The sequence below is a fragment of the Deinococcus fonticola genome (genome assembly GCF_004634215.1).
GTDB classification, from domain to species: Bacteria; Deinococcota; Deinococci; order Deinococcales; family Deinococcaceae; genus Deinococcus; species Deinococcus fonticola.
In genome coordinates, this window is sequence record NZ_SMMH01000032.1 from 1 (window position 1) to 40,826 (window position 40,826).

Genomic DNA, 40,826 nt, shown 5'->3' on the forward strand with positions numbered 1-40,826 from the left:
CTTGCGCAGCGGGACCGCGCTGAGAACGTACTGTAGGATAGCCATTAGACCCATTGGAAGCGGTGTGTTCACAGCCCCATTTTCGGTGGGTCTTTCTTTGTGACCTCAAAACTGCACGAACCATTGGAAGTTGTAGCCTTCAACTTCAAACGTCATAACCACTTTGCGTTGCGACATCGGCATGGCCCTTAGGAACCCTGAATTTTCGGGGCATATCGAGAGGTATCTACTGCTTTGGTTTACTCAGTGCCCTTCAACATCACTCACCCTTGCGGGTGCACGGCGCGGTAGCACACCGGTCAGCCAGATCCAATCAAGGCCTGGTGACCGGGGTGCTCTAAAGGAGATGCTGTGCCACATCAACCTAAGTCGTCCCGACTTCATGCCTACATACTCGGCCCACCATACCGAGCGGTCGGTCCGGATCGTGACACGCTACGAAGTGTCCTACTACTGCCCTCGGCTAGAGACACCCTGATCAGGATGCTGGGGCCACCATCCCCGATTCGGGCCGGTCTGCTGTTCGGAAAGATCAGTGGAGATCAGTTGGTGATCCATCATGCGGTGCCTGGAGGTCACCGTTCCCCACCGACTTACCTCCCCCCTTTCCAGTTCGAACCCGACTATGCCTTGGGCTGGGCTGATGCTCTGGCTGAACTCAACCCGTCCTTGGAATGGGTAGGCATGTGGGTCGCCAGACCGGAGCGCATCCTCACCGATGATGAGATAGATATTTTTTGGGCCAGTCAAGCCGCGGAGGTGGGACTGTTGGATCCTGACTCGACACTGCTCATTGCGAACTGGTCGGAGGGAGAACTGGAGTTGCAGGGTTGGACGGTTCTGGATGGCGACCTTGCCGGACTACCGGTGCACTGGCCGGGGACGGAAAAGATTCTCAACCACTGAATGCTGGGCTGACACCCGAGGGGGTCAGCCTTTTTTGTTGATGTCTTAGTCAGGCTGCACCGATGTCAGGTAAGGTCGTAGGTCGGCCATCACTTCAGTGAATTGCCCTGGCGTTTCGAGACCCGTCCGTCTGAGGTACTGAGCGACCACTTCCGTTGCATTTCAGGATCAGCCGCGAAGTCTCCGCTCAGCACTTCAGTGGCGGGCGGTGTGTTGCGGTTGCTGAAAGACCGGGTCACGGCCCGCTTCAGGGTTCCAGGGTCGAGCGTCTCCCGCCGGGTGATGATCCACAGATCGTAGACGTCCTTCATGCGGGTAGTGACCAGACCCAGTTCACACAGCGCCGCGAACTTTTCGGCGACCACCGTTTCCAGCGGGTACACCCGCACGTTCACCGCCTCGGTCACCAGCATGGGCGGGAAGGCCAGAGTAAAAGATGCCGGGGTGATCACGTTCCCGAACGACACGTCGATGGGCAGGGTCTGCCGTGCGCGGCCCACCGTGGTGGCGACCTATGCGGCTAGTACTCGCTTTCGATCTGCATCTCTCTGGTGGTGATCTCCGCCGGGTCGAAGCTCAGACCGTCCGGGAAGTCCTGCGTGACGATCTCGGTCAGGGCTTCGCGGATTCCCTCCGGGGTGTTGGGCAGGTGACGGGCGGCGAGGTCGAGATCCTGCGTGGGCCTAGCGGCTGTGTAATACCGAGTGTAGAGACTTATGCCACCTTGACCACAAAATCTTCGGAGTGGAAGCTGCGGTCGAGTCGGGCCAGGAAACCCTGCTGGGTGTAGAGGAGCAGCATGGTGTCCACCGGCAATCCCTGTTGCCGGGCGATGTTCCGCAACCGGGCCAGCAGGCTCACCGAGGGGTCAGCGGACTTCGTCATGGGTGAGTACCTCCAGATCGCGGCGCAGTTCATCCTCCACCCGGTCGATGCGGGCTATTCGCAGGAGTTCAGGGAGGTTTCGGTCAGGTCGGGCGAGGTAGTTGGCCAGTCCTTCGAGGTAAGGCTGCCGCCCCAGCTTCCCGGACAGTCGCAGCAGGTCGGCGATGGTCTTCTCGGGAGAATAGGCAGTGAAGGTCAGTGGGGGTTGACCAAAGCTGACGGTTCCTGCTTCGTAGACCTCGGGCGGATACCAGTAGACCTGCACAGGGGGATAGGTCAGGTCGGGCATGGCGCGGTTGGTGGGGATGGCGACCTGAATCCGAGTGGGGCGGGTGGTGGTCAGACCATGCAGGTCGAGGGCTGTCATCAGAGTGGGTCGGGCATAGGGAACTCGGAGTTGCAGTTCGATCAGGTCGGCGTGTTCGGGAAGGTCAGCACCGGTGTGGCGGTACACACCGCGTTGTACCTGTTCGACCTCCCCGGCTTCGATCATGCGACCGATAACCTTGAGGTCGATCCCCTCTGCCCTGACCTGCGAACTGGTGAGATAACTACCCTGCTGGGCAAAGCGGGTTCGCAGGAGTTCGGTCTGGGAAACGGATGTCTCCATCTCTAGGAGGATGGCAAGATTTTCCTAGAGATGGAGACATAGGAGCAGAGGAACTTACATACGGTTGACCAGCCAGGCCGAACCGACCCATACCAGACCGACGAAAATCAGCAGGCGGCTGATCACCAGGATGATCCTCTCCCCAGCCTGAGTTCCCATGGCCTTGCCATAGCTGCTGAACGTTTCCAGCCCGGACTGGTTGCGACGCTTGAAGGCTCTGTTGCCCAACCAGAACTGCAACACTGCACCGACGACGACCATCAGAATGCCGATGGTCATGATCAGTTACCGAACTTCACGTTGGGCTTGCCGACGTCCTGCGTCCAGATCAAGCTGTTCACAAAATCGACGGTCAACTTCCGCCAGCCGGTGGTAGCACTGTAGTCAGCCGCGTAATACAGCACCAAGGTTTTGGGATCCAGTGCGCGGTTGAACACCTTCTTCAGGCCCTCCTCGTTGCCACCGTAACGCAGTGGCAGCAGGGTCGAGGACTTGGTATCCAGCAGGAAAACTCCCGCCTTTCCCTCACTGGCGACACCGTCGAAGTAGATCTCCCTCATGATCTTCTCGCCAGCCTTCAGACCTGTCCTGCTGAGCAGGTGTAGGGAAACGGTGTGCGGAACGAGCCTGCCATCCTCACGAACCGTGGAGGCCAGCGGATATTCGATATTGATCGTCTTCATCAGGCTGGCCTGCTCGATCCCGAAATGGGCTGTCGCATCCGTCAAACTTCCCTGCAGAGTCGGGTCGGCGGCCAGCTTGCTGAAATCGGTGTATAGGACGCCATCCTTGCAGTAAAACCTCAGCGGCCCATACCACGCATTGATCAGGGTGGCAGTTCCGGTGATCTGAAGTGCCTTGCTGGCCACGATGGCCTTACTGCCAGCAGGGTCTTCCTCGTATGTATCCATCTTGACTTCTTTCCAGGCCTTTACCACGGGGATACCGCTTTTCTTGCATTCCATCTCAAGCGTTCCAGTCTGTTTGCCTGCCGGAAAGCCCACATCGACAGTGTAGTTGGCGACCAGGCGCTGGTTTTCAGGAGAGATGTCCAGGGCAAAAACGTTCACTTTGGGCGCACTCTGCGCCGAGGCCATACCGCAGAGAAAGGCGAGAGTCGTCAGTCGTCGTTTCATAAAACCTCCGAAGTAATTCTGCTCATGGCGTATTATACCAAGAATGATACTCCTAAGATTCACTGTACCAAAACACACAGCCTGGCAGACCCTAGGGAATGCCTACCTCCAAGCGCCCTGCCAGCGATGCCCGCAAAGTCTTCGGAATAAGACTGCGAGAGGCGAGGTGGGAACGAGACTTGACCTTGGAGGACGTCGCCGAAAAGGCGGACATGAACTGGTCGTACATCGCCCAGGTAGAACGCGGGGAGCGCAACGTCAGCATCGACAACCTGGCAGCACTGGCGGACGCGGTGGATATGGCCCTGCCGGATCTTCTTCAGCCCTTACCAGCAGGCACGGATGACCAGAAAACGCAAGCAGTATCGAAAAAGAAAAAACAGACAAACGGGTAGGTACGCCCTCGCCCACAGGATGCTGGCCGCAGAATTCCTCGGACGCCCACTGCTCGCGGGTGAGATCGTCCATCACCGCGACGGGGACAGCACCAACAACACCCGAGAAAATCTGCTGGTGCTACCCAGCCAGGCCTGCCACGCGCATATCGAAGCCGTATTGCGAAGGGAACAACGAGGGCAGCCCTTCCTGTTCCCGGAACTCCTGCGAGGTGTCCGACGCGAAGCCAGCGGCACGCTGTTCGACAATGTGCTGCCCTGAGGAAGAACCCTCACCCAATTGGGTTTCTCCGTAGCGATTCAAACGAATCCAAGGAGAAATCATGTCCGACTACCCACATCTCAACCTCAACCAACTCACCGCCATCGCAGACCGCGAGACGGTCATGCTCACCGGCCTCTACTCCCGGCACCCCGACCAAGTTGTACTGACCCAGGGAGACCAGCGGCTGCCATTGCTGGACTTGCCGTTCTCCTGGTTGCCGCCGCAAGGCTGTACTGTCCGCATCTGGGGTGAACTGCTGCAAGGCAAGCCGCGCCGTCTGCTGGTTCACGATGCCTGCCACGCCAGCGCCCCTACACCGGAACCACGTCGCACACCCACGCTGCGTGCCGGTATGCCCGTCACGCTCACGGTGCATGTCAACAATGTCGGTGACGAGCAGGTCGCCCGAACCGCCGACCGTCATATGTTCAATTTGATCGGTGACGAACTGGACGAAAGGAAGTACCTCCTGTCAGGCGAACTGATCACCCTGAATCCACCGACGCTCGTGGTGCTTCAGGCCATTCCCATACTCCAGAGCACTCCCACCGAAGTGAAACGATGATTCCTTCCCTCTTGCCGATCTACGCTGCCCTACACTGTGTCATGTTCCGCACAAGGCTCGAAGAAGCAGCGACCTGGCTCAGGAGTCAAGACGTGCAGAGTGCGCTGTACATCCTGGCGGATCAGTACCTAAAAGGCTCCAGGCCCAGGAAAAGAGCAGGCGGCTAAGGGGTCAGCGCGGTCTGGTCATGTCGAAGCAGTAACCGTTTCCCATTCCACGCCCCCGCACGACCTCGCCCTTGACCCTCCCGTCCGGACTGCGGTAGATCGCACGTTCGACCGGCAGTTTTCCATCCTGCGAATAGAACCACGAGACGATAGTGGGGCAGTCCATGGTGATGGCGGCGTAATAGTAGGCCGCTGGTTTCCGGAAGGGTATACGCTCCCACCGCAACTTCGAGTCGACCTGCGCCGCCAGTTTCTGCGGCAGGATCCCATAGTGGCGGGTTCGCTGACGCAGGGTGCCCGGCAACGACCGGCCCACCATGCTCATGGTGATGTGCTGCTCCAGCCCACGCTTCTGCCAGAACCAGCGGACACCGGCGAACTCCCTCAGGTCTGCCTGGACGGAGAATCCTCCATCACGCCACAGTTCCTTCTGTTGACGCTTCCAGTTCCAGGAACCGATGAACGAGGAACCCAGGATCAGGAAGAGGACACCGAACCCGAGGATCGGCATCAGGAAACAACCCTTCCCTGGAAGGATCGGCACCCTAGCCGCCCAGTAGTAGTGCATGGGCCGGATGGGGTGTTTCAGCCGGTGCCTGAGATCGTTCGGATCCACGACAGAAGTCTGACATGCGAGGTGGACACCGACTGCCGAACAGACGGAGAAAGCCGTCCCTATCGAAATATTCGCAGGGACAAAAACGCAGTCTCGCCCACTGTATAAGACTCTCGTCCCGTCCCTATGTCCCCGCCCTCAAGGTCTGACATAGACCGACCGGAGCGCAAACGAAACAGTTGGCCACAAAACGGGCCTTCACTACTGTCGACCTATGGTGCCCAAACGCAAGAAAGCAAAAAATACACAGGCGAACGCTCGCCAGAAGCCTTCCGGTCAGTGGGAAGTGTCGAGGTCTCTGAAAGACATCGGCAAGCGAATTTACGCGACCGCCCCGACCGAAGCCAAAGCCCGAAAACTGCTCGACCTCAAGATCGCGGCCATTCGGAAAGGCGACGCGGTGGCCACTCGACCGGACGTCACCTTCCATGCTTTCGCGGAAAGGGTGATTCAGGATCGTGAAGGTCTGGGTCGGCGCACCAGAGACCTCTACACCACGATTCTGCGGCTGTACCTCAAGCCGCTCCACAACCTGAAACTCGACGAGATCAAACCTGAAACGCTCCGCAGTCTCTATGCCAGGCTGCGACGCGACGACTACTCCGATACGGTGCGGCGGCATTGCCACGTCCTGGTCAGGATGGTGCTGGAGACAGCCAGAGAGGACGGAAAGATCGCCAAGAACCCGGCAGCGGTACGTGGCATCAGGCCCAAACCCGAGCGCGGTGACGACAACCCGGTTCCACTGGCCTACACCCGCAGTCAGGTCGAACTTCTGCTGCGGGCCGTACCGGAGATCACGCACGGTGAAATCATCGAATTCCTCCTGCGAACCGGGATGCGCCGGGGAGAAGCGCTGGCCCTGAAGTGGGAGGCCGTGGATATGGTCGGCGCGACGGCTGAAGTGAGGGCGACCAGATCCATGACCCTCGGCACCATCTACGAGGGGTCACCGAAAACACCACAGTCGAGACGCAAGGTTCCACTCTCACCTGAGACGCTGCGGCTTCTCCGCGACTTGAAAGCGAAGAACCGGGAACGGCAGGCCGCCCTCTATCCCGACGAACCGCAGTCGCCATACGTGTTCCCACTGGTGAACGGTAAACCGCCGCGACCCGACAACGTGCGCCGCACCCTGCGGCAAATCGTGGATCGTGCCAACGAGTCGCTACTGGAGGAAGCCAAACGCCGGGCTGCCGAAACGGGGGCAACAGTCGAGAAGACAGACGCCATTCCCCTGCTGAAGATGCAGGTGTACCTGCACGTCTTCAAGCAGGACACGACCATGCCGAACCTCGAACTCGATATGAAGCCGGATCCGGAAGAGGACGACAGCGAGGAGGAGAATGCGGACGGCAGCCTCTCTTGACCAGCGGAATCTACATCGTCCTGGAAAGGGTTCACAAACCGCATCCGAAGTCGCCGGGAAAAATTGTGGCTGTATTGTGGCTGGAGCTTCCAGTAGCGTATTCCGTAGACCAGCCACAATAGCGAAACCCCGCGCCTGGCGGGGTTTTTTCTGGTGGGCGGTGAGGGATTTGAACCCCCGACCCGTCGCTTGTAAGGCGAAAGCTCTACCGCTGAGCTAACCGCCCACGCGAACGCGCATGATACTGGCCCGCGTCCTACAGATCAAGGGGTGGAAAGCGTACGCCGCCCAGCAGGCGGTTGAGGTGCGAGGCGTAATTCATGAGGTGGCCGTCCGCGCCGGCGGGGGCGACCATCAGGACGCCGCCCGGTTTCCCGCCGGGGTAGGTGGGCAGGGCCATGCTGGGGTAACCCGCGCGGGCAGCCAGCCAGTAGGAGTGGATACCGGGGAAAATCACGGCGTCCAGGCCCGTGCTGAACAGTTCGTCGAAGCCCCCCTCGCGGGTCACGCGCAGGTCACGGGCGCGGGCGCGGGTGTAGGCCTGTTCACTGGCGTCCCCCCGGGTGCCTTCGGCGGCGTGCAGCAGGGTCTGGCCGTAGCGCAGGCACTCTTCGGGGCGCTCGTCGTTTCCGGCGATGACTTCGGCGAGGGTGCGCGGGCCACGTTGCACGCTCTTCAGGTAGGCGTTCAGGTCGCCTTTGAATTCGTACAGCAGGACTTCCAGTGACCAGCCCAGGCCCTGCAGATGGGCGCGGCTGGGGAAGGACACGTCGCGGACGGTCGCGCCACCTTGCGTCAGCGCGTCCCGCACCTGCCGAACCGCCTGGCTTTCCTCGTCGGTGACGTGCGCTTCATCGGTCATGATGCCGATGGTCGCGCCCCCGAGTTGCTCGGGGCGCAGTATAAAACTGGGCACGGGGCGCTCGCGTGTTACGGCGTCGGCGGCGTCCGGCCCGGCAATCACGGACATGATCAGGGCGGCGTCCCGCACCGTGCGGGTGATCGGCCCGGCGGTGTCCTGACTGTGGCTGATAGGAATGATGCCGGTGCGCGGCACCAGGCCCAGGGTGGGTTTCAGGCCGATGACGCCGTTCTGGTGCGCGGGGCTGACGATACTGCCGCTCGTCTCGGTGCCGATGGCGGCGGCGCACAGACGGGCCGCCGCGCCCACGCCGCTGCCCGAACTGCTGCCGCCAGCGTCGAGTTCTTCCCCCCAGGGGTTGATGGTGGCGCCGCCCAGGGACGAGTAGCCGTTGCGCATGCCGAGCGTCATGAAGTTGGCCCATTCGGTCATGTTGGCCTTGCCCAGAATGACCGCGCCCGTTGCCCGCAGCCGGGCCACGACCGGCGCATCCTGCGCGGGCAGGTGGTCTTTCATCAGGGTGCTGCCTGCCGTGGTAGGCAGCCCGGCCACGTCGATGTTGTCCTTGATCAGCATGGGCACGCCGTGCAGCGGGCCGCGCTGCTCCGGCGGCAAAGCGTCCAGGCGGGCGGCGTCCGGCATGGCCTGCGGGTTCAGCGTGATCACCGCGTGAAGCTGCGGGTTCAGGCGCTCGATCCGGCGCAGGTACAGGCCCACCACCTCGTGGCAGGTCAGGTCACCGCGTTGCAGGGCCGCCGTCAGGGCGCAGGCATCCAGATCGAGAATGGGGTCGGACATGCTGGAAATCCTAGAGCATTTGACAGAATTCCGGCCTCCGGAGGACACCCCGAATGCCTTCATTCGGCCCGATGCTCTCTCCAAATTCATTCACTTCGTTCGGACAACGAATGGCAGAACGACACGGCCATTCTCATGTCTCTTACGTCAAATGATTTAGATCAATTTCGGCCGGGCAACAGGGCGCCGGCCACCTGTGCGCTAGGGTAAAAGCCATGACCGCCGACGCCTCCCCCACCGTCGCCTTTCAGGGCAATTCCGGAAGTTACGGCGAGATAGCGGCCCTGAACGCCATGTCCACCCCGCCGGGCACCACGGTCAACACCCTCGGTTACCCCACCTTTCACGAATTGCTACGGGCCATCGAGAACGGGGAAGCGGAGTACGGCGTGCTGCCGGTCGAGAACAGCCTGATGGGGGCCATTCACCAGGCCATCGACCTGCTCAGCGACACCGAACTGCACGTCATCGGCGAGGTGGTGGTGCGCGTCAGTCACTGCCTGATGGCCCTGCCCGGTGTGGAGTTACGCGACATCAGGCGCGTGCTGAGCCAGCAACCTGCGCTCGATCAATGCACGAACCTGATCAAGGAGTACGGCTGGCACCCCGTCGCCAAGCACGACACCGCCGGCAGCGCCAAGGACATTCAGGAGCGCGGCGCCCGTGACGAGGCAGCCATTGCCAGCCGCCGCGCCGCCGAGCTGTATGGCCTGAACATCCTGAAAGAGGAAGTCGAGGACGAAGCCTTCAACTACACGCGCTTCATGGTGCTCTCGCGCCACGAACCCCTGCCCAGCGACGCGCCGCACAAGACCAGCCTGGTGTTCGCCGTGCGGCACACGCCGGGGTTCCTGGTGGAGACCCTCAGCGAACTGCGCGGCCTGAACCTCTCGCGCATCGAGAGCCGTCCGCGGCGCGACCGGGCCTGGAGTTACCTGATGTACATCGACCTGGAAGGCAAGGCCAGCGACCCGCAGGTGGCCCTGGCGCTGGCCGGGGTGCTGCGCAAGGCCAGTTACGCCAAGATCATCGGCAGTTACCCCATGGCGCTGGCTCCTGTGGAGTAAACGGCGGGGGAGGTAGGAAAAACAGGCGCCAGTGAGAGCAAAAGCGTCTATTGTTCCACCCACCACGGCACACTCACCACTCCCCGCGCATGGAGTGCGCTATTCTCGCGGGCAGTATGGAACGTACTTTTGCCATGATTAAACCCGACGGCGTGCGCCGTGGCCTGACCCCCGAGATTCTTGCCCGGATTCACCGCAAAGGTTACCGCGTGGTGGGCCTCAAGCAGATGGTCATTCCCCGTGAAGTGGCGCAGGCGCACTACGGCGAGCACAAGGAGCGCCCGTTCTTCGGTGAACTGGTGGACTTCATCACGGGTGGCCCGGTGGTCGCCATTGCGCTGGAAGGCGAGAACGCCATTACCGGCTGGCGGGCCATGATGGGCGCCACCAACCCCGCCAACGCCGCCCCCGGCACCATTCGCGCCGACTTCGCCACGACGACGGGCGAGAACGTGACTCACGGCAGCGACAGCCCCGAGAGCGCCGAGCGTGAACTGGGCCTGTTCTTCAAGGAAGACGAACTGCTGAAGTAAATCCCGCTGTTCCCGCGCCCCGTCCGGTTCGCCTGGCGGGGCGTTTTTTGCTGGGGTGTCATGCCGCTCGGTGACACCCTGGCCCTGACCTGTTACCCTTTGGCGCGGCCCGTGACCTGTCGAGTTGCCAAGGCCCGGAGGAACCACCCATGAATGCACCCGTGTCCCCCACCGCGCTGGGCAAACCCGCCCTGACGCCCACTCTGCTGATCATTCTGTACGCACTGAGCATCCTGCTGGCGAACATCACGCTGAACAAGTTCATTCCCCTGCCCGTGTTCGGGCTCCTGAGCGTGGGGACTATTTTCTTCGCGGCGGTGTTCACGCTGCGTGACCGGATTCACCGGGCCGGCGGCCTTAAGGCCGTTTACATCGCCATTGCGCTGGCCCTGCTGGTGAACACTGTGGCGGCGGCCCTGTTGCACACGCCCCTGCGCTTTATCGGGGCTTCGTTCCTCGCCATTCTGGTGGGCGAACTGGCCGATACGGCGGTGTACCAGCGCCTCATCCACCGCAGCTGGTGGACGCGGGTGCTGACCAGCAACGCCGTCAGCGTTCCGCTGGATTCCGTTCTGTTCACGCTGCTGGCCTTTTACGGCGACATGAGCACGCGCGACATCCTGCAGATCATCTTCGCGGACATTGTGGCGAAGTACGTCATCGCGGCGCTGTTCGCTTTCCGGGCACGCCACGCCGCCGCGCAGGCCGCTTGACAGGCCGCATGAGCGCCCCTGCCCTGAGCGATCAGGCACCCCTGCTCAAGACCATTGCCAACGCCCGCCCGGACGTGGACACCGTAGTGGAGCATGTGCTGTTCCTGCCGGAACTGTGCCCTGCCACCCTGAACCCCAGACCCGGCAGCACCCTGACCCTGCGTTACCAGGCGGGCGAACTGCTGCTGGAGCTGTTCAGCCTCGACACCTACATGGACGCTTTCATCGGTCACCCGGTCGTGCGCGACATGGAGTTCTTCGTGCAGACCGTCGCGCTCGACGCCGCCAGCGCCCTGGGGGGCGAGGTCACCGCAGTCGCTGACGTGACCTTCAACCGCCTGCGTCAAGGCCAGCGCATCACAGTCAGGGCCACGCCAACCCATTAAGGTGGGGCATGAACTTCAACCGTTTCCTGAGTGGTTTGTCGCGGCGCATCAAGGGGGAACAGGCAGCTTCTCCCCAGCGCCGGGACGACCAGGATGACGGCATCGGCGTGCCCGTCCCGGCTGGCCCGCGCCCCATTCGTGGCGGGGCACACGCGAAACTCCCCGCTGTGGAGGACGAGGAGTTGGACGCGGCATTGACTTTGCGCGGCTGACCGCCCGGTGGATTACAGACCCATCAGGCCCGAGTACCAGCGGATGATGGGTTCACCCCAGAACAGGGCCACCACCGCCCCGATCGCCAGGTAGGGGCCGAAGGGAATTTTGTTGCCTTTCTTCATGGCCATCATGACCAGGCCGATGACCGCGCCGGCAAACACCGACACCACCAGGGCGACCAGCACTGCCTGCCACCCCAGGAACGCGCCGATGGCGGCCATCAGTTTCACGTCCCCGAAACCCATGGCGACCGGATCACTGGGGGCGTCTTCGGCCTCAGCGTCCGCCTGCTTGTTCCGGGCGTTCACGATCCACCAGTACACGCCGCACAGTAAGGACGCCGCGCCCGCGCCCGCCAGACCGCCCTGCAACAGGTTGATGAGGTTCGGCCCCAGGCCACTGCTGCTCAGGACGAGGCTCACGAAAAAGCCGCCCAGCGTGATGATCTCGGGCACACGCACCACTTTCCTGGCCCCCATGTTCAGGAGCATGGACGCGGCGGCAGCAATTAGAGCAGCAAGCGGGCCGAACCACGCGCCCACCAGCAGACCCAGCGAAATCTGCTGGTAACCCACGGGAAATTCCGGGTACTGCCTTTCCCGGAAGCGGCGCATGACCCAGGAACCCAGCAGGCTGATCAGCACGATGATGCCCGCGCCCATCAGGGCGCCGTTCAGGGCCTGCGGCAGGTCAGGCAAATTGCCCACACCTCCATGTAGGAAGGCGAAAATCAGGCCCAGGGCCACGCCCACCAGCGTCAGTTCGTCCGGCAGTTCAAAGACTTCCAGGTCAATCAGGCTGCCCGCCAGCAGGATCGTGAACAGGAACATCAGGCCCAGCGGCGCAACGCCGTAAGTCGTGACCGGGTACAGCGCCGCGATGGCTGCATAAGCCAGGCCAGTGATGGTTTCGACCATCGGGTAACGCGGGTTGATGGGCGCCCGGCAATACCGGCACTTTCCGCCCAGCGACACCCAGGAGAACACCGGCACCAGGTCGATGGCGCGCAACTGGTGGTCGCACTTCGGGCAGTGACTTGGGGGAAAGGCGATGTTCTCGTGCCGGGGCAGGCGCCAGATCAGGACGTTGCTGAAAGACCCGACCAGCAGGCCGAAAATTCCAGCAAAAATAATCATGAGGGTATCCACATTCACCCCCGGAGTGTAAACGCGCTGGCGTCACAGGGAACTGTCAGGACGCCACAGGGAGCGAACGGCCAGCGGCTCAAGGAAGTCGCCGGTTAAACGGGGCTGGCTGGTGAAGGAATGGCCTCCCACCCGTGCTTTTTTCACGGTTCACGAGTGACGTTCCACGACCTTATGCGTGTCTGCAGGCCACAAACTGCGCGCCACAGCCCTAAACTGCGGGGCGTGATTGTGACGATTGATGGCGTGGCGGCCAGTGGCAAGTCGAGTGTGTCGAGTGGGGTGGCGCGGGCGCTGGGCGTGCCTTACGTGAGCAGTGGGCTGCTGTACCGGGCGGCGGCGCTGCTGGCGCTGGAGGCGGGCGCAGCGCTGGAGGACGAGGCGGCGGTGCTGGCCCTGCTGGAGGGCAGCGGCCTGAGGCTGGAACCGCTGGCGGAGGGCAACCGCGTGTGGGCGGGGGGGCGCGAGTTGACGCCGGACTTGCACTCCACGCGGGTGGACAAGGGGGTCAGCGCGGTGGCGGGCCTGCCGGGTGTGCGGGCGTGGATCGACGCGCAGTTGCGGGCCCTGCCGCAACCGTTCGTGGCCGAGGGGCGCGACATGGGAACGAATGTCTTTCCACACGCGCAGGCGAAGTTTTACCTGACCGCCAGCCCCCGGGTGCGGGCCGAGCGGCGGGCCAGGGAGCGCCCGGAAGACATCCCGGCCATCGAGGCCGCCCTGACGAAACGCGATGAGGCAGATCGCCGGCAGATCAGCCCCGCGGCGGACGCACTGGTGATCGACACCGGGCCGCTGGATTTGCTGGGCGTCATCGAGGTGATTCTTTCTGCCCTGCCTGAGCATGAAGCTGGCCGCACCAGCTGACCGCCCGTTGACTCTGGTGGTGCTAGGTATAGGGTATGGATTCTTTTGAAGCCCGCGCCCTGCAACTGGCTTTCGACCTGACCACCGGGAACACGTATGAGGGCAAGGTGGGCCAGGGCTACAACGAGGCCCGCGCCCACGACATTCGCCGCCTTTACAACGTCCTGAGTGGCCGTGTCCCCGAGGACAACGGTCACACGCTGAAGGTGACCGGGGCCCGCAAACGCAAGGCCGACGCCGAGTAAAAGAAGCAGGACGAAAGAGGGAACAAAAGCGGGCTGGGAGCGATTACTGGCTCCTGCCCGAAGGGCCACTCGCCACTTCCTGCTTCGTGAGCGGCACGTCAAGTTTGCTGGGTCGGCCGCCCATCAGGCGGTATACGCCATAAGTCCAGGCCGTGCCGGACAGCGCCCCGGCCAGAACGTCGGTCGGGTAATGAACGCCCAGCAGCATGCGGGAGTACAGCATCAGCAGGGTGTACGCGAGGCCCAGCGTCAGGGCCAGCAAACGCCAGCGGGTGTGCCACGCCAGCAGCACCAGCACTGTGCTCAGGGCCGCGGCGAACATGCTGTGACCGCTGGGAAAGGACGCGCCGCCCTCGGTGACGATGCGCGTCCACAGTTCGGGCCGGGCGCGGTTGAAGATCAGCTTCATGGCCGCGTTCAGGATGCCTGCGCCGGCCAGCGCAAACAGCGTGAAGTTTGCCAGGTGGCGTTCCTTGCGCTGCCACAGCCAAGCGGCCAGCAGCAGAAAAACCGGCACCATCACGTAAGGGCCGCCGAAGTGGTGCAGGAACACCGCCACGCTGGTCAGGGCGGGCGTGGCGTGTGCATGAATCCAGGTCATGAGGGGTTCCTCGAACTGGAAGCGTTCTTTTTCCAGCAGGTCTTCGGCGATCAGCCCGACGCCCAACAGGGGCAGACCCACCAGAAGCAGCAGGCTGAGCAGGTGGGCGGGGCGGGCCGGGTGGCGGGGAGCCGACATCCGGTCACTATGCGCCCACAGGCTCGGGAGAACATGGGGCCAGAACTTAGAGAAAGTGGCGTAATCCCCCGTACTTCAGTGCGGGGATATAAGCCACCGCCCCCAGCGGGGGCGCAATTCGTCGCCGCAGGCGGCGCAGGGCCACCTGTAATCAGCCGTCATTTTCTGTGATAAACTAAATATGCAAAGGCTGAGCGGTGGTGGAACACCCTCAGCCGTGGCAATCACCTAGAAGGAGGTGACGCAAATCCAGACTACCACGCATTACAAAGCGTTTAAGTTCCGCCTTTACCCCACGAAGGCGCAGCAAGCTGTTCTCAATGAACAGCTTTGGCTTTGTCGGAGCTTATATAACTGCGCTCTGCAAGAACGTCGGGACGCTTACCGTAAATGCGGTATATCGCTTTCGGGATATGACCAAAAGAAGCATCTCCCCGAAATAAAAGCCGCCCTACCGGAGTACGGGAAGGTTTATAGCCAAGTCCTACAGGATGTAATTCTACGGCTGGACAAAGCGTTTAAGGCATTTTTCAGACGTGTTAAGGCGGGGGAAAAGCCGGGTTATCCACGCTTTCAAGGGCGTGACCGTTTCGATTCCTTGCATTACCCCCAGCTTGGATTCAGCGTCTCCGAAAAGACGGCTTTCTTCTCCAAGATTGGGAATATCAGAATTAAACTGCACCGCCCGATAGAAGGCAAAATCAAGACCGCTACTATCAAGCGTGAAGGCGACGAATGGTATGCAGTCTACACCTGTGAAGTAGAAGCTCGGCCTCTCCCTGCTACGGGGAGTCAGGTGGGCGTGGACGTGGGTACGACATGGTTTGCCATCACCTCAGACGGCGAGTTCGTGGAAAATCCCCGGCACTACCGGAGAGCCATGAAGAAGTTGCGAACTGCTCAGCGTGCGGTGGCCCGCAAGCCGAACAAGCGCAGCAACAGACGAAAGAAAGCGGTCAAGCGGGTTGCTAAGATTCACCGTAAAGTGGCTCGGCAACGGCTGGACTTCCACCACAAGACGGCTACCAAGCTCATCCGAGAGAATGACTTGATTGCCCATGAGGACTTGAACGTCGGCGGTATGGGACGCGGGAATCTGGCCCGCAGTATTCACGACGTTGGATGGTCGCAGTTTTTCTCTCTCCTTGCTCTCAAAGCGGTAGATGCTGGTCGGCAAGTTGTGCGGGTTGACCCCCGATTCACCAGTCAAGCATGTTCGCAATGCGGGCATACTTGCAAGCAAAATCGGGTATCACAAGCACAGTTCAAGTGCATTCAATGCGGCCATGAAATGAATGCCGACGAAAATGCAGCCTTGAACATTCTGGCAAGGGCATTGCCATCAGGGGCTAACGTGAGCGGTTGCGCTGAGCGTCCCCTGAGAAGCCTCGGCCTTTAGGCCGGGGAGTTGTCACTGTTCCTTACGGACGCAGCACAGAAAATTGTTCATGTGTTACGATAGAGACATAATGACCCAGGTGCATGCAGCCTTCACGTATAGCGGGAGAATCTCGTCCCAGCGCATCCGCACCACCAGCCATCAGGTCGCGCAGTGGGCCGACCTGACCCTCGGCAGCATTCACAGCGGCGTCGCGGGCGGCTGGGTCATCCTGTGTGCCCAGCTGCACCACGCGCCCACCGAGCGGGCCCACGCCTGGCTGCTTCAGACCCTGCATGAACTGGAGCAGGAACATGCCCAGGTCAAGCTGTTCCGCGTAGAAATCAGCAGCGAGCCGTCCTGAAAGGCGGCCGCTGCCAGGCGACCTTTGCATGAGGGAACGCTCCAGCGCGTGTCCGCCTTTCGCCTGATGCTGCGCCTTATTCTGCCTTCATGGCTTTTCCTGACATTCAATCGTTCGTCCGTCTGCTGGAAGACCGCGGTGAGCTGGTGCGCGTATCCACCCCTGTTTCACGCGAGCTGGAGATCACCGAGATCGCCGACCGGCTGGTGAAGGCCGGCGGCCCGGCAGTCCTGTTCGAGAACGTGCGCGGCAGCGAGTTTCCCCTGGCAATCGGGCTGCTGGGAACGCGCGAGCGCGTGGCCCTGAGCCTGGGCGTCAGCGACCTGGACGACCTGGCCGCCAAGGTTCGCCACCTGATCGACCTGAAAGGGTCAGGCGGCCTGATGGGCATGCTGGGCAACCTCCCGAAGTTGCGCGACGCCATGAACCTGCCCCCCAGGCGCGTGAAGGCGGCCCCGGTGCAGGAGGTGGTGTGGCGCGGGGATGAGGTCGACCTGGGCAAACTCCCAATCCTGAAGTGCTGGCCGCTGGACGGTGGGCCGTTCGTGACCCTGCCGCTGGTAATTACCAACGACCCCGAGACGGGGGAACGCAACATGGGCATGTACCGCATGCAGGTCATGAGCAAAAATACCACCGGCATGCACTGGCAACGGCACAAAACCGGAACCCGTCACCTGGAGAAGGCGAAGAAGAAGGGGGAACGGCTGGAAGTGGCCGTGGCGATTGGCGGTGACCCGGCCCTGATCTACGCGGCGACGGCCCCGCTGCCGCCCATTCCGGGCCTGAACGAGTTCGCCCTGGCCGGCTACCTGCGCGGCGAACGCTACCCGGTGGTGAAGGGCGTGACCGTCGATCTGGAAGTGCCGGCCAACGCCGAGTTCATTCTGGAAGGCTATGTCGACCCGAACGAACCCTGGGTGGAAGAAGGGCCTTTCGGGGATCACACCGGGTTTTACACGCTGCCCGACCAGTACCCGCTGTTCCATGTGACCGCCGTGACCATGCGCAAAAACCCGGTTTACCCGGCGACCATCGTGGGCCGCCCCCCCATGGAGGACGCCTACCTGATCGAAGCGTCCGAGCGGCTGTTCCTGCCCGCCGCGCAGACCATCCTGCCGGAGATCGTGGATTACCACATGCCGCCCGCCGGGGTGGCGCACAACCTGGTGGTGGTCAGCATCAAAAAGGAATTCCCCGGTCAGGCGTACAAGGTCGCCAACGGCCTCTTCGGTCTGGGGCAGATGATGTTTGCCAAGGTCATTGTGGTGGTGGACGAGGACGTGAAGGTGAACGACATGGACGCGGTGTGGAAGGAAGTCACCCAGAAGGCGGTGCCGGGGCGCGACACCCTGACCGGACGCGGCCCCACCGACGTGCTCGACCATTCCAGCCGCGGCTGGGGCTACGGCGGCAAGCTGATTATCGACGCCACCACCAAACGCCCCGAGGAGATCGGCAGCCCCAAGAGCAGCCGCGACGAGCAGGCACAGGACACCGCGCTGGACATCTTCCTGCCCAGCGCCGAAACGGACTTGCCGGCCTTCGAGGGCGTGCTGGCCCAGCGCCAGACCGACGACGGCTACTGGATCGTCGTGCTGAACAAACGCCGCGCCGGGCAGAGCCGCGAACTCGCCGAGGCCTTCGCGCGCCACTCCGCCGCCGACGGCGTGCGCCACCTGCTGATCTGTGACGAAGAAACCGACGTGAACGACCTGAACGACGTGTGGTGGACGATCCTGAACAACATCGACCCAGAACGCGACGTGTGGACGGTGCCGGACGCGGGGGGCGGCCTGCTGGCCTGGGATGGCGCCCGGAAACTGCACAGTGAAGGGTTTGTGCGCGAGTGGCCGCCTAAAATCGTGATGGACAGGGCCGTGCGCGAACGGGTGGACGCCCTGTGGCACGTCTACGGGCTGCCGGAGCAGGGACGGTAAGGTTCGCTTACAGGTTGCTGCGCCCTTTGCCATGCACGGTGTCTGTGACCGTGAAGTAGACCGCAACGACAGGAAAAAGCGCAGCCTTGATAGTGGCTGCGCTTTGCTGTTGTCCTGATCGGCTCAGGGTTTGCTGACGGGGGCCGGCGCGGTGACGGCGCAGCCCTTGGCGCGCTGGGCCTTGGTGAGTTCCTCGGTGCGGGCGTCCACCTTGGCGATCACGTCGCGGTTGTCCATTTCGTTCACCACGGCGCCGGGCCAGAAGAACAGCACGAACAGGACGTTCTCCTTGCTGACGCCTTTCTTGCTTTCGGCTTCGGCGCGAACGCCGGCCAGCTTACGCAGCTCGTCGTTGATTTCGCCGCAGCTGAGTTCAGCGATGGGCTTGGCGGTGGCGCTGGTGTATTTGGGGGCGCAGGAGGTCGCCGCCAGGGCAAAAAGCATGAGTCCAAGTGCGATTTTTTTCATACATTGCACGTATACCACATGAACGAAATGAGGGAAAGCTCACTTTGTGTTGAACCGAGTGCAGATCACCCTTACCGCATAGCCCCAGCATCCACCTTCACCTGAAGCTGTCCGCTGGCGGCGGCCTGCACGACCAGAGCGCTGGGCTGCACGCTCAGGCCGCTGAGTTTGAGCGGCCCCACCGTGCCGCCCAGTTGCAGGCCCGGTGTGGGCGTCATAGGAAGTCTGGCCTGCGCCTGCGCTCTGGCCTGCTCCAGCTGGGGCGTCAGGTCGAAGCGGGCCGCGCGGGTCACATAAGCCTGGGCACGGGCGTCGGCCAGCAGCGAGATGACCGTGCCGGTCAGGCCCTCGCGGCGCGTGCGGACGCTCACGCCTTCCAGCGTCACCACGCGCCCGCCGGCGTCGAGTTTCGGCGTTCCGGTCACGTCCAGGGTGGCGTTCACTTTCAGGCCCAGCGGGCCGCGCACCATCACCTGTACGGCCACCAGGAGTTTTGAACCCGCCGGTTTGACTGTTACGCGGGTGACCTGCACGGTCGGGCGGGTGGGCAGGGGCAGCGTCACGGCTTCGCGGGCGGCGTAAGCGCTGGCGGCGCGCGACAGTTCCACGAAGGGAAGCACCACGGGAACGGTCAAGTCGACGCCTTCGGGAAGGATGTCCCGGATTTTCAGGGCCGGCAGTGGGGTGGACGTGACGGCCGGAGTGCGGCCCAGCCCGGCTTGCAGGTTGAAGGTCGTTCCCACCGTGAGTTTCAGGGCGTCTGGCGTGAAGCGAAAAGGCGTCACCGTGACGTTCACGGGTTTGACCAGCGCGTAGGCGGGTTGCGGGGCAGGCAGCGTCCAGGGTTGCTGCACCCTGGCCCACAGGGTGCCCGCCCGCTGCCGGAGCTGCGCTCCCTCCCGCACCGCCCGCGCCACGTCCGCCGCCACCCGGTCGAGTTGCGTGCGCACCTGGCCGTCGACCAGCGACTGCACGCTGACCTTTACGCCCGGCGTCAGTTCCACACTTAGCGGGTCTGTCCAGGCATACTCCCCTTTGATGTCGGCCCCCGCCTCCCAGTCGGGCGTCACGAACGGTTTCAGGCGCAGGGTCACACTGGCGCTGCCACCAAAGTCACGCGCCAGCACCGAACCCACCCCGCCCGGCGCCGCGTGCATGTCGGCCCGGATGGGCACGCTGACCAGCAGCGCGTCGCCGTCCGGTTTCACGGTAACGGCCCCGGTTCGCGTGACGGTGCCCGCAAGTTTTACGCTCACCAGCCCGCCCAGGAAGGACTGCTCCTGATCGACCCGCGCAAATTCCGCCGGAACACGCGCGTTGGCCGCCGCCTGCACGCCCGCGAGCGGCACGGTGATGGGCAGGGTCACGCTGGAAAGCGCCTCGGCACAGGGCATGGCCACAGTCAACAGCAAGGCGGTGAGAAATGGGCGCAAGGCAAATGGGCGCAGAGAAACGGACATGCCCCCAGGCTAAAGGTTGAGCGCCGCCAGACCGCCGCCCTTCGGTACTGCTGCGGATGACCTACGCTCTGGGCATGTGGATTCAACACCCCTTGACGCTGCCGGCCATGCGGCGCGGGTTTCACCTGATTACCCGCGAAGTCGTGGCCGCCGTGCCGGAGTTGACGCAGGTGCAGGTCGGGCTCCTTCACGTTTTCATTCAGCACACCTCGGCCAGCCTGACCTTGAACGAGAATGCCAGCCCGGACGTGCGCCGGGATTTCGAGCGGTACTTCAACCGCGCTGTGCCGGACGCCTGGCCCGACTTCGAGCACACGCTGGAAGGATCGGACGACATGGCCGCGCACATCAAGGCCAGCGTGCTGGGGCCAGGGCTCACGCTGCCGGTGCAAGCGGGGCGGCTGGCACTGGGAAGGTGGCAGGGAATCTACCTGTGCGAGCACCGCGACCACAGCGGGCCGCGCCGCCTGGTGCTGACCTTGCAGGGCGAGTGACGCCCGGGCCTGGTCAATTCCCCAGGGCAGGTAAAGGTGAATTCAGGCGGCGCTGCGTAGAATGAAGGCCACTCAGGGAAGGTCAGCGCCGCGTGGCGCGGGAAATCTGAAGTTCAAGGAGAAACGGAGTCCATATGGATTGGCAAAACTTACCGAGCGGGGGAAACATCGAGGATCGTCGCGGCGCAGGCGGATTGCCCGGCGGGGGGCTGGCCGTCGGCGGCATTGGCGGCCTGATTCTGACCCTCATTGCCATGTTCTTCGGCATCGACCCGGGCGTCATCACGGGCGGCGGCAGCCAGGCCCCGCAGCAAACGCAGGCGCCGTCGCCGGCCAACACCAACACCGAGGAGTACCAGTTCGTCGACCGCATCATGGCCAGCAACGATCAGGTGTGGTCGGGTGTTTTTCAGCAGGCCGGGCGTGAATTTCAGGAGCCCACGCTGGTGCTGTACAGCGGCGGCACGCGCAGCGGGTGCGGGACGGCCAACAGCGCCGTGGGGCCGTTCTACTGCCCGCTGGACAGCAAGATTTACCTGGACACCAGTTTCTTCAACACCATGAGCAGTCGCCTGGGGGGCGGCGGCACCTTCGCCTACTCCTACGTGATCGCGCACGAGTACGGGCACCACATTCAGAACGAGCTGGGCATTGCCGATCAGGTGGAGCGCAAGCAGCAGAGCGCCCGCAGCGAGGCGGAAGCGAACAGTTACAGCGTGCGGCTGGAGTTGCAGGCCGACTGCTTCGCGGGCGTGTGGGGCAACCAGACCCAGGCCCAGACGAAGATCACGCAGCAGGACGTGCAGCAGGCGGTCAGCACCGCCGAGGCGATCGGGGACGACACCCTGACGCGCGGCGCCGTCAGGCCGGATTCGTTCACGCACGGCACCAGCCAGCAGCGCGTGAACTGGTTCATGACCGGCCTCAAGAGCGGCAACCCGAACTCGTGCGACACCTTCAACGTCGCTTACAACCAGTTGTAAACCGTTCAAACAGAGAAGGCGCGGAGTGCATGTCCGCGCCTTCTCTCTTTGTGCTGCAAGTTTCTCTGGGCCATCCGCCCTCAGCTCAGCAGGCCGATGGTGCGGGCGCGGCCCACCGCCTCGGTGCGGTCACGGGCGTCCAGTTTGGCGTACAGGCGCGCCAGGTGGTCTTTCACGGTGTCGGGGCTGACGCCCAGGCTGCGGGCAATCTCCTTGTTCGAGTAGCCCTGGGCCAGCAGCGGCAGCACCTCGCTTTCGCGGGGGGTCAGGCGCGGCACGTTCACCTGCGGCAGGCGGTCGATTTCCGGGTGGGCAATGATGTCGCGCAGTTGCCGGGCCAGGCTCTCGGGGTCGGTCTCCTTGCTGACGTACCCCTTGGCCCCGGCGGCGCGGGCGGCCTGCACGATGGCCGGCTCGGCGAAGGTGGTGATCAGGATGCTGACCACGCGCGGCGCGGTGATGCGCAGGCGGTCGCAGACCTCGATGCCGGTCATGCCGGGCATTTTCACGTCCAGCAGGGCCGCGTCGGGCTGGTAGGTGCGGCAGGCGTCCAGGGCGCTGGGGCCGTCGGCGGCCTCGGCCACCACGTCGAAACCCTGCTGCATCAGGGCGTACTTCAGGCCCATGCGGAACAGCGGGTGATCATCGGCAATAACGAGTCTCATGGGGTGACCTCCGGAAGGGTAATCGTCAGGTGGGTGAAGGGAACGGGCGCAGGTTCAGTGTCGGCGTGTTCCAGCGGGGGATGGCTTGACGTGGCAGACCCAACCTCAGGGAGGCGGGTGTACCTGAGTTGCCCCCCGTGAGCCTCGGCGATGCGGCGCGCGATAAAGAGGCCCAGGCCGGCGGTGCCGGCGGTGAACTGCTGCCCGGCGATGATGGCCGGCTGGGCGTTGAAGGGCTGGGCCAGCTTGTCCAGCGGCAGGTCGAGGCCCGGCCCGTCGTCCGCGACGCACAGGCCCTCGTGGCCGGCGCACAGGACAACCGTGCGGCGGGCGTAGCGCAGGGCGTTCTCGACCAGATTTGACACGGCGCGTTCCAGCACCGCCGCGTCGGTCAGCGCGTGACCGCCGCCGCAGGCGCTGAGGTGCAGGCCAGCCGCCTCAGCGCGGCCCGCGAAGCGGCGCACGATGTCGTCCAGCAGGGCGCGCAGATCGGTGGGCTGGCGGTTCAGGGTAAGGTCGTCGCGCTCGAAGCGGTGGGCATCGGCCATCTGCTGCACCAGCGCCAGCAGGCGCGCCGTTTCCGCCTGAATGTGCGCCCCCACCTCGCGCCGCTCCGCGTCCGGCAGCGGCAGCGTGGTCAGGGCGTGGGTCAGGTGTCCGGTGGCGATGATGGGCGTTTTCAGGTCGTGCACCAGGGTCGCCATGAAGGCGTTGCGGCGCGCCTGTTCGGTGCCCAGGCGGCCCAGCAGGCCCGTGAAGGCGGCCCGCAGCGAACGCACCTCGCTGGGGTCGTCGGGGTGCGCTTCACCAAAGTCACGGCGCTTGACTTCCGCTTCCAGCCGGCTGACGGGTTGCAGCAGCGCCCCACTCAGGAAATAGCCCATGATGGCGCTGAGGACACCGACCAGCAGGATCCACAGCAGGTTCAGCAGGCTCAGCCTGAGCGGAGACATCAGCGTGACGCCCAGGTTGGGCAGGAACGCCAGCAGGAAGATCACGGCGGTGAACTGTGTTCGCAGCGACAGCCGGCCCAGGCCGCTGCCAGTGGGCGCGGCAGGGTCTGGCCCGGTCGGCGAACTCATCATGCCTTTAAGGTTAGGGGGGGGCCTCTGACAGAACCCTCACCATCTGCCTTCTGAAGTGCCCGTTGTCAATCCCCCGACCCCCCCGCCGCGCACGGCACTTAAGGCCCGGTGCCCGCAAGGTTCGCGTCATGTAACATTGTTAGCATGTGCGTATGCCCGTGACGACTGCGCTGCTGCCCCTGACAGGATTCTTCTTGACCCTGCTGGCGTACTGGTGCTGGACTCGCGCCAGGGAAGCGGCCACCGACGCCAGCCTGCAACGCCGGCTCTGGGACCACAGCAAGTACCAGCGCGACTTTCAGCAGACCACGCCGCTGGAAGTCTCGGAGTGGTTCCACACCGAGCGGCGCAAATACCAGCTCTACGCCGTGGGCACCCTGCTGCTGGCGCTGGCGTGCTTCGTGTACACGGCGCTCATGTTCATCACGCCAAAATAAGACTGATTACGCGAATTCGCCGAGCGCGTGAATCTCCGCCTGGGCATGTCCTGCGGCCAGCAATTCCGCTTCAAGTCCCCGCAGGTCTGGAAGGGCGCAGAGGATGGCGGGCAGAATCACGGATTGCGCGGGGGGCAGCGGGAATGTCCGGTCACCCACGCGCAGGCTTAGCGGGTACTCCAGGGTGCTGAGCACCTGTCCCCCGCCCGGCGTCCAGCTGAACTCGCCCCGGACGCTCAGGCGTTCCAGCACGAAGTGCGGCCCCGCCGCGCAGACCCGGCGCACGCCGCCTGGCACAGGCAGGCCGGGGTGCGGGCGCGGCTGGGGGGCCCATACCAGTTCGTCCAGCAGGGCGTCCAGGTTGGCGTGCCACACCCCGGCATCGAGCGGCTGGCCGTACAGGTCATGCGGCATGGCGCTGATGCCCAGGTCGCTGGTCTGCTGAATCTCGTACACCAGCGTGTCCGGCCCGAAGCTGTGCAGCACTCCACCGGGAATGTAGATGGTGTCCCCGGCACGCACGCGGTAGCGCGGCATTACGTCGTCGTAACGGCCGTCCAGCAGCGCCTGGCGCAGTTCGTCGCGGGTCACGCCGGGGCGCACGCCCGCCAGGATGCTGGCGTCCGGGGCGGCCCACAGGATGTGCCAGGCCTCGGTTTTGCCGTGGGCCACGCCGTACTTGCGCTGGGCCGTGGCATCGTCGGCGTGCAGGTGAACCGGCAGCATGTGCGAGGCGTCGAGAAACTTGGCCAGCAGGGGAAATTCCGGGCCACTGAAGCCGGCGCCCATGATGTCCTGCGGGAAACGGGCCATCAGTTCGCGCAGGCTCGCGCCCGCCAGTGGGCCGCTTTGCACCCTAGCAGAGTCGGTGGGTGAACCGTGATCGCTGACCTCCCACGTTTCGGCCAACGGGGACGTTTCCTCGCTGGGTTGCAGGGTTTTGCCGAGCAGATCGTGAATCAGCGGGCCGCCGAACGAATACCGGCGAATCGGGTAACTCAGGAACAGGGGCTCGCGGGGCAGGGCGGTCACATCGGCCAGCGCTGTTGAAGCCATAGGGTTCTCCTTGATAGGGAGCAGGTTCATGCGAGGGTGGCCGCAGGTCGGGCCGCCACGCGTTCATTATTGATTCCTGCGTGGCTATAGGACGACAGGAGTAGGCTTCAGGCATGTCCCAGGTCTGGCACCCCAAGCGCTTGACCCGCCAGCAACAAGAAGAACGGCGGCTCTTCGCAGAACCGCTCATTAAGCAAGGCACACTCACCTCCACGGAGATTGGCGACTTATGTGGCGTCAGTGCCAGCGCCGTTCGGAATTGGCGTCAACGCCTCCTGACTCAAGGCTCGCTGGAAGCGACCGTTGCTCCCGGCCCGCGTCGGCACCTCACCGATGAGCAGATCGCTCAAACGATCGACCTGCTCCGCGCTGGGCCTGACCCAGTGCGGTATCAGGATCATCGCTGGACGTGTCCAAGAGTCAGGGAATTGATTGGTCTCAGATTCGATGTCTGGTACGACGTGGATCATCTCAGTCGTCTCCTGCATGAATGGGGATTCTCGTTGCAGAAACCAACGAAACGCGCTGTGGAACAGGATCCAGAAGCGGTGGTGACCTGGATCGAAACGAAGGTGCCAGCGTTGGAAAAAAAAAGTACAGGACGGAGAAACACTCGCCTTTCTGGATGAAGTGGGTTTCAGCTTGAAACCCACGGTCACGCGCACCTGGGCCACATGTGGGCAAACACCTGTGCTGGAGAGCAAAACCAACTGGGAGCGAGTCTCCACCATCGGGGCAATCATCACCACAGGCCAGTTCCTGCAACAGACTCACCCGGCCTCCATCAAGGGGCCACAGGTCATCTCCTTTCTCAAACACCTGCTTCATCACGTCCAGGGCAAGATCACCGTCATCCTCGATAACGCCAGCATTCACAAAACGAAGGCGCTCAGCGCCTTCGTGCTGGGTGAACCAAGATTGTCAGTGGAGTACCTCCCACCCTACTCACCTGAACTGAATCCCATTGAACTTGTCTGGGCCTACATCAAACAGCACGTCCTGGCGAATTTCTGTCCGACAAACTTGATGACTTTGAAGGCTCGACTCACCTTTGGCTGGCAGCACATTCGGTATATCCAACTTCCCAATCGCCTGCTGTACGGCTCGTCATGAACCTACGCAGGAATCAATATCCACGCAGCAGCTGATCCGCGGCGCTCTCGGCGTCCAGTTCACCACGCGCCACGCGGGCGTACAGGTCGTGGCTGGCCTCGCGGGCACGGCGCAGCAGACGCTCCTGCACCAGCGACCTGACCTCGAATTCGGCGCGGCGTTCGCGGCGGGCCTGCAAGCCTTCCTCGCCCAGCCAGTCGCGGTGCTGCAAGGTGGCGTCGATGAGCTTGTCGGTGCCCTCGCCCCGGCTGGCGACCGTGCGGCGAATGGGGGCCAGCCAGGTGTGCTCGTCGTGTGCCCCGAGGCCCTGCGCGGCCATCAACTCGCGCACCGTGCGGTCGGCGCCGGGCAGGTCGGCCTTATTCACCGCGATGACGTCTGCGATCTCCATGATGCCGGCCTTGAAGGCCTGCACGCCGTCCCCACCCGCCGGGGTCAGCACCAGCAGCGTGTGGTCGCAGGCGGCGGCGATGTCCACCTCGGACTGGCCGACACCCACGGTTTCCATAATCACCCAGTCGAAGCCCGCGCCTTCCATCAGGGCCAGCACCTGCATGGTGTACGCCGACAGGCCGCCCAGCGCTCCGCGACTGGCCAGCGAACGCACGAACACGCCGTCGTCGGCATGATGGCGCAACATGCGAATGCGGTCGCCCAGGATGGCCCCGCCGCTGTAGGGGCTGCTGGGGTCGACCGCCAGCACCGCCACGCGCTTTTCCCGCGCGCGCAACTCGGCAATCAGGGCGTCGGTCAGGGTGCTTTTGCCGCTGCCGGGGCTGCCGGTGACGCCCACCACCACCGCCCGCCCCGGGCGTTCCCGCGCCGCCCGCAGCAGGGGCCGGGCGTCCGCCAGACCCGCTTCGGCCAGCGTGATCGCCCGCGCCAGCGCACGCACATCGCCCGCACGGTAACGGGAAAGCAACTCGGCATTCACGGGCAAACGCCCTCCACGGCGGCAGACAGGCACATCAGCATGATTCTTCACAGGCTAGCGCAAGCCGCCGAACGAAGCGCGTCTCAGGCAGAGGGACGCCGGAACCCGCCCCGTCAGGCGATCTTGCTGGTGTTGAGGGCGCTTACCTGAACACAGCGAGGAAGGCCAAAGACACGCGGCAAGAGAAGAAAAGCGCGTTGTGGCCTTATTTCTGACCATCCGCTCGCCTTACGGCGACTGCCCCAGCACGTCGTCCGCTTCGGTGGCTTCGAGCAGGTTTTCCAGGTGGGCGTCGTCGTTGAAGCCCAGCAGCATGCCGCTTTGCTCACCGATCAGGACGCGGGTGATGCTGGTGTTCATGACGCTGAGCCTGGCCCAGGCGCCCTCGGGCACACCCCCCAGCGCGAGGCCGACAGCCACCCGGACGACGCCCCCGTGCGTGAAGACCAGAACGCGCTGTCCGGCGTGACGGGCCCGCAGAGCGTGGAACACCTGCCCGCAGCGCGCGAAGAGGTCTTCCATGCTTTCGCCGCCGGGGCGCCGGGTGGCCCAGGGGTCGTTCTGAAGGGACGTGAGGTAATCAGGAAAATGCTGCTTGATGTCGGCCATGACCAGGCCGGACAGTTGACCGACATCGATTTCGCGCAGGCCCGGGTCAAGCTGCACGGGGGGTGCGCCGGCCAGCCGCTCGGCGACGGTTCTGGCCGTCTGCGCGGCGCGCAGGAGGTCGCTGCTGTACACGGCGGCGAAATGCTGCCCGGTAAGGCGCTCGGCCAGGGTGGCGGCCTGAAGCATGCCGACCGGGGAGAGCGGCACGTCGGTCTGGCCCTGGTAGCGTCCGTCGACATTCCAGGTGCTTTCGCCGTGCCTGACCACCCAGAATTCCGTGGCGGTGGCCCGATCCGGGGCGATGAAGCCGGTGGGAACCCGTTTCGGCTTCTGGGTCAAGGTTGGCCCGCCGCGGCGTGGGGGGCGGCCGTGAAGGTCACCCCCTGCCCGGCCACCATCTTGCCGATCACCCAGGGGGTCTCCCCGGCGGCCTGCAAGGTGCGCAGGGTCTGCGCGGCCTGTTCCTGCGGCACGATAAACAGGAAGCCGACCCCCATGTTCAGGGCGCGGAAAGCCTCGGTGCGGGCCACATTCGCCTGCCTGACGATCAGCTCGAACAGGGGCGGCACTGTCCACGACGCCGTGTCTATTTCCATGCCGACGCCCGGCGGGAAGACCCGGGGCGGGTTGTCTACCAGGCCGCCGCCCGTGATGTGCGCCATGCCGCGCACGTCCACGCCCGCTTTTTCCAGCGCGCCAAAGGCCGGCAGGTAGGCGCGGTGCGGCACCGGAAGCAGCTCTGCCAGGGTTTGCCCGTTCAGATCGGATCGGGCCTCCTGCCAGTCCAGGCCGTCCAGGGCCATGCGGGCCAGCGAAAACCCGTTGGTGTGCAGGCCGCTGCTGGGCAGGGCAATTACGGCGTCGCCGACCCCGATGCGCGTCCCGTCGATGAGTTTGGGCCTGTCCACGACGCCCACGATGGTGCCCACGATGTCCAGCTCGCCGTCCACGTACACGCCGGGCATCTCGGCCGTTTCGCCGCCCAGCAGGGCCACGCCCAGCGCCTCGCAGGCCTGCGCCGCGCCGGTCACGACCTCCGCCACCGCCTCGGGGCGCAGTTTGCCCATCGCCACGTAATCCAGGAAGAACAGGGGGCGGGCGCCCTGCACCAGGATGTCGTTCACGCAGTGGTTCACGATGTCGTGGCCCAGCCCGCCAAAGCGCTCAACCTTCACGGCCACCTTGGTCTTGGTGCCCACCCCGTCGGTACTGGCGACCAGCACCGGGTCGGCCAGCTCACCGAAAGCGGCGCGGAACAGCCCGCCAAACCCGCCCAGCCCGCCCAGCACATGCTCGTTGTGCGTGCGCGCCACCGCACCTTTCATCAGGCTCACGGCGCGGTGCCCCGCATCGATGCTGACCCCGGCCCGTTCGTAAGCGGAGGCGCCCGCGTTCCCTTGTTGTTCGTCAGTCATGATCCTCCTGCGCCCCACGCCATTCACGTGTAAGGCGAGTCGGCAGACAGTGTACCCGACCCCATCACACGAAAAAACCCCCGCGATGGCGCGGGAGTGCTGGCGGACAGACGGGTGACTGGTGGTTTACTGGTTGCTGCTTACCAGTTGCTGCCCGTGGGGAGCGCCGCGCCCTGACCTTTGGGATTCGGCCCCCATTTGTTGCTGCCGGGTTCACTGTCCATGATGGTGAACACCAGCAGAACGAGGCTGGCCAGCGGAATAATGCCGATTAGAATCCACCAGCCGCTTTTGCCCGTGTCGTGCAGGCGGCGGATCATCACCGCCAGGCTGGGCACCAGCACTGCCAGCGAGTAAAGCAGGTACAGGCCCCCGAAGATGTAGGCCAGCGGGTTGACCTGGGCCGCCATATCTCCGCCGACCGAGGCCGCCGGGTTCAACCCCAGCGCCATCATCGGGATGTACAGCAGCGTGGAAATAATCAGGTTCACCAGGGTGAACATCCAGTATTCGCGGCGACGGGCACGACCCGAGAAATTCGCGTAGTTGCGGCGGATCACGTTCAGGTATTCGTTCATAGGCGCGGCCTCTCTATCAGGGTGAGATGAGGCCAGTGTAAAGGAGCGGCGGCACAGGGCAAAGCAGATTTGCCCTGGCACCACTAAGGGCGCCGGTTTGACCAGTCGTGTCCAGAATTAAGCGGCGTTCAGGCCTGACGCGTATGGCGGGTGTACCACCAGCGGCCCAGCGCCAGCAGCGCGACCACGGCCGACAGCCCCCCCAGGCCCCACATCAGGCGCGCGTTGTCGCCGCTGAGCCACACCACCAGCGCCGTGACGGGCAGCGCCCCAGCGGCACTGGCCAGCATGAACTGCCGGAAAGGCATGCGGGCTGCGCCGGCCACCAGGTTCATGGCGTCGGCGCTCAGCACCGGCATCAGGCGCACCATCAGCACGCCCTGAGCGCCGTTCCGCTCGGCAAATTCGTAGGTTTTGCGGCGGGCCGACTCGCCGATCAGCAGGCGAATCAGCGAATTCCCCACGGTGCGCCCCAGCCAGTACCCCGCCACCGCGCCGAGCACCGTTCCGGTGTACACGATCAGGAAGCCCTCGACCGGGCCGTAAGCGCGGGCAGTCACCGCGATCATCACCAGCGCCGGAATCACCGGAAGCACCGCCTGCAAGACAAAAGCGGCCATCAGGGCCAGCGGCCCGGCCCAGCCCAGGCTGCCCACGAACGCCTGCATGACCGCCGGGTCGGGCGAGCGCAACGCCGCGTACCCCGCGTGCGCGAAAGCCCGCACGTCAGGAATCAGGCCCAGTGTCAGGAAAAGCGCCAGCACCCCAGCAAAAACCGCCCACCGCAGGTACGCGGGCAGGTGGGGTTGAGGCGTCGCGGCGATCATGCCCACAGTCTAGGAAGGCCGCGCCGGAGAAACGCCCGACTAAAGTTGTGGAAACCTTGAAGTCAGCCGCTGGCAGGGGGTAGATGGCGACTGGTGGCAAGCCACCCGAGAACCATGCCTCCCAATCGTGTTTTGCCACGATCCCCTTATCACATACCAAAAAATCCCCGCCTGGCGCGGCGGGGATGAATTTCGGCACCTTGACCTTCAGCGGTTCTGCGAGAGTTTTTCCAGCACCAGGCGGCTGGCGGCCTTGAGGGTCTCGAACACGCCGACGCCCTGGGCGGCGCTGGCCTCGTACAGCGTGAGTTCTTTTTTGGGATCAAGCACGGCGCGGATCATTTCGGTGGGCAGCGCGTCGGGCAGGTCACGCTTATTGACCTGCAGCACAATCGGCACGTCCCTCACGTCGATGCCGTGCTCGGCCAGGTTCTCGCGCAGGTTGCGCATGCTCTCGGCGTTGGCCCGCAGGCGGTTGGGGGCACTGTCGGCTACGAACACGATACCGTCCACGCCGCGCAGAATCAGTTTGCGGCTGGCGTTATAGAACACCTGCCCCGGCACGGTGTACAGGTGGAAACGGGTCTTGAAGCCCTGCACGCTGCCGAGGTCGAGCGGCAGGAAGTCGAAGAACAGGGTGCGTTCGTCCTCGGTGGCCAGGCTCACCATTTCCCCGCGCAGGTGCTCCGGAACGCGTCCGAAGACGTGCTTGAGGTTGGTGGTCTTGCCACACATGCCTGGGCCGTAATACACAATTTTGCAGTTAATCTCGCGGGCGGCGAAGTTAATGGTACTCACGGGCTGACCTCCGGGTCTGGGAATCGAAATCGGGTCTGGGAATTAAGAGCCGCCGACATGGCTTTTGGCTCGCGGGCGGGCAGCTTAACCGAGCAGGTCATCCAGCAGGGACACGGCCCCCTTGCTGAAGTCGTCTCCCAGTTCCGGTTGGGGCATCTCGGCAATCTCGTCCAGAATCACGACGACTTTCTCGATGGACTTGCGGGTATACACCTTCACTTTACCCAGCGCCACCGAGGAATCGAAGATCAGGGTCAGCAGGGCGTGGTCACCGACGGACTCGACATACAGGGTGCCGTTGTCGCCCTGGTGCGTCTGCTCACTGAAGGTGCGTTCGCCCAGCATGTTCGCCAGGGCAGCGGTGGCGGCGGCGTTGCTGGCCACCAGGGTCGCCACGCTGTCGAGCGCAGGCGGGCGCGGGGCCCACAGGGCTTCTTTGTGCGACAGAACGAAGCCCTTTCTGTCGACCAGCAGGCAGTAGCGCACGCCGGTCTGTTCCAGCAGTTCTTCCAGGTGCTGGTCGACCCTGGCGTATGCTTCGCCGTAGAGGGCAAGTGAAGGTTCAATCATCTCCGGGCAAGTATAAAGACGGACTTGGCACAAACCTCTGACGAAGTTCAAAGTTCACGCACGTCAAGGCAGGCAACAGCTCTGCCGGCTTCTGAAAAGCCACCGGGAGAGTGGGGATGACTGTAACCGGCAGGCCTCCTGACCCGCGCCTTCCGTGACTTCTGCCATGCGCGTGTCAGGCGTGGCGTCCTACACTGCTGGGCGTGTGGCCGGCCCGTTCTCACTTCGCGCGTCTGGAGTTGTTCCTGCGGGACATCCTGGGCAGCGGCGCGGCCCTGCTGCACGAGGAAGAGGTGCGCGAGGCGCAGACGGTGAGCGCGGCGGAACTGGGCTGGTCGGACGCGGTGCGGCGCGGCTTCGGGTTTGAGCGCGTGTTCGCCCACCAGGCCGAAACCTACCGGCTGATGCGGGGTGGCCGGAACGTGATCGTCACGACGCCCACGGCCAGCGGGAAAACGGGCGCTTTTTTTCCGGCGGTGTTCGAGAATCTGGAGCACAATCCGGACGCCACGGCCCTGTTCGTCTACCCGCTGGTGGCACTGGGGCAGGATCAGCGCGACAAGTTGCGGGCGTTCCGGCAGCAGGGCGGGTTCGACTGGGAGATCGCAGCTTTCCACGGCAGCGTGAACCCGAACGAGGTGTTCCGGCCGGGCGTGCGCATGGTCACCGCCACACCGGACAAACTGCACTGGTCACTGACCTCCCCGAAGGTGCGCGAGTTCCTGAGCAAACTGACTTTTATCGTGCTGGATGAGGCCCACACCTACCGCGGCGGCTTCGGCAGTGAGGTGGCGGGGATGCTGCGCCGCCTGCTGGGCCTGGCGCGGGCGCTGGGCGCCAGCCCGCAGGTGATCCTGAGCACCGCCACCATCGGCAACCCCACCCAGTTCGCGCAGGAGTTGACGGGGGTGGACACCGTGCAGGTCAGCGAGTCGGGCGCGGCCCGGCACGGAAAACGCTATTACCTGGCCGACCACCGCGGGCAACCCCGGCGCTTCTGGGACGCGGTGGTCAGCGCCAGCGTGACGCACCAGCTCAAGGTGCTGGCGTTTTTCCGGGGCCGTTCCCGCGCCGCCAGGCTGTACGGCACTTACCGGGCGCAACCGAATTTCGCGCAGCATGTTCACCTTTACATGGCGGGCACCAGCGACCGCGAGGGCCGCCTGTCCGAGTTCCGCAAGGCCAGAAGCGGCGTGATGTTCGCCACCAACGCCCTGGAAGCCGGGGTGGACATCGGGGATCTGGAGGTCGTGATTATCGACGGCTACCCAGGCTCACGCATGGCCTTCCGCCAGATGGCGGGCCGCGCCGGGCGCATCGCACCGGGCCTGGTGCTGTACCTGCCGGCGCTGAACGAGCAGGGTGTACCGCAACCCGTGGACGCTTTTTACAGCAACGCCGGGAACTTCCATGAGCTGCTGACCGGGCCACTGGAAAAAGCGGTGGTGGAGGCGGGGAACCAGTACCTTGCGCCCCGTCACCAGCGGCGGCAGGCCGCAGAGTTCACGGCCGCTGGCCTGAAGGCGCCGGCGGACGAGAACCAGGCCTACTGGAACCTGCGGGGCGAAGGCAGCGCGAAGTTCATGGTCGTCGAGGCCGAGGAGTATGCCAAACACGGCCTGAAGGCCCTGGATACCCCGCTGGAATCCCCCAGTCAGCATTACGCCCTGACCGAGAAGCACCAGGGCGCCGTCTTCACGCTGGACGGGCAGGGGTACAAGGTGCAGTCGTGGGAGACGTCGGCGCGGGGCACGGCGATTCTGGTCGAGAAATTCCAGGCGGATAACCTGTTCACGCGCGGGCTGTACTCCACCACGGTGCAACCAGTCGCGGGGCCACCAGTCTCAGGGCAGCCGGGCAAAATGAGCGAGTGGGTGCGGCGCGGGCCGCTGGTGTACCGGCACGGAGAAGTGGTGATTCGCCGCCAGTACACGGGCTACATGATGATGCGCCAGGTGTTCGAGCGCGTCTGTACCGGCTGTGACCGCGACCCCGGCCCCTTCGAGCGGGTGTGCGCGTCCTGCGGCGGGCGCATTCAGGACAGGATGCAGGATCACAAGCTCTCCGAGCACCTGTACGAGGAACCGCTGGAACTTCCGCCGTTTCGCACCAGCAGCCTGGAAGTAGGCATCGACCCGGCCGCCACCGAACGCCCCACCGCCGTGGCCCACACCCTCAAACACCTGCTTCAGAAACTCACGCCGGAGCGCGTGGCGTGCGACGAGGGCGACCTGGCCGGCGCCTTTCGCGACGGGCGCGACACCTATTTTTTCCTGTACGACGACTGGCAGGGCGGACTGGGCGTCTCGCGCCGCGCTTTCGAGAGCATGGACGACCTGCTCAAACGCGCCTTCGAGTTGGCGACCAAACCGTGCTGCAAGACCACGCAGGGCTGTTACGAGTGCATTGCCGTGAGCCGCTGCTTCTCCCCTTTCCTGCCCAGTGGCGAGCGCCGCCCCACCGACAAGCAGGCCACGGCGGAGTTCCTGCAGCGCCTGCTGGGGATCGAAGCTGCGCCAGTCGAGGAGACTCAGGCTATTGCCTTGCCAGATACCGAACCGCAATTGCCGCCCTCATGGCCCCTCCAGGCGCGCGAACTGCTGGACTTGCAGGGCCTGTCGCTGCCGGAAGTCAGCGCCCGCCTGGGCATTCCCAGCCGCGAAATTCAGCGCGCCGTGAACACCACGCGCCCCCTGCGCCTGCACCACGCCAAATTCGGCGACGGCGTGTTCATGCAGGGCTTCGGCCAGGGCGACCGGCGCGAGGTGCTGGTGTACTTCCCCGGCGTGGGGCAAAAACGCCTGCTGTTCAAGTTCGCCGGCCTCAGCGTCATCGAGACGGCCAGCGCGCCTGCGGGTTGACCCACTGCGCCGGGCATGGTTATACTTGCTTCCGCTCTGAAATGAGCCAGTCAACATATAGCCTAGGGATATGGTGTAATGGCAGCACAACAGATTTTGGATCTGTTTGTCTAGGTTCGAATCCTAGTATCCCTGCCAAGCACAGCGGTCTTCCACTTCAGGAGGGCCGCTTTTGCGTGTGCCTTCGCCTGACGTGTTTCTGACGCTTCTGACGGTTTCTTTAGCCTCCCTGCGCCGCTCATGTTCAGTCAGCTGGCCTTCACGGCACGTCAGCCAGACAGGACTAAGGTGATCTCGACAGCAATCCTACCCGCACCACACTCCCTCACAGGATTGCACGGAGGCTCCACCATGAAAAAAGCCCTGACCACCCTCGCCGTTGCTGCCGCTACCGTCGCCAGCCTGGCTGTTCCCGCTCTCGCCGCCCCCAAGATCAGCGCCCAGAGCATCATCGTCAACCCCGTGCAGACCAGCCTTTCCGCGCGCGTGTGGGTGAACCGCGACACCACCGGCAACGCGATTCCCAACTACCGCGTCGGCGACCGCATCACCTTGTACACCAGCGTCAACGAGAACGCCTACGTGTACCTGTTCAACGTGAACCCCGACGGCAGCACCGACCAGATTCTGCCCAACCGCTACAGCACCCGCACGGGCAACAACTACGTGAAGGCCGGACAGACCCGTGCTTTCCCCGCCGTCGGCGACCAGTTCACCTATGACGTCAGCGGCGCGGCCGGCCTCAACAAAGTCCTGGTCATCGCCAGCCGCCGGCCCCTGAACCTCAGCGAACTCAGCAGTTACACCCAGGGTTCGGCCTTCGCCACCGTCAAGCCTCAGAACCAGCAGCAGCTGGCCCAGGCCCTCAGCATTACCGTCAACCCTGTCGCCCAGCCCATCCCTCAGACCGACTGGATCAGCGACACCGCCTACTACAACGTCGTGCGCTAAGCATCCCGCCAGCGGCCTGACTTTCCCCTCTCCTCCGGAGCTTTGCAAGGCTCCCCAGAGGAGAGGGTTTTTATTGCCCCAGAGGACAAGGAGCCGGGTTGAACCCACTTGGGAGTGGCTGTGCCAGTTCCCCCTTCCGACTGGGCGGTTTTCCCCGACTACCAGGCGAGAGAGATACGTTCCATCTCATCTGTTCACACTGACCTCGCAGTTCACACGCCACCTATTTTTCTTCCCGTTTCCTGCGCAAGTATCGCGCCTCGATGAGGCCGAGGACAAGCGTGTTTATAAGGTAGGTGCCGAGCAGGGCAGTGAAGATGAGGTTGTGGGTGGTAGGGGCTTGCGGGTTGAGCAGGAGGGGAAAGCGGACAAGGCCGGTCAGGGGCAGCAGGGTCGTCACGAGGGCAGCCCAGGTAACGAGGAGCATGCCGCCCCAGGGACTGTTGAGGAGGCCGGAGCCGGGCAGCAGAAAGACAAGAAAACGGTACGTGGCGGGCCGTCCGAGGCGGGCGGAAGTGGCGGCGCGCGGAATGAGGAGCAGGAACGCGAGAAGCAGCAGGTGGGCGAAGGCGGCCAGGATCACCCAGCCGAGGCGCCCTCCTGCCGGGTCGCCTTGCAGGAAACCCAGGGGGTCCAGGAGGTCGCGGCGCAGGGTCACGCTGAGGTCACCACTGACCATGCGGGCCAGGTTGCGCCGATCCGGGTAGCACAGGCGCGGCTGGCCCTGGCGGTATTTTTTCTGGAAGTCCGTGCCGGGCGAAGCGGGGTTCAGGCCGACGTTGTACTGCGCGGCGCTCAGGTCCGGGCGCAGGGCCAGGGCGGCGCGGTAGTCCTCCAGGGCCTGCGGTTTGTCGTCGCGTTCCTGTGAAATGACCCCCAGGTTGTTCAGCGCGCAGGCGTCCTGTCCGGCTTGCAGGAAGGATTCGCGAGCGGTGGTGCTGTCTCCGTCGAGTTGCGCGGCCAGGCCCGCGAGAATGGCGGTGTCGGGCGTGACGCGCAGGTTCAGGTCTTCGACGTTCGCGGCGTACCACCCACCCCCGTACGTTCCCATGTTCAGCGCGGGCGCCAGGAGACCCTGGCGGGTCTGGTTGGCCCATTGCCACCCGCCCAGCGTCACGAGCAGGGCAGCGCCCAGAATGAACAGCATCAGGCGTTCGCTGAACGAGGCATAACTCATCAGGTTCAGCCGGGCGCGGGTCATGGGGCGTTGCCACAGACTGCGGTAACGTCCGCCGAAGGCCCGGGTGTCCTGCTGCTGCGTGCGCCACGCCCGCGTGGACAATGTAAGCAGGGCCGCCAGCAGGCTGATCAGCAGCGCTATGGTCGCCAGGCGCGCGGTGTCGCGCAGGGTGGCGGTGTCCTCGCTGCCCAGGTTGTAGAGGGAACCGCCGCGCTGGCTGCGGGCGAACTGCCGCCATTCCTCGGCTTCCCCGGCGCGGTCTTGCGCTTCGAGCAGCGCGGCGTAACGCTGGTACAGGGGGTCATGGCCCTCGAACTGCGGGTAAAGGTCTCGCAGGAACGACATCCACACCTCGGCGCGCGGCAAACGCTTTTGCGAGATCAGGGTGGCCGCGTACCTCGCCGGGTCACCGTAGGCCTTCAGCGCCTCGCGGCTCACGGGAATTTCCGGGTCGATTCCTCTGGCGGCTGCGTCCCTTTTGGCGTGTTCCAGGGCCAGGTCAGCCGCCGTGGGGAAGCCCGCCGTATCCAGTCGGGCGGCCAGCCCCGTCCACGCCGGGAAAGGCATTTGCGAACTCAGGGCGCGGCGCACGTTGTTCAGCGCGCCGTAACTGTCGCCCGCTTTCTGGCGCTCCTGCGCTTCCCTGAGCGCCAGAAAGGGATTTCCGGGAAAGAGCGTCGTCCAGCGGCTCACTTCACCTGCAGGCACGTGGTCGGCCACGCGGGCCAGCCACTGCGTGACCGCCGGATCCGGCGGAAGCACGGCCCGTTCCTGAACAGGAATGAAGAAGCCCGCTTCCGGGGCGGCCAGCGTGAACTGCTCGGTATAGCCCTTTCCTTGCGTGGTCACGCGCACCGCGCCACTTGCAGCGTCCAATGCGGACACCGGAGCGGGCAGGTCGGCGCGGCCCAGCACCCGGCCCTCGGCGGTGATGGCGTACACGGCAGGCCCCACGCCCACGTAGGAATTCCCTCCAAACTGAACAGGTTCGACCAGGGAACCCATCGCCTGTGGGAAGTTCAGGCGCCACACCACGCGCTCTTCCTCCCGGTCAAGCAGCGTGCGGCCTTCCAGCGAGACTTCCGCCTGGGCCAGACCACCACCCAGACAGCCCATACTCAGAAAGCACACGGCCAGGAGGAGGCGAAGAATGGCTTTCACGCTTTGACGGCTCCGTCGCCTTCCGGGCGCACGAGCAGGTGCACGGCCCTGACCAGCATGACGGCACTCCCGGCCAGAAATTCCCATGAACCTCCGAAGCGGGTGGACAGCCACCAGCCCACGGGTAAACTCACCGCTGTGACAAAGGGAATGGCGTTCAGTTTCAGGGCCTTTTGCAAAGTCGCCTTGTAAATAGGAACCAGTGCCAGCGCCAGGCCAATGGTTCCCAGAATCGTCAGGGGCGCCACGGGCAACAGGGCCCCCACGAAGGGCGCAATGCCTCCGCCGCCCTTGAAGCGGAAGAACACCGGGTAGCAGTGGCCCAGCACCACGCCCAGTACCGCCAGCCACGTCCACTCCGGGGCCAGCCCCTGCGCCAACCACCGCGCCAGCAGCGTCGCCACCACGCCCTTCAGGATGTCCAGCACAGACACCACCACCGCCGCCTGCCGGCCGTACTGACGGAAGGTGCCGCTCCCGCCCGGCAGGTCACGCGAACGAATGTCGTCGCCCCGCGCCCGCGAGTACAGGATGCCCATGACCACGGAACCCAGCAGGTAAGACACGACAAAGATGGCGGCAGGCATCACGCCCGCCATTCTAGGCTGGTGCGGCTGGGACACACTGCCGAACACGTTGCCAAATCGGGACGCCCGTTAAACTGGGCGTGATGCCTGTGCCAGAACTGACCCGCGCTGAATTACGCCGTTACGCCCGTCCGCTTCTGGTGGCGGAGTGGTCGGAGGCCGGGGCGCAGGAAAAAGTGAAGGCCGCCTCGGTGCTGATCGTGGGCGCGGGTGGGCTGGGTGGAGCGGTGATCACGCAACTGGCGGGCGCGGGTGTAGGGCAACTGATTATCGCGGACGGGGATACCGTCAGCCTCAGCAACCTGCACCGTCAGATTCTGTTCGACACGGCGGACGTGGGGAAATTCAAGGCGGAGGTGGCGTGCGCCCGCGCCCAGCGCATCAATCCCTTCGTGAAAGTAAAGGCCGCGCCGCAACTCACGCTGGAGAACGCGCCCGGCCTCGTCGGCCAGGTGAACCTGGTGGTCGACGCCACGGATAATTTCGAGACCCGTTACCTGATTGCCGACACGTGCCATGACGCTGGAAAAACCTATGTGTGGGGCGCAGCGGGCGGCACCACCGGACTGGTCACCGTGTTCAACGAACACTACGGATTGCGGCAGGTCTTTCCAGAACCCGCCGGGGCCGAATCCTGCGACGCCATTGGCGTGCTCGGCCCGCTGCCGAACGTGATTGGCAACGTCATGGCGGGCGAGGCGTTGAAAGTGCTGTCCGGCGTCGGTGAAACGCTGTTCGGTCGCCTGTGGATGTTCGATGCCCTGAGCGCCTCCGTGCGCGTGGTGCGCCTGAATCCACCCCCCCGGGCCACAACAGTCTAACGGGTTCAAAACAATCCAAAAACGTTGTTGTGCATGAGGTTTGAAAATGCAGATGACGGCCACAACGATCCCTATGCGGCTCTCCTGGGGATTCCAGTTGTCCCTGACAGTCTTTTCTGCTTCCCCCCGAGTCAATAGTGTGTTAAGCTCCATTTGAGCCGACCATCTGCATAACTGATTTCTGGGCTGACGATCTGCTCAAATTCATGTGCTGGAGGAAAAAAATATGGCCAAAGCCAACAAATCTGCTGCCAAGAAGCCCGCTGCCAGAGCCACCGCAAGCCAAAAGGTCGCCAAGACCCAACTGATCGAGATGGTGGCAGACAAATCCAGCCTGAACAAGAAGCAGGCCGGCGAAGCGGTCGCCACTGTGCTGGACACCATCGTGGAGGCGCTGCGCAGTGGCAAGAGCGTGGGCATGCCCGGCCTGGGCACCCTGAGCGTCACCAACACCGCCGCCCGTCAGGGTGTTCGGCCTGGCACCAGCGAACGCATCACCATTCCCGCCGGGAAGAAGGTGCGCTTCAAGGTGGCCACCACCCTCAAAGGCAACCTGTAATCCGGCCATGCCCTTCCTGCAACCTCTCCGGGCGCAGGAGTGGCCCTAGCTCTCAGGTACAGGCACTCCCTGAGCCTTCCCTGATGCCTGCCCAGCCTCCGCGCTGGGCAATGTCTTTTTTGAAGCATCTGCGACTCCTGTCGTGTCGCTCAGCCCTCACACGGTTTCCGTCCAATCCGTTATCGAATCGGGAAAACGCCCATTCGAGAACTCCTCTCCCAGTAACCGTTCTGTTCCTTCTCGCTCTGCTCGGGTTGAACAGTGGGCATAACTGTTCAACCGGAATTCATATCACACGCCCAAGCAAGAGGTGATTTCCCTGAAGCCAACGGCCTTCCGACCCGGTGACCGAGTCGTCCTGCCCCCCTATGGCATTGGCGTTATCTGCGGTACCTGCGCCAGACCCCTCGGGTGCGAAACGCTCACCTACTACCAGATTGAATTTCAGCACACTAGCAGCCGCGCTTTCGTTCCGGTACAAAGCTCTGCACCGACTGGTATGCGCCCGGCCCTCTCGCCAGCTGACCTTCCTACCCTCCTGCATGCCCTGCAGAATGGCGAACTGGACTTGCCACGCCAATGGTCTGTGCGTCACCAGCGCGTCACAGCGCTTCTCGCCAGCGGCGAACCCTACGAACTGGCGGCCATGATCGGGCAGTTTCACCGCTGGAACCTGAAACGCGCCCTGCCCGACCTGGATCGTCAGGCCTTTCGCAGAGGCGTGAAACTCCTGATGCAGGAAGTAGAGGGGCTGACAGGAAAAACGGCCCAGACCATTCAACTCTTCCTGGAACGCGCACTCCTTGAACCGCAGAGCCTCAATTAAAAGCTAAATCAGAAGCCACAAAAAATCTCCCCCGACCATAAGATCGGGGGAGATTAGAGACAGGAAGAAGAAGAGCAGCGATGGGGCGGAGCGATGAAAGGAGGTGATCCAACCGCACCTTCCGGTACAGTTACCTTGTTACGACTTCACCCCAGTCATGCGCCACAGCCTAGACACCTGCCTTGCGGCTCCCGGTGGTTTTAGCTGCAACGTACTCCCAT

48 protein-coding genes, 2 tRNA genes, 1 rRNA gene and 1 pseudogene are annotated in these 40,826 nt (G+C 63.9%); 26 read left to right on the forward strand and 26 right to left on the reverse strand.

Annotated features, from left to right (window positions below; translation table 11 throughout):
- The first annotated feature begins 483 nt into the window (after nt 1–483).
- The gene (locus E5Z01_RS15410; RefSeq protein WP_135230177.1) at nt 484–906 is read left to right on the forward strand and encodes a hypothetical protein; all 423 of its coding nucleotides are present in this window, start codon (nt 484–486) and stop codon (nt 904–906) included.
- An 89-nt stretch (nt 907–995) separates the two neighbouring features.
- On the opposite strand, the gene E5Z01_RS15415 is transcribed toward E5Z01_RS15410, so the two are convergent.
- Genes E5Z01_RS15415 through E5Z01_RS15435 form a run of 6 tightly spaced genes read right to left on the reverse strand, consistent with a single transcriptional unit; the run spans nt 996 to nt 3,537 of the window.
- Nucleotides 996–1,406 (reverse strand): nucleotidyl transferase AbiEii/AbiGii toxin family protein, encoded by a 411-nt coding sequence (locus tag E5Z01_RS15415; RefSeq protein ID WP_135230178.1) that lies wholly within the window; start codon nt 1,404–1,406, stop codon nt 996–998.
- Between the two features lie 20 nt (nt 1,407–1,426).
- Complete coding sequence (locus tag E5Z01_RS20385) at nt 1,427–1,624, reverse strand: nucleotidyl transferase AbiEii/AbiGii toxin family protein (protein WP_420810854.1); 198 nt, start codon at nt 1,622–1,624, stop codon at nt 1,427–1,429.
- Nucleotides 1,621–1,791 carry a hypothetical protein gene (locus tag E5Z01_RS20045; RefSeq protein ID WP_240738483.1) on the reverse strand — a complete coding sequence of 57 codons (171 nt, stop codon included), beginning with the start codon at nt 1,789–1,791 and terminating at the stop codon, nt 1,621–1,623. The genes E5Z01_RS20385 and E5Z01_RS20045 overlap by 4 nt, the downstream gene beginning before the upstream one ends.
- Nucleotides 1,775–2,401 (reverse strand): type IV toxin-antitoxin system AbiEi family antitoxin domain-containing protein, encoded by a 627-nt coding sequence (locus tag E5Z01_RS15425; protein ID WP_135230179.1) that lies wholly within the window; start codon nt 2,399–2,401, stop codon nt 1,775–1,777. The genes E5Z01_RS20045 and E5Z01_RS15425 overlap by 17 nt, the downstream gene beginning before the upstream one ends.
- A 54-nt stretch (nt 2,402–2,455) precedes the next feature.
- Nucleotides 2,456–2,680, reverse strand: coding sequence for a hypothetical protein (locus E5Z01_RS15430; RefSeq protein WP_135230180.1), 225 nt, complete (start codon nt 2,678–2,680; stop codon nt 2,456–2,458).
- A gap of 2 nt (nt 2,681–2,682) precedes the next feature.
- Nucleotides 2,683–3,537, reverse strand: coding sequence for a hypothetical protein (locus E5Z01_RS15435; protein ID WP_135230181.1), 855 nt, complete (start codon nt 3,535–3,537; stop codon nt 2,683–2,685).
- A gap of 98 nt (nt 3,538–3,635) precedes the next feature.
- On the opposite strand from E5Z01_RS15435, the gene E5Z01_RS15440 reads away from it, so the two are divergent.
- From E5Z01_RS15440 to E5Z01_RS15450, 3 genes are all read left to right on the forward strand, one after another.
- Nucleotides 3,636–3,932, forward strand: a complete 297-nt coding sequence (locus E5Z01_RS15440) for a helix-turn-helix domain-containing protein (protein ID WP_119765161.1) — start codon at nt 3,636–3,638, stop codon at nt 3,930–3,932.
- Nucleotides 3,880–4,194, forward strand: a complete 315-nt coding sequence (locus tag E5Z01_RS15445; RefSeq protein ID WP_233554629.1) for an HNH endonuclease — start codon at nt 3,880–3,882, stop codon at nt 4,192–4,194. The genes E5Z01_RS15440 and E5Z01_RS15445 overlap by 53 nt, the downstream gene beginning before the upstream one ends.
- Before the next feature lie 61 nt (nt 4,195–4,255).
- Entirely contained in the window at nt 4,256–4,762 is a 507-nt protein-coding gene (locus tag E5Z01_RS15450; protein WP_119765157.1) for a hypothetical protein, read from the forward strand.
- Between the two features lie 171 nt (nt 4,763–4,933).
- Here E5Z01_RS15450 and E5Z01_RS15455 read toward each other — a convergent pair whose 3' ends face one another.
- Nucleotides 4,934–5,545, reverse strand: a complete 612-nt coding sequence (locus E5Z01_RS15455; protein ID WP_135230182.1) for a hypothetical protein — start codon at nt 5,543–5,545, stop codon at nt 4,934–4,936.
- A 214-nt stretch (nt 5,546–5,759) separates the two neighbouring features.
- Between E5Z01_RS15455 and E5Z01_RS15460 the strand changes: the two genes are divergently transcribed.
- Nucleotides 5,760–6,914, forward strand: coding sequence for a tyrosine-type recombinase/integrase (locus E5Z01_RS15460; RefSeq protein ID WP_135230183.1), 1,155 nt, complete (start codon nt 5,760–5,762; stop codon nt 6,912–6,914).
- Between the two features lie 151 nt (nt 6,915–7,065).
- Here E5Z01_RS15460 and E5Z01_RS15465 read toward each other — a convergent pair.
- Together E5Z01_RS15465 and E5Z01_RS15470 are read right to left on the reverse strand one after the other, a co-directional pair.
- A tRNA-Val gene (locus E5Z01_RS15465) sits at nt 7,066–7,140 on the reverse strand.
- 30 nt (nt 7,141–7,170) lie between these two features.
- Complete coding sequence (locus E5Z01_RS15470) at nt 7,171–8,574, reverse strand: amidase family protein (RefSeq protein ID WP_135230184.1); 1,404 nt, start codon at nt 8,572–8,574, stop codon at nt 7,171–7,173.
- A gap of 215 nt (nt 8,575–8,789) precedes the next feature.
- Between E5Z01_RS15470 and E5Z01_RS15475 the strand changes: the two genes are divergently transcribed.
- The 5 genes from E5Z01_RS15475 (at nt 8,790) to E5Z01_RS15495 (ending at nt 11,485) form a co-directional block, all read left to right on the forward strand.
- Nucleotides 8,790–9,641: a prephenate dehydratase gene (locus tag E5Z01_RS15475; protein ID WP_135230185.1), complete on the forward strand. Its 852-nt coding sequence runs from the start codon at nt 8,790–8,792 to the stop codon at nt 9,639–9,641.
- A gap of 116 nt (nt 9,642–9,757) precedes the next feature.
- Nucleotides 9,758–10,174 (forward strand): nucleoside-diphosphate kinase, encoded by a 417-nt coding sequence (gene ndk, locus E5Z01_RS15480; protein ID WP_135230186.1) that lies wholly within the window; start codon nt 9,758–9,760, stop codon nt 10,172–10,174.
- A gap of 149 nt (nt 10,175–10,323) precedes the next feature.
- The gene (locus E5Z01_RS15485) at nt 10,324–10,887 is read left to right on the forward strand and encodes a VUT family protein (protein ID WP_167757960.1); all 564 of its coding nucleotides are present in this window, start codon (nt 10,324–10,326) and stop codon (nt 10,885–10,887) included.
- Between the two features lie 8 nt (nt 10,888–10,895).
- A complete protein-coding gene (locus tag E5Z01_RS15490) occupies nt 10,896–11,273 on the forward strand; it encodes a hypothetical protein (protein WP_135230187.1) in 378 nt (125 codons plus the stop codon).
- A gap of 8 nt (nt 11,274–11,281) precedes the next feature.
- On the forward strand, nt 11,282–11,485 hold the full coding sequence (locus E5Z01_RS15495) for a hypothetical protein (RefSeq protein ID WP_135230188.1): 204 nt from the start codon (nt 11,282–11,284) through the stop codon (nt 11,483–11,485).
- 12 nt (nt 11,486–11,497) lie between these two features.
- Here the strand turns inward: E5Z01_RS15495 and E5Z01_RS15500 are convergent, their stop codons facing one another.
- On the reverse strand, nt 11,498–12,643 hold the full coding sequence (locus E5Z01_RS15500) for a prepilin peptidase (protein WP_135230189.1): 1,146 nt from the start codon (nt 12,641–12,643) through the stop codon (nt 11,498–11,500).
- A gap of 216 nt (nt 12,644–12,859) precedes the next feature.
- On the opposite strand from E5Z01_RS15500, the gene cmk reads away from it, so the two are divergent.
- On the forward strand, nt 12,860–13,501 hold the full coding sequence (cmk, locus tag E5Z01_RS15505) for a (d)CMP kinase (protein WP_135230190.1): 642 nt from the start codon (nt 12,860–12,862) through the stop codon (nt 13,499–13,501).
- A 35-nt stretch (nt 13,502–13,536) separates the two neighbouring features.
- Complete coding sequence (locus E5Z01_RS15510; RefSeq protein WP_135230191.1) at nt 13,537–13,746, forward strand: hypothetical protein; 210 nt, start codon at nt 13,537–13,539, stop codon at nt 13,744–13,746.
- 43 nt (nt 13,747–13,789) lie between these two features.
- Here E5Z01_RS15510 and E5Z01_RS15515 read toward each other — a convergent pair whose 3' ends face one another.
- On the reverse strand, nt 13,790–14,485 hold the full coding sequence (locus tag E5Z01_RS15515) for a phosphatase PAP2 family protein (protein WP_135230192.1): 696 nt from the start codon (nt 14,483–14,485) through the stop codon (nt 13,790–13,792).
- 238 nt (nt 14,486–14,723) lie between these two features.
- Between E5Z01_RS15515 and E5Z01_RS15520 the strand changes: the two genes are divergently transcribed.
- The 3 genes from E5Z01_RS15520 to E5Z01_RS15530 all read left to right on the forward strand — a co-directional run bounded on the left by E5Z01_RS15520 (nt 14,724) and on the right by E5Z01_RS15530 (nt 18,167).
- Entirely contained in the window at nt 14,724–15,884 is a 1,161-nt protein-coding gene (locus E5Z01_RS15520) for an RNA-guided endonuclease InsQ/TnpB family protein (RefSeq protein ID WP_240738485.1), read from the forward strand.
- A gap of 70 nt (nt 15,885–15,954) precedes the next feature.
- Nucleotides 15,955–16,227 carry a hypothetical protein gene (locus E5Z01_RS15525; RefSeq protein ID WP_119765133.1) on the forward strand — a complete coding sequence of 91 codons (273 nt, stop codon included), beginning with the start codon at nt 15,955–15,957 and terminating at the stop codon, nt 16,225–16,227.
- An 89-nt stretch (nt 16,228–16,316) separates the two neighbouring features.
- On the forward strand, nt 16,317–18,167 hold the full coding sequence (locus tag E5Z01_RS15530; RefSeq protein WP_135230193.1) for a menaquinone biosynthesis decarboxylase: 1,851 nt from the start codon (nt 16,317–16,319) through the stop codon (nt 18,165–18,167).
- 123 nt (nt 18,168–18,290) lie between these two features.
- Here the strand turns inward: E5Z01_RS15530 and E5Z01_RS15535 are convergent, their stop codons facing one another.
- Both E5Z01_RS15535 and E5Z01_RS15540 read right to left on the reverse strand, forming a co-directional pair.
- Entirely contained in the window at nt 18,291–18,635 is a 345-nt protein-coding gene (locus E5Z01_RS15535) for a hypothetical protein (protein ID WP_135230194.1), read from the reverse strand.
- Nucleotides 18,636–18,706: 71 nt separating this feature from the next.
- Complete coding sequence (locus E5Z01_RS15540; protein ID WP_240738486.1) at nt 18,707–20,029, reverse strand: DUF4403 family protein; 1,323 nt, start codon at nt 20,027–20,029, stop codon at nt 18,707–18,709.
- A 140-nt stretch (nt 20,030–20,169) separates the two neighbouring features.
- Here E5Z01_RS15540 and E5Z01_RS15545 point away from each other — a divergent pair, with 140 nt between their 5' ends.
- The gene (locus E5Z01_RS15545; protein WP_167757961.1) at nt 20,170–20,589 is read left to right on the forward strand and encodes a secondary thiamine-phosphate synthase enzyme YjbQ; all 420 of its coding nucleotides are present in this window, start codon (nt 20,170–20,172) and stop codon (nt 20,587–20,589) included.
- A gap of 134 nt (nt 20,590–20,723) precedes the next feature.
- Nucleotides 20,724–21,572, forward strand: coding sequence for a KPN_02809 family neutral zinc metallopeptidase (gene ypfJ, locus E5Z01_RS15550; protein ID WP_135230197.1), 849 nt, complete (start codon nt 20,724–20,726; stop codon nt 21,570–21,572).
- Between the two features lie 80 nt (nt 21,573–21,652).
- Here ypfJ and E5Z01_RS15555 read toward each other — a convergent pair whose 3' ends face one another.
- Nucleotides 21,653–22,237, reverse strand: a complete 585-nt coding sequence (locus E5Z01_RS15555) for a response regulator transcription factor (protein WP_119765121.1) — start codon at nt 22,235–22,237, stop codon at nt 21,653–21,655.
- Nucleotides 22,234–23,319 (reverse strand): sensor histidine kinase, encoded by a 1,086-nt coding sequence (locus E5Z01_RS15560; protein WP_135230209.1) that lies wholly within the window; start codon nt 23,317–23,319, stop codon nt 22,234–22,236. Before E5Z01_RS15560 ends, E5Z01_RS15555 begins: the two co-directional genes overlap by 4 nt.
- A gap of 155 nt (nt 23,320–23,474) precedes the next feature.
- Between E5Z01_RS15560 and E5Z01_RS15565 the strand changes: the two genes are divergently transcribed.
- The gene (locus E5Z01_RS15565; protein WP_119765119.1) at nt 23,475–23,759 is read left to right on the forward strand and encodes a hypothetical protein; all 285 of its coding nucleotides are present in this window, start codon (nt 23,475–23,477) and stop codon (nt 23,757–23,759) included.
- Nucleotides 23,760–23,765: 6 nt separating this feature from the next.
- Here E5Z01_RS15565 and E5Z01_RS15570 read toward each other — a convergent pair whose 3' ends face one another.
- Entirely contained in the window at nt 23,766–24,815 is a 1,050-nt protein-coding gene (locus E5Z01_RS15570; protein WP_135230198.1) for a type I phosphomannose isomerase catalytic subunit, read from the reverse strand.
- Nucleotides 24,816–24,928: 113 nt separating this feature from the next.
- Here E5Z01_RS15570 and E5Z01_RS19800 point away from each other — a divergent pair.
- A protein-coding gene (locus tag E5Z01_RS19800; protein WP_205750503.1) for an IS630 family transposase occupies nt 24,929–25,928 on the forward strand; the annotation gives its coding sequence in 2 pieces (ribosomal slippage) (nt 24,929–25,399 and nt 25,401–25,928; 999 coding nt in all).
- Nucleotides 25,929–25,941: 13 nt separating this feature from the next.
- On the opposite strand, the gene meaB is transcribed toward E5Z01_RS19800, so the two are convergent.
- From meaB to mglB, 7 genes are all read right to left on the reverse strand, one after another.
- Nucleotides 25,942–26,862 (reverse strand): methylmalonyl Co-A mutase-associated GTPase MeaB, encoded by a 921-nt coding sequence (gene meaB, locus E5Z01_RS15580; RefSeq protein WP_135230210.1) that lies wholly within the window; start codon nt 26,860–26,862, stop codon nt 25,942–25,944.
- A 228-nt stretch (nt 26,863–27,090) separates the two neighbouring features.
- Complete coding sequence (locus tag E5Z01_RS15585; protein WP_135230199.1) at nt 27,091–27,810, reverse strand: histidine phosphatase family protein; 720 nt, start codon at nt 27,808–27,810, stop codon at nt 27,091–27,093.
- The gene (purM, locus tag E5Z01_RS15590; RefSeq protein ID WP_119765113.1) at nt 27,807–28,886 is read right to left on the reverse strand and encodes a phosphoribosylformylglycinamidine cyclo-ligase; all 1,080 of its coding nucleotides are present in this window, start codon (nt 28,884–28,886) and stop codon (nt 27,807–27,809) included. Before purM ends, E5Z01_RS15585 begins: the two co-directional genes overlap by 4 nt.
- 140 nt (nt 28,887–29,026) lie before the next feature.
- A complete protein-coding gene (locus E5Z01_RS15595) occupies nt 29,027–29,464 on the reverse strand; it encodes a DUF805 domain-containing protein (RefSeq protein WP_135230200.1) in 438 nt (145 codons plus the stop codon).
- 128 nt (nt 29,465–29,592) lie between these two features.
- A complete protein-coding gene (locus E5Z01_RS15600) occupies nt 29,593–30,291 on the reverse strand; it encodes a TVP38/TMEM64 family protein (protein ID WP_135230201.1) in 699 nt (232 codons plus the stop codon).
- A 207-nt stretch (nt 30,292–30,498) separates the two neighbouring features.
- Nucleotides 30,499–31,089 (reverse strand): GTPase MglA, encoded by a 591-nt coding sequence (gene mglA, locus E5Z01_RS15605; RefSeq protein WP_119765107.1) that lies wholly within the window; start codon nt 31,087–31,089, stop codon nt 30,499–30,501.
- Nucleotides 31,090–31,173: 84 nt separating this feature from the next.
- Nucleotides 31,174–31,659, reverse strand: a complete 486-nt coding sequence (mglB, locus tag E5Z01_RS15610; protein ID WP_135230202.1) for a GTPase-activating protein MglB — start codon at nt 31,657–31,659, stop codon at nt 31,174–31,176.
- 203 nt (nt 31,660–31,862) lie between these two features.
- Between mglB and E5Z01_RS15615 the strand changes: the two genes are divergently transcribed.
- From E5Z01_RS15615 to E5Z01_RS15625, 3 genes are all read left to right on the forward strand, one after another.
- Nucleotides 31,863–34,520 carry a DEAD/DEAH box helicase gene (locus E5Z01_RS15615; protein WP_135230203.1) on the forward strand — a complete coding sequence of 886 codons (2,658 nt, stop codon included), beginning with the start codon at nt 31,863–31,865 and terminating at the stop codon, nt 34,518–34,520.
- 64 nt (nt 34,521–34,584) lie between these two features.
- Nucleotides 34,585–34,658, forward strand: a tRNA-Gln gene (locus E5Z01_RS15620).
- A gap of 213 nt (nt 34,659–34,871) precedes the next feature.
- Entirely contained in the window at nt 34,872–35,471 is a 600-nt protein-coding gene (locus E5Z01_RS15625) for a DUF4384 domain-containing protein (RefSeq protein ID WP_119765099.1), read from the forward strand.
- Nucleotides 35,472–35,694: 223 nt separating this feature from the next.
- Here the strand turns inward: E5Z01_RS15625 and E5Z01_RS15630 are convergent, their stop codons facing one another.
- Together E5Z01_RS15630 and E5Z01_RS15635 are read right to left on the reverse strand one after the other, a co-directional pair.
- Nucleotides 35,695–37,812: a tetratricopeptide repeat protein gene (locus tag E5Z01_RS15630; RefSeq protein WP_338069160.1), complete on the reverse strand. Its 2,118-nt coding sequence runs from the start codon at nt 37,810–37,812 to the stop codon at nt 35,695–35,697.
- Entirely contained in the window at nt 37,809–38,399 is a 591-nt protein-coding gene (locus E5Z01_RS15635) for a glycerol-3-phosphate acyltransferase (RefSeq protein WP_135230212.1), read from the reverse strand. Before E5Z01_RS15635 ends, E5Z01_RS15630 begins: the two co-directional genes overlap by 4 nt.
- A gap of 83 nt (nt 38,400–38,482) precedes the next feature.
- On the opposite strand from E5Z01_RS15635, the gene E5Z01_RS15640 reads away from it, so the two are divergent.
- The 4 genes and pseudogenes from E5Z01_RS15640 (at nt 38,483) to E5Z01_RS20310 (ending at nt 40,605) form a co-directional block, all read left to right on the forward strand.
- Nucleotides 38,483–39,220 carry a HesA/MoeB/ThiF family protein gene (locus E5Z01_RS15640; protein WP_135230204.1) on the forward strand — a complete coding sequence of 246 codons (738 nt, stop codon included), beginning with the start codon at nt 38,483–38,485 and terminating at the stop codon, nt 39,218–39,220.
- Nucleotides 39,221–39,446: 226 nt separating this feature from the next.
- Complete coding sequence (locus E5Z01_RS15645) at nt 39,447–39,779, forward strand: HU family DNA-binding protein (RefSeq protein WP_119766557.1); 333 nt, start codon at nt 39,447–39,449, stop codon at nt 39,777–39,779.
- 310 nt (nt 39,780–40,089) lie between these two features.
- Nucleotides 40,090–40,254, forward strand: a pseudogene (locus tag E5Z01_RS20305) (CarD family transcriptional regulator); the annotation flags it as partial.
- Nucleotides 40,255–40,278: 24 nt separating this feature from the next.
- On the forward strand, nt 40,279–40,605 hold the full coding sequence (locus E5Z01_RS20310) for a hypothetical protein (protein ID WP_338014492.1): 327 nt from the start codon (nt 40,279–40,281) through the stop codon (nt 40,603–40,605).
- A 96-nt stretch (nt 40,606–40,701) separates the two neighbouring features.
- On the opposite strand, the gene E5Z01_RS15655 is transcribed toward E5Z01_RS20310, so the two are convergent.
- Nucleotides 40,702–40,826, reverse strand: a 16S ribosomal RNA gene (locus E5Z01_RS15655); the annotation flags it as partial.

Bases quoted from the DNA above. Each gene is read 5' to 3' on its own strand.
- E5Z01_RS15410 (WP_135230177.1), top strand. From the start codon at position 484: ATGCTGGGGCCACCATCCCCGATTCGGGCCGGTCTGCTGTTCGGAAAG.
- E5Z01_RS20045 (WP_240738483.1), bottom strand. From the start codon at position 1,791: ATGACGAAGTCCGCTGACCCCTCGGTGAGCCTGCTGGCCCGGTTGCGG.
- E5Z01_RS15425 (WP_135230179.1), bottom strand. From the start codon at position 2,401: ATGGAGACATCCGTTTCCCAGACCGAACTCCTGCGAACCCGCTTTGCC.
- E5Z01_RS15430 (WP_135230180.1), bottom strand. From the start codon at position 2,680: ATGACCATCGGCATTCTGATGGTCGTCGTCGGTGCAGTGTTGCAGTTC.
- E5Z01_RS15435 (WP_135230181.1), bottom strand. From the start codon at position 3,537: ATGAAACGACGACTGACGACTCTCGCCTTTCTCTGCGGTATGGCCTCG.
- E5Z01_RS15440 (WP_119765161.1), top strand. From the start codon at position 3,636: ATGCCTACCTCCAAGCGCCCTGCCAGCGATGCCCGCAAAGTCTTCGGA.
- E5Z01_RS15445 (WP_233554629.1), top strand. From the start codon at position 3,880: ATGACCAGAAAACGCAAGCAGTATCGAAAAAGAAAAAACAGACAAACG.
- E5Z01_RS15450 (WP_119765157.1), top strand. From the start codon at position 4,256: ATGTCCGACTACCCACATCTCAACCTCAACCAACTCACCGCCATCGCA.
- E5Z01_RS15460 (WP_135230183.1), top strand. From the start codon at position 5,760: ATGGTGCCCAAACGCAAGAAAGCAAAAAATACACAGGCGAACGCTCGC.
- E5Z01_RS15470 (WP_135230184.1), bottom strand. From the start codon at position 8,574: ATGTCCGACCCCATTCTCGATCTGGATGCCTGCGCCCTGACGGCGGCC.
- E5Z01_RS15475 (WP_135230185.1), top strand. From the start codon at position 8,790: ATGACCGCCGACGCCTCCCCCACCGTCGCCTTTCAGGGCAATTCCGGA.
- ndk (WP_135230186.1), top strand. From the start codon at position 9,758: ATGGAACGTACTTTTGCCATGATTAAACCCGACGGCGTGCGCCGTGGC.
- E5Z01_RS15485 (WP_167757960.1), top strand. From the start codon at position 10,324: ATGAATGCACCCGTGTCCCCCACCGCGCTGGGCAAACCCGCCCTGACG.
- E5Z01_RS15490 (WP_135230187.1), top strand. From the start codon at position 10,896: ATGAGCGCCCCTGCCCTGAGCGATCAGGCACCCCTGCTCAAGACCATT.
- E5Z01_RS15495 (WP_135230188.1), top strand. From the start codon at position 11,282: ATGAACTTCAACCGTTTCCTGAGTGGTTTGTCGCGGCGCATCAAGGGG.
- E5Z01_RS15510 (WP_135230191.1), top strand. From the start codon at position 13,537: ATGGATTCTTTTGAAGCCCGCGCCCTGCAACTGGCTTTCGACCTGACC.
- E5Z01_RS15515 (WP_135230192.1), bottom strand. From the start codon at position 14,485: ATGTCGGCTCCCCGCCACCCGGCCCGCCCCGCCCACCTGCTCAGCCTG.
- E5Z01_RS15525 (WP_119765133.1), top strand. From the start codon at position 15,955: ATGACCCAGGTGCATGCAGCCTTCACGTATAGCGGGAGAATCTCGTCC.
- E5Z01_RS15530 (WP_135230193.1), top strand. From the start codon at position 16,317: ATGGCTTTTCCTGACATTCAATCGTTCGTCCGTCTGCTGGAAGACCGC.
- E5Z01_RS15535 (WP_135230194.1), bottom strand. From the start codon at position 18,635: ATGAAAAAAATCGCACTTGGACTCATGCTTTTTGCCCTGGCGGCGACC.
- E5Z01_RS15540 (WP_240738486.1), bottom strand. From the start codon at position 20,029: ATGCCCTGTGCCGAGGCGCTTTCCAGCGTGACCCTGCCCATCACCGTG.
- E5Z01_RS15545 (WP_167757961.1), top strand. From the start codon at position 20,170: ATGTGGATTCAACACCCCTTGACGCTGCCGGCCATGCGGCGCGGGTTT.
- ypfJ (WP_135230197.1), top strand. From the start codon at position 20,724: ATGGATTGGCAAAACTTACCGAGCGGGGGAAACATCGAGGATCGTCGC.
- E5Z01_RS15555 (WP_119765121.1), bottom strand. From the start codon at position 22,237: ATGAGACTCGTTATTGCCGATGATCACCCGCTGTTCCGCATGGGCCTG.
- E5Z01_RS15560 (WP_135230209.1), bottom strand. From the start codon at position 23,319: ATGAGTTCGCCGACCGGGCCAGACCCTGCCGCGCCCACTGGCAGCGGC.
- E5Z01_RS15565 (WP_119765119.1), top strand. From the start codon at position 23,475: ATGCCCGTGACGACTGCGCTGCTGCCCCTGACAGGATTCTTCTTGACC.
- E5Z01_RS15570 (WP_135230198.1), bottom strand. From the start codon at position 24,815: ATGGCTTCAACAGCGCTGGCCGATGTGACCGCCCTGCCCCGCGAGCCC.
- purM (WP_119765113.1), bottom strand. From the start codon at position 28,886: ATGACTGACGAACAACAAGGGAACGCGGGCGCCTCCGCTTACGAACGG.
- E5Z01_RS15595 (WP_135230200.1), bottom strand. From the start codon at position 29,464: ATGAACGAATACCTGAACGTGATCCGCCGCAACTACGCGAATTTCTCG.
- E5Z01_RS15600 (WP_135230201.1), bottom strand. From the start codon at position 30,291: ATGATCGCCGCGACGCCTCAACCCCACCTGCCCGCGTACCTGCGGTGG.
- mglB (WP_135230202.1), bottom strand. From the start codon at position 31,659: ATGATTGAACCTTCACTTGCCCTCTACGGCGAAGCATACGCCAGGGTC.
- E5Z01_RS15625 (WP_119765099.1), top strand. From the start codon at position 34,872: ATGAAAAAAGCCCTGACCACCCTCGCCGTTGCTGCCGCTACCGTCGCC.
- E5Z01_RS15635 (WP_135230212.1), bottom strand. From the start codon at position 38,399: ATGCCTGCCGCCATCTTTGTCGTGTCTTACCTGCTGGGTTCCGTGGTC.
- E5Z01_RS15640 (WP_135230204.1), top strand. From the start codon at position 38,483: ATGCCTGTGCCAGAACTGACCCGCGCTGAATTACGCCGTTACGCCCGT.
- E5Z01_RS15645 (WP_119766557.1), top strand. From the start codon at position 39,447: ATGGCCAAAGCCAACAAATCTGCTGCCAAGAAGCCCGCTGCCAGAGCC.
- E5Z01_RS20310 (WP_338014492.1), top strand. From the start codon at position 40,279: ATGCGCCCGGCCCTCTCGCCAGCTGACCTTCCTACCCTCCTGCATGCC.